Raw genomic sequence first — 57,671 nt, forward strand, 5'->3', positions numbered from 1 at the left:
GCTCCCAAAGCTGACCTGGTCAGCTTCACATGTCTCTTCAGGAATGTTTTGATGGTGGTGAAATCCTCTTCTTCCAGGATATCTATATCTACCAATTCCGGATTGATTTCCGTGATATACTCTTTAAGTATGTAGGCTATACCACCACTCATTCCGGCAGCAAAGTTTCTTCCTATCTCTCCTAAATTAACAACGAGTCCACCGGTCATATATTCACATCCGTGATCGCCGATTCCTTCTACTACAGCCTGTACCCCGGAATTTCTTACACAGAATCGCTCGCCTCCTTTACCGTTGATGTATGCTTCACCGGAAGTGGCACCATAAAAGGCTACGTTGCCGATGATGATGTTCTCCTCGGGGACAAATTTGGCGTTCCTGCTAGGATAAATGACAAGTTTACCGCCTGAAAGACCTTTCCCGAAATAATCATTGGCCTCTCCTTCAAGTTCGAAGTTTACTCCTTTGGTAAGGAATCCTCCGAAAGTCTGTCCAGCGGAGCCGGTAAATTTGAAATTAATCGTGTCCTCCGGCAATCCCGGGCTGCCGTATATTTTCGATATCTCATTGGAGAGCATCGCACCTACAGATCTGTCCGTATTCTTGATCTGGAAGCTTCCTGATGATGACATAGCTTGCTCAAGTGAGGGATGAGCTGCTTTGATCAACTGACGATCCAAAACTCTCTTCAGCTCAAAATCCTGATCGATTTGCTTATGGATACCTACATGATCCGGAACTTCTACTTTGTGGAAAATAGGACTCAAATCCACTTTGTCCCACTTCCAATGGTTGAGGTGACCCGTGGACTGAAGCACATTGCTCTGCCCTACCATTTCATCCACCGTGCGGAATCCTAGGGATGCCATGATCTCTCTCAGGTCTTTCACAAGGAATTGGAAGTAGTTGACTACATGGTCAGGATCACCTGTAAATAGTTTTCTCAAATCCGGATGTTGGGTGGCGATACCTACCGGACATGTATTTAGATGGCATTTTCTCATCATAATACACCCTTCCACTACCAATGCAGCTGTGGAGATTCCCCATTCTTCCGCTCCCAAAAGAGTGGCAATGGCAAGATCTCGACCTGTTCTAAGCTGACCATCTGTTTGAAGAACCACTCGGCTACGCAGGTTGTTTTTCACCAAGGTCTGGTGGGCCTCAGAAAGGCCAAGTTCCCAAGGTAAGCCTGCATGACGGATAGAACTCAGTGGAGATGCTCCGGTTCCACCATCAGCTCCGGAGATCAGGATTACGTCAGCCATGGCTTTTGCCACGCCAGCCGCCACTGTTCCCACTCCCGCTTGAGATACAAGCTTAACGTTGATTCTTGCTTTTCTGTTGGCATTTTTCAGATCAAAGATCAGCTGGGCCAGATCCTCGATTGAATAAATGTCATGGTGTGGAGGTGGAGATATCAGTCCGACCCCTGGTGTGGAATGGCGTACTCTACCGATCCAGTCATCCACTTTATGTCCTGGAAGCTGCCCACCTTCACCAGGCTTGGCTCCCTGTGCCATTTTTATCTGAAGTTCGGCGGCATTTGCCAGGTAATTACTGGTAACTCCAAAACGTCCGGAGGCTACCTGTTTGATCGCCGAACGCTCCCAGTCACCATTTTCTTTTTTGGCAAACCGGATCTCGTCTTCTCCTCCTTCTCCTGAATTGCTCTTGGCTCCGATTCTGTTCATGGCTATCGCCAAAGTAGAATGGGCTTCGTGAGAAATAGACCCGAAAGACATGGCTCCGGTAGCAAATCTCCGCATAATAGAAGAAGCAGGTTCTACCTCATCTATAGGCACGGAGATACGTTTTTTGAACTCAAACAATCCTCTCAATGTCAAGGCGTCCTTACTTTGCTCATTGATTTTGGATGCAAATTTCTTGTACAACCCGTAATCATTCAGTCTTGTGGATTTCTGAAGTAGGTGGATTGATTCAGGGTTGAACAGGTGCTTTTCACCTCTCCGCTTCCACTGATACACGCCGCCTTGTTCCAGCACAGGTAATTCCGTCTGGTAAGCCGCACGGTGACGGATCAAAACTTCCTCTGCCAGCTCATCGAAGGATATACCACTAATTCGGGATATCGTGCCTTTGAAACATCTATCGATCACTTCCGGCCCAAGTCCAATGGCTTCGAATATCTGCGCACTTTGGTAAGACTGCAGCGTACTGATTCCCATTTTGGATAGAACTTTCAGTAGCCCTTTGCCTATTGCTTCCTGATAGTTTGAAAACAGCTTCTTTTGGCTTTTGACAGCTGAGAGTTCTCCCTTCTCATACATTGACAAAAGAGATTCCAATGCCATGTATGGATTTATCGCTGAAGCACCATAGCCTATGGCTGTGGCAAAATGATGTGTTTCGCGGATATCTCCAGACTCAAGTACCAAGCCGGCACTGGTTCTTATTTTCTTTTTGACCAGGTGATGGTGTACGGCGCCTATCGCCAGCAGAGATGGGATAGGGGCATATTCCTCAGTGCTGTTGCGATCGGACAGTATAATTATATTTTTGCCTTGTCCGATAGCTTTTTCCGCTTCCTCACACAGCTTATCCAGTGCTTCCAACAGTCTGCCGGGCTTGTGATCTGCAAGGAAAAGGCTTCGGAGGGTGGCACATCTGTAGCCCTGCCCTTCCATGTTTTTAATCTTTTCCAGGTCTTCATTCAGCAGCACAGGCTGCGAAATGTGGATCTGGCGGGTATGCTTGGGACTTTCTTCCAGAATATTTTGCCCCACGCCTAAGCGGGTGAACAGTGACATCACCAACCGTTCGCGGATTGGGTCAATAGGAGGATTACTAACTTGGGCGAACAACTGCTTGAAGTAATTGGAGATATGCTGGCTTTCTTTGGAAAGGACGGCCAGAGGGGTATCCGCTCCCATGGATCCGATTGCCTCGTATGCAGTATCACCCATTGGGCTTAATACCACTTTGAGTTCCTCGGAGGTATAGCCAAATATTGTTTGCTGCTTTTTAATATTCTCGGTAGAGTAGGGATTGCTCAGCACTTTTGGCTCATCCTCCAGACGGAGTTTGATCCGCTGATCAGCTACCCACTGTTCGTAAGGCTGTTTTCTGCAGATTTCACCTTTTACCTCCTCGTCGAATACAACTCTTCCTTTTTCCAAATCTGCCCATATCATCCTGCCTGGGCTGATTCTGCCTTTCTCGGTGATGGTAGCTTCGCGGATAGGCAGTGCCCCTGCCTCAGAGGAAAGAATAAGCCGGTTGTCCTTAGTGATAAAGTATCTCAATGGGCGAAGGCCGTTCCTATCCAATGTGGCTCCTACAGATTTGCCATCAGTAAACAGCAAAGCTGCCGGGCCGTCCCAAGGCTCTACCAAGGATGCATGGAATTTGTAGAATGATTTTCTATCCCTATCCATCACCTCATTGTCCTGCCAGGCCTCAGGAACCAGCATCATCATCGCATGCGGAAGTGATCTTCCGCTCAATGTCAACAGCTCTACCATTGCATCAAGATTCGCTGAATCTGATTTTTGCTTATCTGTGATCGGCATTAATCGGGAAAGTTCCTCATCTGTGAAATACTTGGACTTCATGAGGTTTTCCTTGGATTTCATCTTGTTGAGATTTCCCTTTATGGTGTTGATTTCGCCATTGTGGGACAAGAACCTGAAAGGCTGTGCCAGTCTCCAGTTTGGAAACGTATTGGTAGAGAATCGCGAGTGTACTATCGCAAAAGCAGATCCTATCCTCGGGTTCTGTAGGTCTTTATAAAAGGCCAGAACCTGATCAGTCCGCAGCTGTCCCTTATAAATAAGTGTCTGACTACTCAAACTCGCGAAGTAAAAGGACTGGTTCACTCCCGGGATCTTTGAATTGATCTCCGAGGTAGAATAGTTTCTCAGTACATATAGCTTCCGCTCCAGTTCAATTCCCGTCAGTCCTTTTTTATGTCTTACAAATAGCTGCTCAATATTGGGCATCACCTCTAGGGCCCCAGAGCCGGGCACGGTTTCATCCACCGGCACAGACCTATAGCCTATCAGTTCAAAATCCAGTTCTTCAATCAGTTGATTGAGAAGTTCTTTGGACTTGTGAAAGAGCTGCTTGTTTTTTGGGAAAAAGGTCATACCCACACCATAAGACCCTGCTTCTGGCAAATTGACCTCAGTACGCGCAGTAATATCCTTTAGAAACTGGTGGGGTACCTGTATTAATATACCCGCACCATCACCTGTTTTAGGATCAGATCCACGACCGCCACGGTGCTCCATATTGCTAAGCATATATAAGGCATCGCTAATCGTCTCATGTGAGGGTTCAGCGCTCAAATCGACAACCGCACCTATACCGCAGGAGTCATGCTCAAACTCCGATCGATACAAACCTTCTTGCATTTTTATAGAATTTATTAGGTTCAAAATTTCCAAAAATTACAGAAAAAAATTGTCCTATTAAAATTACGGCAATAAAACGGCCACTTTAGTGCCTTATTTTTTATGGATTTTCACTTTTTTGATTTTTTGATAATTGACTTTTGTGTATGAAAAATTAAATAAGCAAATAAAAAATATAGTACTATTAGAAGAAATAGGGTGCTTTTTGATTCAATTCGGGGAAAAAAAATGCAGAAAATGGAGATTTAAGTTTAAGGATAATTTTTTTGAAAAAAATAAAATTATTTCTTGGAAATTTTGACAGTTGCTGGACTGAATGGTTCTCTGGGACTTTATGATGAAAATTATATTTCGGGAAATCTAAATTTTAAAGAATATTATAAGGGTCTGTTTTTCAGTCAGTATGGGGACCGATGCTGTCCTTGTCCCCAGAGAGAATATGAACTTTCACTTTTTTGATTTTACGGGCATCTACCGCCAAAATTGTAAATTCAAAATCTTCAAATTTGATTTTAGAGCCGTTTTTCGGCAATTTGGAATTGAGTTCCAACAGCAATCCTCCCAGAGATTCGCTCTCTCCCTTGACATCCTCAAATAGCTGGGAGTCCAGATCCAGTTTTTTACAGAAGTCATTCAATGAGACCTTGCCCTCAAAAATAAAAGTGGAAGGATCCAGCTCCTGGAAGAAAATGTCGTCGTGATCATCAAACTCATCATTGATTTCTCCTATGATCTCCTCTATTAGATCCTCTAAAGTGACCAGACCGGATGTGCCTCCGTATTCATCCACCACGATGGCCATATGGACGCGTTTTAACTGAAAATCCTTCAAGAGGGTATCTACTTTTTTATTTTCAGGGACAAAGAAGCTTTTTCTGATGAGTTCATTCCATTTGAAATCCTCATCTCGTTCAATATACGGAAGCAGGTCTTTGATGTAAAGAATTCCCTGTATCTTGTCTATGGTCTCTTCGTACACGGGTATCCGGGAATAGCCGCTTTTGTTGATTTTGTCCATGAGTTCATGAAAATCCATGTCAATATCCACTGCCGTGATGTCCATTCGACTCTGCATCACTTGTTTTACTGTAAGTGTCCCGAAGTTTACTATCCCTCGCAGAATCTCCCGCTCTTCATTGGGAGCATCTTCCGTAGTCAATTCCAGAGCTTGGTTCAACTCATTTACGGAAATCGAATATCCCTTCTTTTCTATCCGCTTCTCTAAAACATTGCTAAAAGCCATCAAAAACATAGAGAACGGTCTCAGTATAGTGGAAAAAAAACTGATGCTGGGAGCCATGATCAGACTGAACTGTACTTTGGCTTTGTTGGCATAGACTTTTGGGACAATCTCGCCGAAAAACACAATGGCAAAAGTCACGCCTATTGTCTGCACCAGAATAATGATGATTCCCGTGGCGTTTTTTCCAAAAATGGACCAGGCCACAAAGGTTGTAAGCGTGACAATCCCTATATTGATCAGATTGTTGAGGATCAGGATGGTGGAAAGCAGGTTTTTTGGAGCTTCTACAAGACTGATTACTTTTTTGCCTCTTGGAGTATTCTCTTCTTCGATATTTCCCAGATCTTCATTGGTAAGGGAAAAAAAAGCTACCTCTGAACCGGAAATCAGGGCAGAGCTGATTAAAAGCAATATAAAAAGCAACCCATTTATAATCAGATAACTTATCGAGGGAAAGTTAATCTGGGCGAGTAAATGGTAACTCGGATAGGGATCGTCCATGAATTAAACCGCAATGGTTACTGCAAAATTAAAACATTCCCCTGAAAATAGCTTCCAAGGGAATAGATTATTAAAATGGCAAATCATCATCTTCTGTATCTGATACCATTTCCTGGGTCTTTGGTGCGGAAGTAGGCGCGGCCGAGGCAGGTTTTTGCTGAGTGGATTGCTGTGGGGAATTCTGCCCTCCCGCACCATCAGGTCTGCTTCCCAGCATGGTGAAGCTTAGAACCCTGATCTTGGTCCGGTAGCGGTTTTGACCTTGCTCGTCCTGCCAGCTATCGGTTTTAATTTTTCCTTCCACATAGATCTGGCTGCCTTTCTTGAGGTATTGCTCGGCTATTTTAGCCTGCGCTCCCCACATCTCCAGATCATGCCATTCTGTCTGTTCTACGCGTTCACCGTTTCTGTTTTTATAAGCTTCGGTAGTGGCAAGCCTAAGGTTTGCTACCGTATTGTCACCTTCCAGATACTTTACTTCCGGGTCTGCTCCCAGATTGCCTACTAGAATTACTTTATTTACTCCTGCCATAATTAATTTAAGTTAAAGGTGTAAAAGTCTCACAACTTGAAGTTACTCAAATCCCCTGATCGTTCAAAAAGTTCACGATTAACTTTGGCTTGGCCAGATATTCAATTCTTTCTTCTTCAACCAGCAAAAAGCCTTGGTTTTGACACCAGTTTTCCAGTTTTTCCAAATTCTCCTCTGCGATTTCCAGTTCTGAGAATACGGCATTTAATCGCTGATGTGACAAAATATGTTTGTATTTTTTAGGAAATAATTTGGCTTCCTTCTCCGTTTTCAAAGGGATGTCCATTGGCAAAGATTGTGTTTCCTGGCTGGACTCCACTTGGGGGAAGTCGTGGAGGCCTTCCCAGATATCACCTGAAGTCCGTTTTTTCCACACCCAGCTACTTCCACACTTAATCACATAATAGTGGAAATGCCGCTCTTTGATTTTCACTTTATTGATTTTCACCGGCAAATCCGACACCATATTATATAGGTGTGCAAAACAGGAGCCCTTCAATGGACAAGTGGGGCAGCCCGGGTTTTTGGGAGTACATTGGCGGGCACCAAAGTCCATCATGGCCTGATTGAATTCTCCAGGCTCTTCCTGCGGGATGATCTGGTTGGCCAGGAATTCAAATTCTTTTTTTGCCTTTGAACTGGCGATGTCTGTCTCTATACCGAAGTACCGGGCCAAAACCCGGAACACATTGCCATCCACTACGGCTTTTACCTCCCCATAAGCAAAACTAGCGATAGCAGAGGCGGTATAGCTGCCTACCCCTTTTAGCTTGATAAGGCCGTCGTAGGTAGTCGGGAACTCCCCTCCCATTTCAAACCAGATGCTTTTGGCACAGGCATGGAGATTTCTGGCCCGGCTATAATATCCCAGTCCCTGCCATAGCCGGAGCACTTCTTCTTCTGGGGCGAGGGCAAGATCCCTCACTGTGGGATAGGTTTCTATAAAAGCATAATAATAAGGTAGCCCCTGGGCAACCCGTGTCTGCTGAAGAATGATCTCAGAGAGCCAAATTTTGTATGGATCATTTGTGCCTCGCCATGGTAATTCCCTCGGATTATCTTTGTACCACGTTAGTATTTGATATGAAAAAGACTGATATTCAGTAGTTTTATAATTCATTGTCGCTTGTTAACCATTATACAAATCAAGCTAATTTTTACGAATTTGTTTTTTAATTGCAATGGTTCTCGTACATTTGCAGTCCCAAAAACACTTGGTTAATAGGTTGTTAAGCTTATTTCGTAATTTCTAAATTAATATTACAGTGACTAAAGCAGAAGTAATCGCTAAGATTTCGGACAAGACAGGTATCCAGAAGGATGATGTAACACAAGCCATTGAGGCGTTCTTCAAAGTGGTGAAGGATTCAATGTCCGAGGGAGACAATATCTACGTGAGAGGATTTGGTAGCTTCATCAATAAGAAGAGGGCTAAAAAAATCGCACGTAATATCTCCAAAAACACGGCTATTGTGATCGATGAACATTATATTCCGGCGTTCAAGCCGTCTAAAGTGTTTGTAGAAAAGATCAAAAACAGCAAGAAAATCAAGGAACTGGCTCCCCAGGACTAATCCTGGAGAGTTTTTGACATGAAAAGATCTCAGCTCATACTTATTGCAATAGGGATCATGGCAGTCGCAGGATTGTATGCCCTTCCGAGTGTGGTCGTGGATAATGACAGCAAGGCAGATTCAGTTTCTCAGGAAAATGAATCTTCTTCTACTTCATCCACAGATCCTGTAGCAATGCATGAGGCTGAGTTAAGTTCTGATGAAAGGCTACAGATAAATACGCTGAAGCTGCAGATTTCTGAAAATTCCTCTGGGGATGAGTTTAAATATTCCACAGAAGAAATAGCCGGGATCTATCAGAAACTTGGGAAGTACGATAGTGCAGGATATTATTTAAGTCTGGCAGCAGACCAGTTGGCAGACATAGGGTTAGCGGAAAAAGCCGGAAATGCATTTTACGAAGCGTTCAGCTTTGCCTTGGATCCTGAAAAAGTATCCTATACTGCCGAGCGGACCCGAAAGTATTTAAACAAGGTGTTGGAGAGCGATCCCACCCGTTTGGACTTGAAAACCAAGGTAGCGATGACTTATGTGTCCTCGTCCAACCCAATGCAGGGAATCACGATGCTAAGGGAAATCTTAGAGCAGGATCCGCAAAATGAAGACGGGTTGTTCAACATGGGCGTGCTATCCATGCAATCAGGTCAGTACAAAAGAGCAGTTGAGCGATTTGAAGAATTGGTCCAATATCACCCGGACAATCTTCAGGGTCAGTTCTATCTGGCAGTGAGCTATTTCGAGTCCAAACAAAAGAACAAAGCGAAAGCCCAGTTTGAGAAAGTAAAATCGATGACCGAGGATGAAATGATCCTAGGAAGTATCGAAAGCTATCTCGACAAGCTATAAATTATTTGTAACACTACTAAATCCAAAGACTATGCCTTGCGGAAAGAAAAGAAAAAGACATAAGATCGCTACGCACAAGCGTAAGAAGAGACTAAGAAAAAACAGACATAAGAAGAAGTAATACACTTCTTCTTATAGTCATTTGAGTACAACGTTCATTTACATATAAGACGAGATTTTGAGTACGGAATTGTTAATCGATTCTGCTCAAAACGGAAGTCGAATTGCCCTCCTTCAAGATAAGAGCCTGGTTGAGTTGCATTCCGAGGGAATGGACAACCAGTTCAAGGTTGGGGATATTTATCTCGGTACGGTCCGCAAAATCGTCAATGGGCTCAATGCAGCCTTCATTGACGTAGGTTATGAGAAAGACGCCTTTCTTCACTACCAGGATCTCGGGGCAAACTTCAACAGCCTGACGAAGTTCACCAAAATGGTGCGCAACAACAACTATGGCAATTACAATCTGAAGGGTTTTGAAAACGAACCTGAAATCGACAAGATCGGAAAAATCTCCGGCCCACTGTCCAAAAATCAACAGATTTTAGTTCAGGTCGTCAAAGAGCCCATCTCCACGAAGGGGCCGCGACTATCCTGTGAGCTCTCTCTGCCAGGTCGCTACCTGGTGTTGGTACCTTTTTCGGATTCGGTCAACGTCTCCAAGAAGATCCGCAGCAACGAGGAAAGAAAACGTCTCTTAAGACTCATCAATTCTATCAAGCCTGCCAATTTCGGGGTTATAATCCGTACAGTGGCCGAAGGTCAGTCAGTCAGTGACTTAGATAAGGACCTTCGTAATCTTCTCAATAGCTGGGAAGAAGGAATGGGGAAATTGATGAAAGCCAAGAGCCGAGACAAAATCATCGGAGAGATGAGTATGGCCTCCTCACTAGTGAGAGACTTACTCAACGAATCATTCGACGCAATCACCGTAGAAGAAGAATCTACTTACGATCAGATCAGATCCTACATCAGGAATATAGCTCCTGAAAAAGAAAAAATTGTCAAGCTTTACAACGGTAAAGCTAAACTATTTGAAAGTTTTGGAATAGAAAAGCAGATCAAAAGCCTGTTTGGACAGACGGTCAGCCTTCCGCAGGGAGGGTATGTGATCATAGAGCACACAGAAGCCCTGCACGTCATTGACGTGAACAGTGGCAATAAGTCCAATCAGGAAAGTGACCAGGAATCCACAGCACTAAAAACAAATCTGGTCGCCGCCAAAGAAATCGGCAGGCAGCTTCGCCTCCGGGACATGGGGGGTATCATCGTGGTCGATTTTATCGATATGAAGAAAGCCGACAACAAGAAGGCGATCTATGAGGCGATGAAGGATGAGCTGAGGTTTGACAGGTCAAAGCACACTGTTTTGCCGCTGAGCAAATTTGGGCTCATGCAGATCACTAGGCAGCGGGTAAGGCCTGAGGTCAATATAGTGACCAAAGAAACCTGTCCCGCATGTAATGGCACCGGCAAAATCCAGGCTTCTATCCTGATTGCCGACAAGTTGGAGAAGGACGTGGAGCATATTGCTACTATCCAGAACGTGAGCAAAATACAAATTGGGCTGCATCCCTATCTGCACGCATACTTCACTACAGGCATTATCAGCCGAAGGGTGAAGTGGTTTTTCAAGTATAACAAGTGGATAAAACTGATCAAAGATTCTTCCCTACCCGTGACGGAATACAGATTCTTAGATGAATCTGGAGAGGAAATCGAACTACAAGTAAAAAGCGAGACTGAATAGTCTCGCTTTTTTTATGGGATTTTTTAGCCACAAAGTCTGCGAAGAAAGCGCAAAGTGCACAGTTCTGACTCTTGGTTGAATTATTTGGCTCGGTTCAAGTCTTTCGACTTGAACCAAAATAATGCAGTCTCCGGACTGCTTTTTCATTCCAAATCCATTCGCTAATCCAGTAAGCAAAGACTTAACAGCTGACTATTTTTTTCATAAAGGTTCTTGAAATACCACTATTCTAATCTAATGAATTGATTTTAGAAAAATCAATCACCGCAAAGACAGTGACATCGTCTGTTGTTAGAGAATAAAGACTGAGTGCATAGCCCTTCGGTGTGTTGAACCCATACATCCCCAATTCCTCTCGGTTAAATTCTAGTTCTGCCTCCGGCTTCAACTTTTCATCAAAGACCAACAAACGATTTCTCTCTTGTTCCATATTTTCCTTTGTTGGCCCCTTCACTCTTACCCATCTCAGGATTTTTTCAGTCTGGGTATCAAAATCAAGCCCCATGTACTTACTGCTTTCATGATTTGGTTGGAAGACTGTATATTCTCCACTGGGAACAGTGGTTCCTTTTTTAAACACCAGTGATTCTGTCGTCCCTGCCCATTTCCAGGTTTGTTTTCTATTTTTCACTATGGCTATTGAATCTGATATTGCAAAACTAATCAGGTGTTCATCGTTTGCTGGAATATAGAGGTGGCTAAAAAGACCCAATTGGTCATCATCAGTATATTCTGTGATGATTCTAGGATATAAGAAATTGAAATGTGAAAAGTCTTAGATTCAGTATTGAAGATCATTCCCCAGTTATCATAGTCTTCAAACCCCGCTTGAAAAACAAAAGGAAAATCTACAAATAAGAGCTTATTTCCTGATCTTCGGATCCTGTTAAACCCCGCCATCGAATAGTTAGCATATTTTCTGGCCTCACTTATTTCGGGGAAATCCCATCTATTAAGTACTTTTCCATCAAAATCACATTCAATCAATTCCTTTTGCTGAGAGAGGAAATAGATAGTTTCCTCATCTATATAATTCCCTGTCACGAAAGAACCAATTCCATCAGGGACCTCTTTATCATATCGCTGTTTTTTCAATAGTTTTCCATCTGGGAAAGTGTACACAAGTAGCTGATGATTTATAAAAGTAGCCAGTATCTGTCCTGAATCGGTTTCATAATAAGTGAAATGATCTTTCAAATTCTTGGTTAACGTATCTTTTTCCAAATGCAAAGTATCCACTATCAAATCCTTCAAATCGAGGACAGGTACTTCCTTTTGAGAATTAGGTGAACAAGAAATTCCAAGAAAACTCAGGGCCAAAGAACTCAATAGTGTAAGCTTTCTCATAAATAGAAAAGTTAGAATGTCTTGAAATTTAAACAATTCGTGGCAAACGAAAACTTACCGCTTAATAAATTCAAACAGATCCCATTGATCTATATTGATCAATTCCGCATTATTATCGACAAATCCATATTTCAATAATAACTTTTCTACCCGCAAGGTATGCGCTCCTTCTTCCAGATGTGAAATATCTATGCCTGCCTGATAAATTTTTTGCTTAGTCACACTGATTCTATGTTTTGACCAAGAAGCTATTGGTATCGGTTGGTCGTCAATGAAGACCCGATGAAGATCAGCAGTCTCATGAAGAGGTACCCAATCCAAAGAATCCAACGCTACTCGAAAATCAGAATTGAGTTGCTCAATAATTTTTTCATCTCCCTCGTATCTTGCTATTCCCAACCTCAGATAATCATCTTCCAGTTCTTCTGTAGCTATAAAAGACCTTGGAAACCTGCTTTTTCCATCATGCTCAGCCTCGAAATGAAGATGTTTTGCTGGCCATTCTCTTTCCTTCTCTGCTATAGGTCTGTCATTTCTAAACATGGAAAAATCCTGTGTATCCGAAATAATAAGGGGGACAGCGAATATAAAAATCAGAATAGCATATACCACCGCTGTCCATTTTCCTAAATTACTTTGATAGATTGCTGAGATAGAACTTAGCATGCTTTGCGAATACCACACCTTGAACCTGGTTTTTTTCTTACTCAGCAGTAGGAGTGAAAAAATGATAAGGCTTAACATGAAAATCAGATAGGCAATGAAAAAGTTAAGGTTAAACCAAACATAAAATCCAATCAATAGCCCTAGATAAACGGTAAAGGTGAGAAATACCAAAACCAAGGAAACTGGATAGGCAAAGGTAGTGCTACAGGTCTTTTCCAGCTTCAATACCATATCAGCGGGCTTTTGATAATTATAGTCTTGTGCCAGCTTGAATAAGTTTTTATTTATTACTCCTTTGGGGTATGCATAACTAAGTCCGAGAAGTCCAGCCCATACAAATCGTAGACACAAATGGACCACAAAGAAAATTTTGAACACAGAAACAATGGTCGTGAGATAAAACAATATCATCAGACTGGGAAGATATTCAACCCCTATTTCTTGGATCAAATAAACAGAAAACTCATAGATCTTTGCCGGGAAGACAAACAAAAAAGCTAGCGTAATTCCGGAGATGATAACTTCCGGCTCCCAACTATTCCGCTGGAGATTTTCAAGCCAGGTGAGTTCTTCCTGTTTGCGTTTGTAATCTGTTTCTTTTTTCATTACCTAAAAATTACACTGGATTTTCCAATAATCTAAATTACTGATCCAACCAGGATTTAAAATCCGATACTTTCTCCCGGCTTATCAAAATATCCTGATCTGGACAATTCTTTAATTTCACTTTGAGCCGGCTGTTTGAATAAGCAAAAATCCCGTCGATGGATTTCATGCTGCACAGGAATTTTCTATTGATCCGGAAAAAATCCGCGGGATTTACCTGAGCTTCTGTCTGTTCTAATGTATGATCGATCACATATTTTTTGCCCTCATATGTCTGTAAAAATGTCACTCTTTCTTCGCTATAAAAAAAAGAAATCTGATCGACTGGTACACTCTGGATCTTGTCTCCAAACTTCACTAAAAACCTGGATTTGTAGGAAGGGTTATTGTGAGAAAGCAGACTTTTTAGAACATCTATTTCCAGCAACGAAGGAATCCGGTTGGCTTTATACTTATCCACAGCTCTAGCCAAATCCTTTGGGTCAATTGGCTTCAATAAATAATCAATTGCATTTACCTGAAAGGCTTTTATGGCATATTGATCAAAGGCCGTAGTGAAAATAACCGGTGTGGATAAATGTACTTTCTCAAAAATCTCAAAGCTTATTCCATCGGCCAATAGAATATCGCAAAATATTAGATCTGGATGTGAATTAGTTGAAAGCCACTGAACAGATTTAGTGATGGAATCCAGATTTCCGAAAATTTGGGCAGCAGGATAATGAAGCTTGATTAGCTTTATAAGTAAGTTGGCGGCAGGTTTTTCATCTTCGATTATTAAAATTCTCATGTGGATAACTCTAAGATTGGAAGTTTGACCAAAAATTCATCCTCCGTTTGGATGACATCTATTTCTCGGTCAGAAAGCAGTTGATATCTCATTTTTATATTTTGTAAACCTACACCTGTTGAGGGCTCATTTTGACTTGATCTTGGCTGAAAAGTATTACTGATCCATAGATCATCCTTCTTTTTGAAAATGTGGATAAATAGAGGTTTCTCTTCACTTATAATATTGTGTTTTATGGCGTTTTCCAAGAGCAATTGAAGTGATAAGGGAGGGATCATACCAGTTTTCACTTTGATGTCAACTGAAAACTGGAGGCTTTCCTCAAATCTGATTTTTTGAAGTTCTAGGTAGTTGGTGGCAAAATCAACTTCTCTTTCCAGTTCAATTACTTCTTCTTTTTGGGCTTCTAGAACGTACCGATAAATGCGGGAAAGCTTTTGGATAAATTCGGCGGATTTATCAGCATCTTCATAAACCAGATTTGAAAGGAGATTCAGGGAATTAAATAGAAAATGTGGGTTGAGTTGATCCTTGAGGGATTGGTATTGGCTTGCCAATTTTTCGTTGCGTAATATCTCTGCCTCCAGTGCGGATTTTCTCCATTCCCCTAACCATGACCAAGTAGTGAAAATCGCCATAAAGATCAGTGCCACCGTCATGGGCATTTTGGTATATACAGCAATATTCTTCCATGGAATATTGTCTGCTGTGAACTGGCCGTCGATCCAAGCATATAAGAATATCACTAAAAATGAAGCTACAAACGCATATGCCATATACAAGCTCACCGTAAGCAACAAGCGCTGAAAAGGCCGATCAACCCAAGAGATTCGCTGGTCTATGAGATCTTCCACCCGGCTACCTCCATAACTCAAGACCATAGAAATGAAAAATGAAAATAAGTACTCTGGAAATAGGTCGTTTAATCCCTCTATACTCAAAAAGCAGGAAGGGCAGAAAAAAATCATTAGGATGGTCGCAATTACAAAATTGATCAACAAAAAACTAGGCAATCTATACCATATTGCCTTTTTGGATTTATTGTTGTTCTTCTTTGGGTTTAATGCCATGGACGGAAATTACTCAAAAAAGAATTCCATTCTCCTACGCTAGTGAAGAATAGAATTCTTGAACTGACGGTATATTAATGACATTCTGCGGCGACTTCTTCAGCCTGCGACTTTCCCCATGTAGGGAGAATGTAGTCTTCAGTAGTTTTTGCCTCTTCTTTTTTGAAAAGATCGAGACCCATTCTGGCCATTCCACAGGCTTTTTCCGATCCGGAGCCGAAGAATTTGGCCATTCCCAATTCCATTTGAGCCATCAATGTGACAGCGCGGGGATTTTCGCGATCCTGATTGATTGCTTTTCCGAAAAGCTGCATGGCCTTTGGGCTGAGTTCCTGGCCACGGGAAGCAGGATCTACACTGAGTTTTCCCATAATGGCGAATCCATGAAGGGCAGTGATTTCTGAATTATCAGGTTTCAGTTGATTTGCTTTGTTGATAAGCTCCATGGCTTGGTCAAAGTACTGATCCTTATCCACGTCAAACCTAAATGCGGACATTATCTGATTGTATGCGGCGTAGTACAGAGGAAGCCATTCATCACTTTTGGCATCCGAAATACGTAGAAAACCATTGGTTACCTCTTTAGATGATTCTAAATCCGGGATTGAATTCATTGCTTTAATTTGCTTTTGCATGGCGGCTTCATAAGCTGGATCATTTGCAGAGGCAATGGTGATCCACATAAAAATCGCTGCGAGAGTAAGGATAGATTTTTTCATGATCATAGATTTTAAAGGTTGTTTAGATTGTTTGCCGTTTTGTCTTTTGATAAAGTGAGAAAGATTCCTAAAAAGAGAAATCGTGGAGCTACCTGTCCTTGCGTGGTGGATTCATAAGTTCCTTGGGAATTGGCCTCCGGGCTGTAGGTATATCCGAATACATTATCTCTCCCTAGTACGTTAGTACACGCCAGATGAATGATGAGATTAGGTTTTGGTAAATAGCTCCAGGATAAGCTTAGATTCTGAAAGCTTTTGGTTTTTGAATTCATCTCTGAATCATCCTTGTTAGGATTGGTGTAGGTATAGCCATCGTTATAGGCCATCGAAAATCCCAGTTGGGATTTAAGTGGAGCGATGAATCGTTTGATTACCACGCTCATATTGTGTTTGGGAGCGAATGCTGGCTGGACTTGGGTTTCGTATTGGTTAAATCTTCTCTTACTGTCCACAAAGCTGTAAGTGACCCAGTAGTCAGTGTCTTTAAAACTTTTGCGATCCCGAAAGAATAAGTCAAAACCTCTGGCATAGCCCGAGCCATTATTGGTGAGCACTTCCGGGCTTTCTCCTGTTCCTTTAAATGTTATAAGATTATCATAGGATTTATAAAATGACTCTGCACGGCATGTAAAGCCTTCCTTTGAAAGTAAGTAATTCAAAATCAGATGCTTGGATTCCGAATTTTGCAGTTCCGTGTTTAATACCCGGTAATTTTCCAGGGGTAACTGATGGAACCTTCCTGCCGCCAGGGAGAGCTGTCCATTATCGCCTACTTGTCGGGCGAAAGAAATCCGGGGATCAAGCCAGCTTTCACCAGAAAGAGGGCTGGTACCTGCTCTTAAGCCTGTCCTGAGCACCAGGTTTTTATTGAAATAGTAATCCCATTCTGTGAAAAGGTAAGTTTCATGATCTTCGAAAGCTCTTCTTAATTCTTGTTTGATCAATTTCTCCGAGAAGGGATGGATAAAATGTTCCAGGCCAAATTTGGCTGAAAGCCGGTCTGAAAAGTCCTTGATAGCAGAGGCTTTCAGATGGGTAAGTTCATTGGTTCGTTCCAAGGTTAAGCTGTCATGAGAGATATTATCCAGGTTTTTAGAATATGATATGCCCGCGAAGACCATCCAATCATTTTTTAGGGAAGTTTTCCAGTTGGCCTGGATGTACGAATAGTTGTTTTTCAGATCTATCAGAATTTTATTTTCTGAGCCTGGAAGAGGTTGTCTCAGTACCATACCTCCGGATTCTGTTCTTGCCATTACTTTCAGCAATCCGTTTTTGCCGGTTTTCTTTTGCGCAGCCATCTCCACATCCCATCCTTTGGGGGCTTTCACAAAATCTATGTCCTGTTTGATCAAATCCTGATAGGGACCTAGGTTGAAATAGTTGACGCTGCCGGTGATGCTTTGCTCTTCATTTGCCAAGGTGTGAGAATAGCCTCCCCCGACAGACATCAGGCTCAGATCTCCTTGGCTACGGATAGAAAGATCCTTTGTGTTCAGAGCCAATGCGGAGGAAAGCGCCTGACCATATTCTGCGGAATATCCTCCGGTACTAAAAAAGGTACCCTTAAATAAGTTTGGATTGAAACGTGTGCGGGTGGGTACATTGCCTACTGTGGTGCCATAGGCATTTCCCACCTTCATCCCATCTATATAGATACCAACTTCACTGGCATCACCACCCCGAACAAATAACCGTCCGTCGTTCCCTACCGTGCTGGTACCGGGAAGGGTCTGGAACGCGCCCATAATATCTCCCATGGCACTTGGTGTAGTGACGATGTCGAGGGGTTTAAGGATTACGGATTTGCTTTGGTCAGAGGCTTGCATGGCTCCTGCTGAAATCGTCACGGAGTTCATTTCGGTGATCATTTCGATCAATAGAACATCGGGAACTCTAACACTGTCCTGGTCACAGTTGATTTCTATTTCCTGTGTTTTGTAGCCAAGAAACTGAAACACCAGGATTTGATTCCCTTGCAAGGTAGACTGAAACCCATAATCCCCATTCCTTCCACTACTGCTTCCCTCAAAGCTCCCTTTAAAAAAAATATTTACACCGGGAAGGGGCTTTCCTTTTCCCTCTAGTACGCTTCCTTGGATGGAAACTTGGGCGACGGAATGCACTTGCAAAAATGTAACTGCAATAAAAATTAGTAGCCGTGGATTCATTTCGATTCTGATCTGATCCAAAGATGGCTGCTTGGGAGCCCTCAAAAAATTTAAGTTGACTGAGATGAAGAAATCCCTGACTGAAGTGTACTAGGCCGTTTCTGGAGCTCCTCGCCCATCTCTTTAACTTAATGTAAGCCCGAAAATATGTCTCTGTATATGATCGTAATCATTATGGTTGTGACAATAGGGAGAAAATGTCGTCAGCCAGTTTTATTGAGTTTAAAGAAATGAAGAACAGTCTTTATTCAAGGTTAATCAACTTTTATTATCCTCATTAAAGATGTGACATATGTAGATCCCTTACAGAGTTAAGTAAGTGTTTTTAGAAATGCCTGATGCTCTTTAGATGATTGCAAAAGAGTGATTTAAATCAGTTTTTATTAAGATTCTCCTCATTGCCATCCCTTACCATAACTGCCTACTTTTGACCCAGTGACAACAAACCAACTAACAACATCAGAATGAACATGCGTTTTATTACAGCTCAGGTAATGCTGACACTGCTCATCCTGTCGAGTTTTCCCTGCTTTGCGCAGCAATCCTACACGATATCCAGTGACCAGCAGTTCACTGTAGCGGGAACCTCCACCATACATGACTGGGAGATGGTAGCCAAAGAGGGCACCACAGGCTCAGCTGGGCTGATTTTGGAAAATGGCAAACTTTCCAAAATCACTTCTCTCAAAGTGGAAATCCCCACGAAAAGCCTAAAAAGCGGCAAAGGGGCTATGGATAAAAATGCCTATGAGGCGCTAAATGCTGCAAAATATCCATCCATTGCATTTGAAATGACTGAATTCCTGGGGATTACAGGGACTAAAATCAGAGCCAACGGCAAATTGACAATTGCGGGTAAATCACAAATTATTCCACTTGAGGTGTCGTATTCAATATCCGGAAATACAGTCAAATTCAAGGGGACTCATGCTATTTTATTCAGTGACTTTAAAATTGATGCCCCTACAGCAGTACTCGGGACAATTAAGACAGGGGATGAACTGAGGCTATCTTTTGAAGCCGGTTTTTCACCAAAAAATTAATTTAAACTAAGCCATTATGAAATTATCTAGTTTCACTTTCAGAGGATTTATTCTTTCCGGGGCGATGCTGACATGCAGTATTGCTCTTGCGCAAGAAAAAACGGAACTTCAATATTTCCGCCAAAATAGTAAGGAAGGATTGAATGTTTTTGAATCTCCTAAAGAGAAGGGAGGCGATTTTGATAAAGTCCGTGTGTTTGTGAGTGGTGATTTTGCTTTACAATTTCAAGCAATCGATCATTCCAATTCATTGAATAATCTAGTGCAACTGGGTTCAAACTTCAACTTGCCTACCGCAAACCTAAATATCAATACGCAACTGGCAGATGGGTTGAGATTACACCTAAGAACTTATCTGTCATCCAAGCATCATAATGAATCATGGGTAAAGGGTGGCTATCTTCAAATAGATCGGCTGGGATTTATAAGAGAGGGGTTTCTGGATGGAATCATGGATTATACCACAGTTACCTTTGGTTTGGATGAGTTCAATTATGGTGATGCACATTTTCGCCGATCGGATAATGCACGGGTAATCTTTAACCCCTTTATAGGAAACTATATCATGGATTCTTTTTCAACGGAAGCTTTTGGGGAAGTGACTGTGCAGAAAGACGGATTGATCGCTGTGCTTGGTCTCAGTAATGGTAAGCTTAACCAAAATGTAATTGTGAATGACAATACAGACAACAAAGTGTCATTTTATGGGAAATTGGGTGTGGATAAGCAGCTTGATGAGGATTTCAGATTCAGACTTACAGGATCATGGTATATGAATAAAGGCACCACGACCGGGACTTGGTTATATGGCGGAGACAGAGCGGGAGGACGATATTATGGCGTTTTACAGCCTTTAGAAGGAACGGCCAATGATTTTGAAGGAAGGTTTAATCCTCGCTTCAGGCAAATGACCGCATTCCAAATCAATCCATTTCTTAAATACAAAGGATTGGAGTTTTTCGGGATTGTGGAATCTGTAGGCAATTCTGAGGGGCAGGGTAACGGTAATTTCACCCAACTTTCCGGCGAGCTTCTATACCGTTTTGGAGGCACAGAGCAATTTTACCTTGGAGGGAGGTACAATACCGTGAAAGGCAAAAACAACGATTCTGATACTTCCGAGATTGAAATTAGCCGATTGAATGTGGGTGGAGGATGGTTTATGACAAAGAATGTGATTGTCAAACTGGAGTATATGAACCAAGAATATAAAAGCGGATTTGGTGCGACCTCCATTTATAATGAAGCAAAATTCAATGGGATCAATCTAGAAGCAGCTATCAGCTTTTAAGCACTATCACTGCCTAGTTGGATTAAGTTAAAAATCTGACTGCGCTTTTTCATCTAAAATCATGCAGGTTTTACTTCTACTTATCATTACCTATTGGTCTTACATGAACACCACACCTGAAGTCTTCGAGGTAAAAACCTGGAAAATAGATTCAGATAGTGTCGTGGAAATTGCGGGGAGTACTAACATATCGAGTTTCCGATGTGAATCGAAGCAATATCAGGGAGGTGATATGCTCACAGAAACTTATTTTCCGGCTCTTGATAAGTCTGAATGGAGCGGTGAGATCACGCTAGAGACGGTGAACTTTGATTGCTTCAATGCATTGATGACCAAAGATTTTAGAGAGACACTTCAGATGGATCAGCATCCTACTATTGGAGTACGCTTTCTGAAGATGATCAGGGAATCAGAAAACATAAATCAAGAAAACCTTAGGGGAGAAGTTGAAATCACACTGGCCGGAGTTTCTAAAATCTATCCGATTTCCTGCGTTTTCCTCGCTAAAAATGGAAGAAAGGCATTGCTGACCGGAGAACGGAAGTTGACGTTTACAGATTTCGAAATTGATCCACCTGTGAAGCTATTGGGCACGATTAAAGTAAGGGATTCCATAGAAGTCAACTTTGGATTGGTACTGGAAGCACTAATGTGAGGAATTGTTGTTTCAACTTCAGTTTATACTGTCTAGTAAGGATTAAATGAAACCTTTGGTCAAAGTCTGATCTGTTAAATCGTGATTTCTATCCAATTGCCTTCCAGGTCTTCAATCACACTTTCGAAATATCCATCGCCGGTAGTCCGCGGCTCACCGATGATTTTAATTCCTTCTTCACGGAATTCTTCAGTTTTCATCAAGACCTTCTCTTTGGATCCTACAGAAATAGCAAAATGAGCCAATCCCGAAACCATCCCACGGGGCTGGGGAGATTCCTGTACATCACTTCTTTTCATGAGTTCGATCCTACTTCCTGAAGCAAAACTTAAGAAATAGGAGCTAAATCCCTTTGCATGGTTTTGATATTTTTCGCCTGAAGTCATGGAGAAGGAATGGCAATACCAGTTCTTCATTTCCTCCAGGTCATTGACCCACATGGCAAGGTGTTCTATTTTCATGTGATTATAATTTGTTTTTAAGGTCCACACGGAATCTCGCATGGCTTATAATCATCCCGGTGTGGGACGTTCTCGACATGCTCGATTTCATATTTTTATTTATGTATATCCGCTATTCTGCCAGTAAAGAGACTAAAGCATTATAGGACTTGGTCAACACTAGCGTCAAGGCCACTTCGGGCTTCGGTCATTGGTCTTCCAACTCCATAAACAAAGAAAATAGGGCTACTGGCAGTATTACATATAACCATATTTATTTTTTACCACTCCCTACCAATAGGAATTACTTTCCAGTTTTGGTCGAAATAGGGTGTTTGCTTGTAAAACCAGCGATAGATTTCCCGCGGGGATTTATCAAAATCAGGGTTTAAAGTTTTCTCCTCTTCAAACCGCTTTTTCAAATCTGCATCTTCAGCTAGCATTTTAGCTATCAAAGGCTCCATGATATACGTTTCCATGTATTCGGTTTGTGAAAGAATAGAATGAAAATATCCCCATTGGAAAAAACTGTCCACCGATTCCGGCTCCATGAGAATCACGATCAATTCTCCCAATGGCTGATCCGTTTTCACACGCACCGAGCCAGGATTAAGCATTACTTTTCTTCTTTCCTTTTCAAGTTCAAATGATTGAAATCTGAATTTACCTTCAAAAGGTTGATTGCTGAGTTTATATTCGGTGACCTTGGATAATTCCATGGTTACCTCTTTAGCTTCAGTCAAGGGTTCCATTTCAATCCCATGAATCCTCAACTTCGAAATGATCTCTGCCCATTCTACCGGAACCCAATAAGCTTTGGGTACAGGAACTGAAGCTGCAGGTTTGTCCATCAAGATATTCGGGATACGCTGTGTGATGGCCTTGCCTTCCCAAGCTACATATTCCTTACCGGTGATTTCAGAGGTGATTTTTTTGGAGGCGATACCAAGAAATTCCATAGAATCAGCAGGTGTATCGTGGAACTGATATTTCACGATCACGGATTCCTTTTTCTGATTCTTGTCTAATTCTACGGCTTCTTGAAGCTCAGAGTAGTGTGCCCCTATAGTTTTGATTACTTGCTCTAGAAACACATATGTCCCCAAAACTCGCTGTTCAAACGGTTTTAAAGAATGGTTTTCTACTAAAATGGACGGCAAATGGCGAATATCCCCGTAGGTATGGGAAAATCGTGGGCTGAACGAAAATGCAATATTGCCCTCCGTAAAGTCTGTGTTGTTTGCCGCAAAAAGCAAAGGGCCGGGAATATGACCTTCATCTTTCAATGCCTGATCTACTTCCGGTTGGAAATAGCCGGATAGCCACTTGGAGATCTCTGGAGAATACCCTCCCGTGGCTACGAATCCATACGTGATGTCATACTGGTAATCCGCTCCGTCTGTTACGTGAATATCTATATATAGATCTGGGTCATAACTGTTGATAACTTTTGCAATCGCAACGATTCCTGTAGTCTCTAATTTGGTGTAATCCCGGTTAAGATTAAGATTTAAAGCATTTGTTCTCCAGCCCATTTCTTTCGGCCCGCGCTGGTTTACCCGGGCGTATTCACTTCTTCTCTCGTGTCCGTCTGTATTTAGAATAGGTATAAAAAGTAGGCTTACTTCATCCAGAAGTGATGTTTTGCTCCCATGGGCAATATCCCTGAGCAACATCATTCCCGCATCTTTACCATCAATTTCACCTGCATGGATTCCCGCTTGGATTAAAATCAGGGGTTTTTGGGATGTGGATAACTTTTCAGCAGAAAATTCCTTTTCCGCAGTAGCAATAACCATTTGGATAGGCCTTCCCTGCTCGCTATGGCCAATGGTACTAATTTGGAGTAAATCGGAACTGTTGACTAATTTCTCTATCCAAGCCATAGTTTCCACATAAGTGGGAGATTCAAGTCCATCTGAAAGTTCGAATGGAGTTACCCATTTATCGAACTTATCTACAAGTAATTCTTTGCTTTGCCCATTCCAAGGAAGTAGAGGAGGCATGATGTCCTGGGCTATTGACACAGAGGTGAATCCCAGTAAAAATATAGCAAGGGGGAGTAAAAGGATTGATTTCATTAGGAAGGATTGTTTATATAAATATCGGAAGTACTTTGATAGTGGGGTACATTTTTGGGTTAAACTGCTAAAACGTCATTTGAATGCAAAAAAGCCCAGTTTGATGGCAAATCTGGGCTTTGGATAAACTTTAAAATGTGATTTTAAGCCTTATACATGATTTCATAATATTCTCTTGCCATGCGATTGCTTTCGAAATTCGCCACCACATCTTTCATCCCTTGCTGAATGATAGTTCTCCAGGCATTTTTGTCTTCGTAGAAAGTTGGGATAATTTCATTTTCGAGTACCTGATAGAGGTTTTTTAGATCAAATGCATCTTGATCAGATATGCTTATGTTGTGATAATCAGCGACGGGGACAATAAAACTGTTTTTTCCATGCTCGGAAAATTCACAGATCCATCCATCAAAGGTGCTGAAATTGATGGCGCCATTCATCGCTGCGGTCATGCCTGAGGTGCCGCTGGCTTCTCGGGGCACTCGGGGGCTGTTTAACCAGACGTCAGCTGCTTGTTTTAGTTGCCGACTCAATGTCAGTTCATACCCCATGCACACTGCTATATTCGGATACTTTTTACTTAGATGGACTAGCTGGTTGAAAATAGAGATAGGGCCATAATCGGATGGATAAGGTTTTCCTGCCCAGATTATCTGGACGGGATGTTCAGAGTTATTGATGAGTTTTTCAAATCGCTGGATATCCCTAGTAATTAAATCCGCTCTTTTATAGCCGGCAAAGCGTCTGGCCCATACAATCGTCAATACATTTGGATCAAGCAACTGCCCCGTCTGATCAGCAACGATCTCAAACGCCTGCTTTTTTAGAAATTTTTTTCGTTCATCAAATTTTTTCGCATCACTTTCATCCATGTAGTTGTAAAGCAGCTTATCTGCCCAGTAGTTATAGTTTTGGGAATTTGTGATAGATGTAATTTCAGGAATTTCCGGATACTTGCCCCACATTTCACTACTCACTTCCCCGTGTAATTTGCTCACACCATTTGCTTTGCGGGCAAATCTAAACGCTGCCAAACTGTGATTGAAAAGGTCTCCTTCCATGCCTGTCAGTTCGAGGACTTCCTCAATACTATATCCATTGAAATAGCCCATTTGCTCGCAGAGATAGATGTCGTGCTTCTCGTTTCCGGCTTCTTCAGGAGTGTGCGTGGTGAAAACCAAGCGTTTTTTCACTTCTTCTTTTGAACCGAATTTCCGCATAAGGTGAAAAACCGAGCTTACGCCATGCGCTTCATTGAGGTGATAAACTTCGGGGTTGAAATTTAATTCATCCAGCAACTTTGCTCCACCTATTCCCAGCAGTATAAATTGGGCAATTTTTGCCGCAGTATCCGAATCATATAACCGATGGGTGATCGTTTGACTTAGGTAATCGTTCTCAGGCAAATCCGTGCTTAACAAAAATAAGGGAGCGCTTTCAAATGTCTCTGGAGCTAAATAGAAGGCCTTTACCCAAATAGGGTGGCTGTGGATTGTGATTTGATATTTGATTCCGGTGTCATGGAGAAAATTATAGGTTTTCTCATACCACTCTGCTTTCATGGTCTGATCCTGGTTCCTGCCCTGATCGTAGTATCCATATTTCCAGAGAATACCTATTCCGATCAGGTTTTGCTTGAGTTCGTAGGCGCTGCGCAGATGTGATCCAGACAAAAATCCCAGCCCGCCACTATAGATTTTGAGTGGCTGGTGCACAGCAAATTCCATGGAAAAATAGGCCGTCTTTTTGGAGAACTCAGGAGAGATCTCATAGGGAACATTGTAATTTCTGAAATCAGTCATTGTGTGTGGTTAATTTTTCAATTTAGTTGAAATCAAAAGACTGGCCACAAAATCAGGATGGTGAATTGTCAAAAAATTATAGGTGTATCCTCTTAACTGCATTTGTGTACTTTGAATTAATTCTAAAAGTAATTTCCTCCGACGCAGCGGTGGGTTAGGGGCATCTTTTTCAGGCCAGAACCACACATAATCCTAGTGCGTGCATTTAGGCGGATATACATAAAAGATTGAGGTGATTGTCTCAAAAAATCAGGTGCATCAATACAAAAACCCAAAGATCCAGATAGGCAAGCTTTGTCCGGCGGGGTATTCTATATCATCTTTGACGATCCAAGTGCTATTTGCTGTGGCTTGCTTTGTTGATTTTCCTTTTCCTCCAATCTCAAAGTTAAATTGATCCTCAACTAGAAAATCTACGGTTTTGGAGTAATTGACTTTATGGTCTACTTTAATAATGCTATTGAAGAAAGTTTCTCTTACTGTACCGATTTCAGGTTTGACTTCACTCAGGGCATAGAGATAATTGGTGTTGTTCAAGAATACTTTTTCAGGTTTTTGTAGCGTAGCTACACTGATCCCTGCTGGATACTGCAGATCGATGAGTCTTGCCTCAGCCAGATATAGCATGTAGCTGCCCATAGAGTTACGATGGATTTGCGTTTTCTCACTCAAGGCCGAAATATTGGGTTTGAAAGGAACCTGCTGAGCTATGATGTAGAGAAGTTGAAGTATTTTTTTTCCATTTCTGATATCAAAACCACGGATCTCGGCCATGTCATATTCTACTATCGTGCGGATGAGTTGTCGCAGTTTTTTGAAATACATCTCTTCATTTGCCCCGGAGAAAGGATAGTAACCTGTTTTGAGATAGTCAGGAAAATATTGGAGCGGTTTAAATTCTTTAGGGAGCAGTGTCCTGATATTTAAGGCAGGATCAAGGATTTGGTCTAGAGTGATTGCAGGCAAATCTTGATCGTGGTATAACTTTAGAAATTCGCGATAAGATAAACCGTGCAGTTCATACATCACGGCTCTTCTGCTTAAATCTCCCTCTTCTTTGCTTATATCAACAATCGATGACCCTGTAAAAACGATCTGGAGGTCGGGATACCTGTCGTAGAGATTTTTGATTTCTCTAGACCATGTGGGGTATTTGTGGACTTCATCCAATGCAACGATTTTCCCTCCGGATTGATAAAATCTCTTGACCGTATCCAGCAGGCTGTTGGAGAGGAAAAATAGCTCGTCCAAGGAGAAATAGGAAACTTGAACCCCTTCCCGTTCTTTTTCTTTAAGGTATTGAAATACTAAGGTTGTCTTTCCTGTTCCTCTAGCACCTTTAATGCCTATGAGTCTTTCACCCCAATCTATTTTTTCATACAGGTACCGCTTGAAATCAAATTTCGTATTGTCAATTAGTAAATTTGAAATATCCAGTAACTCTTCCATTGCACAAGTATTTGTGCAAATATATCAAATAACGCATAAATGAATATGCATTATTGATATTTTTTGCACATTTAAATGTGCAAAAATGATGAGGCAGAGCTCGATATAGTTCTGCCCCTTTGGATTAAGTAAAAGAGAATTACGCCGGCAAGGCTGCCAGCCCATTCGCATCCGGTTTGTTTTTCACAACTGCCGTATCATTTAAAATCATCGTCTCTCCGTTTTCGGGAGAATATACAGGCCACTTTGGAAGAACTCCAGCGTTCGGATCCCCAGTTTTCATAAAGGCAAGGAGAGAAGCAGACATCTTCTCCGAAAGTTTTCTAGGTCGGTCTCCGCCACCGGTATGCGTGTACATGCGATCGGTATTGTCAAACCAAAAACAAATATCTATGCAGTGGAATGCTTTCATTCTCCCAGAATACAACGCAGGCTCCCAGCCAAACCAAGCTAAAAAAACGGGGGCTTTTTGCTTTGACTTCGCATTGGCAGTGTTGATTGCTCCTTTTCGGTTGGATAAGATCATCGCCCAAAGATCAGCCGGAGAAGCCTCAGGGAAATCTTTGCGATAGGCTGTTATGATTTTTTCCGTGGCTTCACCAAAGTTAGGCTTCAATTTCTCCGTTACTCCTGCCCAATCAATTTTTTCCAATTCCGGGGAAGTCCGTGTAGGATTCCACTCGTGGAATGTAGTGCATATCATCAATGGAACATCGGAAGCCAATCCGCTTTCTTCGGAAAAAAACTCACCCTTCGGAATATTTACCCCGTCGGCAGTCGGACTAAAGCCGCCTCTGAAACCCGGTAGCGGATGATCCTTTCGCATTTTTGCCAAAGCCGTATTAGCTACATCCAGATATTCACGCCAAGTCAGCTCTTGCAATTTGTCCACTGCATCGGGAGTCAAGCCCGCTTCCCTCATCACATATTCCCCTAAAGTCTGTGAATATTCCTGCTCGGAAGCCTGAAGCATAGACCCGCTTAGTGCCACACCCTTGTGTACCAACCCTTTTGCCGCAGGCATGGCCATAGTTGTGGTTACCTTGGCCCCGCCGCCTGATTGTCCCATAATGGTTACGTTTCCCGGATCACCGCCGAAGTTCGCGATATTATCCCGAACCCATTCCAGTGAAGCTATAATATCCAACTGGCTTACATTTCCGGAATGGGCATACTTTGATCCTCCTATACCGGATAGATCCGTGAAGCCGATTGGCCCTAGCCTATGGTTGATGGAGACAAAAACTATATCTCCGTTCTTGCTGATGTTTTCCCCGTGGTAACCATCTTGTTCTATGCCGTTTCCATTGGTAAATCCACCCCCATGTAGCCAAACCAATACCGGTCTCTTTTTGCTGTCCAGGGCGGGAGTCCATACATTCAGTTTCAGGCAATCCTCACTTACATCGTCATAGTTCCAATGATCCGCAAAAGAGTAATCCTGGCTTGCATAGCGATTGTCCATGATCTGAGGAGCTGTGTTTCCCCACCAGATGGTGGGCTTGATTCCTTCCCATTTTTCAGGTTTTTGCGGAGGCATAAATCTGTTTTTGCCGGAAGTATCGGCTCCATAGGGAACCCCGAGAAAAGTAAAAACATCATTGAGAATATAACCTCGGATTTTTCCTGAATCAGTATTGGCTATGGCAATATCATCTCCAATTTGCAAGAATTGGCCATTGTTGGCTTTACGGGTAGTAGGATTAGCCTGAGAAGCAAAAGGCAATGCAGTGGCAAGGCCTAGTCCGGCCGTTCCTACACCGACTTTTTTAAAGAATCCACGTCTATTTGTTTTCATGATTTTGGGTTATTGGTAAAGGTTTGACATCAAGTAAGATAAGGTAGAATACAGCCTACTTTAAAATCTAAATTTCACAAAAGATAAGTTATTGTTTCAAAATGAAAAAATAAATATGGATTTCCTCATAGCCTTAATTCTCAAATAGTTTTTCAATACTAGGCAAGGAAGGATTTCTGACTTTGAGGTCAACTATGTCGAAGATGCTATATCTTATGGCAAAGGAACTTATATGCTTTTTATGGGTTACAGGAGGTAAATCTGCTTTCTCGATTCCCTTGTTTAAATAAATGGATAAATAAAGGGTTTTTCTTTTTTAAGTTTTAGGGTAGAAGGTTTGGCTAGATTTGTTGCTTTGTAGCTGATAATGATCAGTTGTACAGCATGAAAGAGCATAAGGGGAATTAAGATAATCCCTGCACCTCCGGTTCCATGGAAAATCAGATTAAAAAACACTGTTCCATGCACCAAAGACTTTTTAGTACCACAAAATTGAGCGGTAATCTTATCCTCTCTTTGAAAATTCAGCCAATTAGAGGCTACTCCAATCAAATAATAGACGAGAGAAAAGAGGAGAATTACTCCTACCGCTATTGTCCCCAGATCTTTCCACACCATTCCTGAGAATAAATTGCTGGCAAATGAGTGGGAAAAGGAACTGTAGATAATCAACAGAATTATACTTTTATCGAAGTTAGAAAGGAGTGCTGAATAGCGCTGAGCATATTTTCCAAGCCATTTTTGAAGGGACATACCCAAAATCACGGGTATGATTATTTCCAAGATCAACTGTAAGTATAAGTCTGAAAAATCAAATCCTCCGATCTCATTCTTCAGAAGAGGCCCAAGCCATAAAGGTGTCAGGAATATGCCGATCAGCCCGGAGATACTGGCATTGAATATAGCTGATGGGATGTTCCCTTTTGCCAGTGAGACCATGACGACGGATGAGGAAACCGTGGAGGGTAAAACTGAAAGAAAAAACAAGCCCATCCAGATCAATTGTTGTTGTTCATTGGTGACCAGTGGCAAAAATGCCAGAACTAACAGTGGGAATAACAAGAAGGTACTTAGTTGAATCACTACATGGAGTTTCCAGTTTTTCAGTCCTGCTTTTAATTTTTCGGGACTGAGTTTCACACCGTAAAAGAAGAAAATCAGCGAAATCCCAATCGAAGAAATCAAGTCGATTGGGATATTGTTTAAACGGCTGTTCTCTAATTGAAAAAAATAGGCCAGTACAATCATGCTTATCATCCCCATGAGAAAGGGGTCGACTTTGAGCTTTATTTTTTGAGGACTCATTTTGTGGAGCGGGTTTCTTTATAGGTGTTCCTATATGCATGAAAAACAATTTGTGGAAGTACAGTAAGCGATAAAATCATGCAAACTAACAATCCTCCTACAATCATAATGGCCAAAGGCTTCTGGATTTCAGATCCCATTCCTGAGGATAGTGCTGCTGGCAACAACCCCATCGAGCCCATCAGTGCAATCATTAAAATCGGTCTGATACGGTTGTAAACCCCGTTTGATATGGCTTTCTGAAGAGGTATTCTGGCCGCCATATTTTGTTTGATATTTCCGATTAGTACGATGCCGTCGATAGTGGCCACACCAAATAGAATGATAAAACCTATTCCGGCCGAAATACCGAATGTGGTGCCGGTGATCCATAAGGAGAAAAACCCTCCAATAAATGCAAATGGTATGACAATGAGGGAGATCAAGGTGTCTTTGAGATTGCCCTCGAAATTCATCCAAAGTAGAAAGGCGATGAGAAGTAATGAAATGGGAATGATGTACATCAATTGCTTCGTAGCCCGCTCCTTGCTTTCAAATTCCCCAGCCCATGTCACTTTAGTAGAAGAGGGTAAATTCACCTGTTCAGCTACCCTGGATTTGGCTTCCGCTATGGTGCTTCCCAGATCCCTACCTTCAATGCTAAATCCCACGGCAATGTATCTGCTGCTTCCTTCTCTATAGATGAAGGTCGGGCTGGTATGGAAGTCTATAGTTGCGATCTCACGAAGGGGCACCCTTTTTCCATCTTTAGTCGGGATGAGTATCTCAGCAATTTTTTCATCATCATCCCGGTATTCTTTCATGAATCTGATCCGAACATCAAACATCCGCTCGTTTTCGAAGAAAGTAGTGGCAGCCCTTCCCCCAATCGCCATTTCTATCACTGCCTGCGCCTCACTCATTTCTACTGCATAGCGAGCCATCTTATGGTCATGAAGCTGGATCCGAAGTTCAGGAAGTCCAATATTTCTATAGACGTTGAGATCTTCGATACCTTCTACATCCTTGATGCTGGCAGCCACTTGATCTGCGTATTCTTCAAGTTCGAAGAGATCCTCACCGAAGATTTTTATCACAAGGGAGCTTTTCACCCCAGCAACATATTCCTCCACATTATCCTGAATGGGCTGGCTAAAGCCAAAGACGATACCAGGGTAGGTTTGGAGGGATGTCCGCATCTGGTCTATCAGTTCTTCTTTGCTGATATCCCGAGTCCATTCCTCTTCAGGATGCAGTTCTATGTGAAACTCTATGTTGAAAAACCCTGTGGGATCTGTCCCATCATTAGGCCTCCCTACCTGGGCCAGAACAAACTTTACTTCTTCAAATTCCCGAATGGAAGACTTCATTTCCTTGCTAAGGCGGTTTGACTCCTCCAGATTTACACTGTTGGGAAGTGTAGCTCTTACGTAAACAGCCCCTTCATTTAATTTGGGGAGGAATTCTGTCCCAATGTTCATAAATCCGGCAATACTGATCAGAAGAAGTGCTCCAAACGTGGCTAGGGTTGCTTTGCGGTATTTAGTGCTCCATAGGTACAAATTGAAAAGGCCATCCCTGAATGAGCGAGTAATGAAATTGTCCTTTTCCTGGATGTTTTTCGTCAGCAATACTTTGCACATCGCCGGCACATAGGTTAAACTTAAAATCAAAGATCCTAACAGGGCAAAGCCGAGTGTATATGCCAATGGGCTGAACATTTTTTCCTCCACTTTCTGAAAGGAGAAAATAGGAAGTAATGCTACAATCAGGATCAATAACGCAAACATGATGTAAGAGGCTACACTTCCAGCGCTTCTTTTGATGATTCCTGACTTTGATATTTTATTGAACCGCTCAAATCCCAGTTCGTGGGCACGCTTTTCTAAGCCTACAAAAGTACGCTCAGCGATCACCAGAGCTCCTTCCAGAAGCAAACCAAAATCCAGTGAGCCCATGGAGATCAAATTTGCCGGCATGTCCATCATCTTCAGTGCGGTGATGGCAAAAAGAAAGGAAAGGGGAATGACTGAGGCAACGATTAGGGTTAGGCGCCAGTTGTATAGGAAAACAAATACAATGACCGATACCAAGATAATACCCTCGATTAGGTTTTTGGTAACGGTATTCACGGTAATGTCCACCAACTTAGTCCGATCGATAAAGGGCTCAATTTTTACATCGGCCGGTAAGATCCTGGTGTTCAGTTCATCTATTTTCTCTTTTAACCTGCCGATCACCTCACTTGGATTTTCACCTCGGAGCATCACTACAATACCTTCTACCAGATCATCTTCATTTTGAAGACTGGCTATACCCAATCTTGGTTTTGCGGAAATACTGACTTCTGCTACATGCTTGACCAAAATTGCATTGGTACCTTTTACCTCAATGAGGATATTCTCAATGTCTTCTATACTCTCTAGAAGCCCTACGCCACGCACTACATAGGCCTGGCTGCCACTTTCTATGATATCCCCACCCACATTAATGTTGCTTTTTGCCACAGCTTCAAAAACTTCCAAAGGGGATAGGTCATAATTCGCCAGTTCTGTTGGGTTGATTTTGATTTCATAGGTTTTTTCCTCACCGCCGAAACTCACCACATCAGCTACTCCTGGAACCGCTACCAGCTCACGTTCTATCACCCAATCATGGATGGCGGACAATTCGCCTATCGGCTTTTTACTTTTTAGGACATATCGGAAAATTTCGCCTGTGGCACCGTAGGGTGGTTCGATCTCCGCATCAGCGCCTTCCGGCAGCTCTGCACTTTGAAGGCGGTTGGCGGTGTATTGTTGTGCATAGAAATCATCAATCTCATCATCAAATATGACTGTGACCACAGACAGACCAAAAAGGGAAATGGAGCGCACATCACTCTTTTTTGGAATGGTGTTCATTTCTTTCATCAAGGGGAGGGTGATGAATTTTTCTACTTCTTCTGCACTTCTACCTGGCCATTGGGTGATGATCCTTGCCCGCGTGTTGGTGACATCCGGAAAAGCCTCTATTGGAGTATTGAGGTAGCTGATTACTCCTGCTACCAGCAATAGTCCTGTAAGGAAAAATACAACGGTGGAATTTCTGAGGGCAAATCCTACGATTCCCTGTACTAATTTTTGCATGTTTTTAGTCTTGGAAATTTTTCAGCTGCTCATAGACCAGCAGGTTGTTTGTGGAAAGAATTTGTTCTCCTTCATTTAGCCCTTCTTTGATGTAAGCGATTCCTTCGTTTTTGCTCATGATATCTATTGCTCTCACTTCTATACTACAGTCGTTTCTATAGACCAAAGCGAAATATCGATTGGAATCAAAAATCAGATTATCCATGGGCACAGCCAGTGCAGAGCCTGAGGCTCCTTTGCTTAAATAGACGTCTACCAGCATTCCAGGCTTGAGTTTGAGGTCTGTATTCTTTAACACTATTCTGGCTTTTAATACTTTAGATTCTGTGTCCAACACCTGGGAAATGACAGATACTTCTCCCTGTAGTGTCAGATCCTTGTAAGAAAGAGTTCTTACCTCTGCCGGCATTCCTTTCTCGATATGACTGATATTGGATGCATAGATATTTGCCATGATCCAGATCTCCTCCAAATTAGAGATGGTAAAAAGTGGATCACCCTCTGAGGAAATCTGTGTGCCCCCTGAGATATATTTGTCCGTGATGATGCCTGATACCGGGGATTTTATCTGGAAAACGCCTCTCTCTTCACTTGGGCTGAAAAGGTTGAGGTTGTTTGTGACACGTTCCAATTCAGTATTTAACACATCCAGCTCACTTTCAGCCTCCAAGAGATCCTTTTCAGAGGATATTCCACTTTCATACATGGACTTGGCGGATTCCAAACGTTTAGTTGTCACTTTCAACTGTGAATTGAGTGACTTCTGTTCGGACTGCATGGATATCAATTCCGTACTTTTTAGCTCGGCCAGAACCTGACCCTTCTTGACTTCATCCCCTATAGAAAAATACGTGTTGGTAATGATCCCGCTTACTAAAGGGATAAAACTGAGGACATGATCTGGATTGGTTTCCACGGATCCTGTGAGATGTAGCTTTTCCACTATCGGCTCTAGCGATACTTCATAGAAGCCAACTTTACTTTTGAAGGTGTCATTCAGACAGAAATTGGTTGGTTTTTCTTTAGTTTGCTCGGGGACTTTGCTACAGCTGAAAGTACCTAGACTGGCAGCTAAAGCGACGGCGATAAATTTATTGGACAATTGCTGCATTTTTTTAGTTGAATAGATCCGTGCCAAGAGTGAATTTCAATTCCTCGGCTTTCTTTTGGATTTCCAGTTTGTTTTCAAGAATGATCGTTTTGTTTTCTAAGTAGGCCTCAAAAAAATCCAGAAAGGCTAACATTCCGAGGTCTCGGTTTTTGAAATTGCTGATATAGTTTTCCAGTAGATTATCCAGAGTCTGCTCGTATTCCGGGTCAATTTCCCGATATAGCGCTATGCTGTTTTGCAGATTTTGCCAGGAAAGAATCAATTCATTTCCTATTTCCTGAGCTTTATAGGATCTTAACAATTCAGCTTGCTTGATCGTAAATTCGGCATGTCTGATATTTCCCTGGTTTCGGTTGAAAGCCGGGAGATCCATGGTAAGACCAAATCCGAAGAAATTATAGAGGAAGTTCCCGCCCCGGTCATAGCCTGCTTTCAAAGCGAGATCTGGAACTCTTTGGGCTTTTTCGTAACGATAATTTTTCTGCGCATATTCCTCGTTAAGCAATTCGATTTTGTAATCTGGCCGGGACTCCATCGCAAGGGAAGAAAGCTCACCTAGATTTAGCTTTTCCAGCTGCTCAATGTCCGGCTCATAACCCACTTCTGATATTATCAGATAGGTAGAGGGCGAGAGATTCAGGAGCAACTTGAGATCCTTCTGCTCCTTATGGAGTTCATCATCCAGATCATTGATCTTCTTGGCTATTTCCAGTTCTGCGGCTTTCAGACGGATGTATTCTCCTTTAGCTACATTGCCTAGTTGCACCTGATTCTTATATGCGCTGGATAATAGCCGGATTGATTCTAGCTGAGTTTGATAGAGTTTTTTAGAGAATTGCAGGTATTGAAGGTCACTCAGACTATTTCGGAATTCCAACTTTAACCCGCGAAGCAGATCCTGAAAATACTGCTCTGCCATGGCCTCATTGACTTCCTCCAAAGCGACCAGTTTTTTTCGTTTGCCGGCGGTCTGTACCAATTGTTCTATGGAAACAGATATTTGTTGATTTCTGCCAAAATTGCCTGAAATGGGAGGCAGTCCCTCTCCAAAGTAGCCAGTTCCGTTTAATCCATTGACTGTAGTCCCAATATTGATTTCATCGAGTTCAAGGGTGGGATTTGGCCACAGTTTAGCTTGTAAAGTCAGTGCTTCTGCCTGTGGGATGTTCAGCTTCTCGGCCAAAAGCAAAAGATTCTCTTCTAAAAATTTTATCTCACTCTGCTGCCTGCTGATTCTTAAGGTGTCTTGGGCGGGAGAGGTGGTGAAAGAGAAAATACTAAGTAATAAGATGCCTGATAGGCATTTTTTTATGTCCATATCGTATTCGATTGATGGACAAAAGTGGGCTGGATAGCCTTAAAAAAACCTTAAGATGGATAAAATTTACCTTAAGGGGATCCTGACGATGAAGGTGTTTTCCAGGGTAGAATGGTTGAGGTATCGGATGGTACCCCCTGTGAGTTTGATGATTTTTTTGGTCAGCACCAAGCCTAATCCAAAGCCAACTTTTCCTTGACTATTCTTCCCTCTGAAGAAATGGTCGAATAACAGCTCCTGTTCCTGAGAGGATAAGCTCTCACCAGGGTTGGAAAATGAAATAGATAGCTCCTTATGACTGTTACAGCTTATCTGTATTGAAGCGGTTTCATTATTACTGTAAGCCAGACAGTTTGATAATAGGTTTTGAAATGCCTGCTTGAGTATTACCGGATTCGCCATCACCTTAAGTCGATCTTCATTAAGTTCTTCCCCTGAAAAATCCAACTGAAAATCAAAGGTGAATTCTGGGGCGATTATTCGAAAATCCTCCACGAGCTCAAATAATAACTCATCTATGCGTACTTCACTCACATCCAGCTCCTGGCCTGCTTCGACCTTGGAAATCTGGAGCAGGCTATGAATGATCTCCCCGAGAAATTTTGCTTTGTTGGTCAACTGGGTGAGATGATCTGCCAGCATATGATCATTCACATCCCCCTTCAAACGCTCTAGTTCTGATACCAAAATGGAGATTGGGGTTTTTAGTTCGTGTGAAATGTGCTGCACTGCATGTTTCTGGAAAGCCATGGACTCATTTGTCCTTTTCAGCAGGATGTTAAAACTCTGGTATAATTGGTCTATTTCGACTAAGCCGGAGGCAGGAAGCTTGAGCAATTGGTTTTGACTTGCGTTGAATTTAAAATGCTTAATGTCCTCGGAAAGCTGAGTAATTGGTCTGGCTAGTTTCTGGGCGAGAAAGTAAGACAGCATAACCACGGTGACCAAAATACCCAAGAAGATTATTCCCAGTGTGTTTTTGAGAAATTCCAGTTTGCTTATACCATATTCATCATAAGCTTTGGAAATACCATAATAGCTTTTATCATCTTTTTCATAATAGGTGCCGATGACATCATACTCCCCTTCCTTGGTTTCTATCCAGCTCGTTTCTGGGGATAGGGTGTAGAGGATTGTTTCGGGATCATTGATCGAGAGATCATCTATACTGGAGAAAATCAGTGTTTTTTTTCCATCATAAATCAGTAGCTTCTCATCAAAAAAATCATTGATAGAGAGCTCATCCATAGCTTTGGATAAATTTTCACTCTGTTCTTTGTACTGTGAAATTAGATTGATAGTAAGAATAATTTTAGCCCTTTGCCTTTGCTGGAATTCCTCTTCCCTATATTCTGAGAAGAGTATAAAAACTGTGGTAAGTGATAGTGCGGCCAATATCGTCACAGCACTTACGAAATAGATCAGTATCCGCCTTCTTATTCTCATTGTGCGTCCAGATAGTAGCCATATCCCACTTTTGTTTTAATAGTCTGGGTACTGTAAGGCTTGTCAATTTTGTTGCGGAGAAAATTGATATAGACCTCGATTGTATTGGTGTTAGCTTCCATATTGGTACCCCAGATTGCCTGTATGAGTTCCTTTTTCAGCACAATTTCACCTGGATTCTGGGCTAGTCTTTTCAGGATCTGATATTCTCTTGGAGTAAGATTTATTTCAGTTCCCTGTTTAGTCACCTGGCTTTTATCCAAATCAATAGAAAGGTCACCGACAATTACCTTTTGATTATTCAATGTCTTGGAACCGGCTCTTTTCAGTAATGAATTCACACGCAAGATGAGCTCACGCATAAAGAATGGTTTGCTCAGGTAATCATCTGCTCCGGCTTCATATCCTTTTATTTTGTCTTCTAACTCGGAAAAGGCAGTCAGGATGATGACTGGTGTAGAGGCATTGAAAGTTCTGAATTCTCTACATACATCAAATCCACTTTTGCCGGGTAAGCTTATATCCAGAATGATACAGTCATAAACCCGTTGACGTAGGCTTTTTTCTGCCAATAATCCGTCATAAAACTGATAGCTTTGAAATCCTTCGGCCTTGAGAACTTCTGAAATATTTGAGTTTAATATGGGATCGTCCTCTACAATTAAAATGTCCATAAGTAATTTGAGTGATATCAGCTGTTAGCCTTTTCAGATAAGTTGCTATGCTCCTTTACTCAACAGATTTTTTATAAGGGGTTCCTGGCTCTCGTCTTCGAGCATAATCATTAAATTATCACCTTCCATCAATTCCGTGTGACCGTTTGGAGTGATAAATTTTTTGTCCCGCTTTATCACGACTACGAGTGAACTCGCCGGAAAACCTATTTCAAGTATTTTCTTTCCTATGGAAGAACTGCCTTCTTCAAGGCGAATTTCCATTACCGCATTTTTGAAATCGTCGGAGAGTTCTAAGTCTAGCAGCGTTTTTCTTTTCAGTTCTGCCGGAAGAGCTAAACCCAAAAGTTTTGCGGCAAGGGGAAGAGTAGGTGCCTGTATGGCTACCGAAGTCAATACAATAAAGAACACAATGTGGAATAGCGTCCATGACATTTCTATCCCCGCTATCATAGGCAGAGTGGCAAACACAATCGGTACAGCGCCGCGTAAGCCTACCCATGAGATAAAAGTTTTTTCTTTGAGACTGAATTTGAAAAAGGAAAGTGCCATAAAAACACCTATGGGTCTGGCTATAAATATCAGGAACATGGCAGCGGTCAAGGCTATGCCCGCCACGGGAAATAGCTGCTTAGGAAATACCAAAAGACCCAATGAAATGAACATTACCACCTGCATCAGCCAGGCCACTCCATCGAAAAATTTCATCAAGCTTTTCTTATGCGCCATGTTGGAATTGCCCACTGTAATCGCAGCAATATATACCGCCAAAAAACCATTGCCTTTGCATAGATCCACAACAGTGTAAGTGATCAAAACCAAAGCGAGCAACATGACAGGATAAAGTCCTTCAAAATCAAGTTTGACTTTATTGGTAAGTAGTACTATCGCACGTCCAAATAGCCAACCAAGCAAGCCGCCTACGATCATCTGGATAACAAAGAGCGGTATGATCTCCCAAATGGAGTTGTTTTCCAGGGTAATAAAACCCAGGATGGAAATGGTCAGGAAATAGGCCATGGGATCATTGCTTCCACTTTCCAGTTCCAGAAGAGGGCGTAGATTTCCTTTCAATCCCAGACTTTTAGCCCTTAAAACAGAGAATACAGCGGCAGCATCTGTAGAGGAGACTATTGCTCCCAGAAGTAGACTTTCTAACACAGATAAGTCAGTGATCCAATAAACAAACGCACCCAAAGAGGCACTTGTAAGCAGCACACCAATGGTAGATAAGGAAACTCCAGCCCAAAGTACCGGCTTAATACTTGGCCATTTGGTATCCATACCGCCTGAAAACAAAATGTATGTCAACGCAATAATTCCAAGAAGCTGGGTAATTGCGGGATTTTCGAACTTGATTCCCCCAAGTCCGTCTGATCCTGCCAGCATACCCACACCTAAGAAGATCAATAGTAGGGGAATCCCTGTTTTGCCCGAGGTACGGCTTGCCAAAACTCCGGCTAGGAGTAAAACGGAGCTTATTAAAAGAATATTCTGAGCAGTAAAAACCATTAAAATTTAAGGGATTGATCTGTAAAACTAGCCAAGTTTTGCCATTCCTAAAAGTTAGGCCAATTCTATGAAAAAAGGCAAAGATTTCTCAATTCAGCAAAGTGTGTTTTACAAAAAAAACCGACTGCTTTTCAGCAACCGGTTTTGAAACTTATTTCAAATTACTCTAATTTCTTTTCTTGGTTCTTGAATCTAATCTCTGGGTTCTAACTTATTGTCCCACCAAAAAAACAGCATTGCTTAAAACAAGCTTGCCCGACTCCCAGAATCCCCTGAAAACAGGATCATCCACAAAATAGATGATGGATCCACTACCTGAATTTTCTACACCAATCGCCATAGATTCTCCCATAGTAGATTTGATTTTGTAACCTATATATCCTGTTCGATGTGCGTTATTTGATGAAATCACTCCTGCATTGATACCATTATTCAAGTATGCATATCGATTGGAGTTGTTTTTTAGAGTATAGTATTTTCCACCGGTTCCATAGCCCAGTGGATGTGTCTTATCCATAGTCACTTCATAGATAGCCCCAGCAGCACCACCTGAAATTGCCAAGCGCTCACTTTCTTGATAAGGAGCTAGACGTTCTGCTTTTGCCAAGGAATCTGCAACCTCTTTTGCGGCCTTCTTCTCATCATCCGAGCCGAAAGTTTTCAGCCCATAGCCTTCCTTGTCGGCAAACAAACTTAACGCCTGGTCGATGGCGATCAGCTTTCCCCCTGCACCTACCCATTCCATTAGGGATTTTTGAGCAGCTTCGGTTAAAGCACTGCCCCAGAGAGATGGAAGTATAATTACATCATATTTCCTCAGGTCGTAGCGGGACATTCTGGACGTTTCCAGATTAGTAAGAGGATAGTTAAGATCTTGCTCAAAGTAATGCCAAATCGCACCATAATTTAAAGAACTCGTGCCTTCTCCGCCGATAAGAGCCACCTTTGGAGCTTTGATCATACGGATATTCGGAGAGCCGAAGTCTTTGCCTTTGTCCATATACCCACTCATGGTAGTTGCCAGAGTTACTTCATGCTTGTTGGCTATGTCCACTACTTTGGCGTCAAAGTTTGGAACATACTCATTCCCGCCCTTGGTGATCAAAAGAGACCCTGCTGGGAAGCTCTTTCCTTCTACTTCGAAATCAAACTCATTGAATTTTACCCGGATCCCTTCTTGTAGCAACGCCGATAAGAAAGCAGCATCGCGTGTACCTTGCCATGCAGCAAGGTAAGCAACCGGGGTTTTTCCCACTTGGTTTGCCGCAAATGGCTTCTTCTCATAGGCAGAGGAGGCATCAAGTCTTGTTTCTACTGCAAAAGCCTTTAATCCATAGGCATATGGCATAGCCCAGCTCGTGATGTCATAAGTAATACTGTCATGCAGGGCAGGGTTTGGTTCAAAAAGCACTTGAGCCAACACAGACTTCGGTTGGAAAGCACTGATGATAATGTCCTGCTCTGAAGTGGAGAATGACTCGTTTTTGCCAGTGCCATAAGAAAAGCCTTTCAATCCTGATTTTGAACCTGCTTTGCCATAGCGGATACCGTTTTTGTCCAGCAATTCAAGCAATTTGGCTATTTGGGTCGGGTTACTTTCCCCTTTGATGACAAAGGCTTTATATTTCCCTTTTGGATTGGTTGAGTTGTCTTTGTAAAACTTTTCGAACTCTGAAATCAGTTTCTCCGCATTCTGGCTGGTCACTTCAGCTGCCGACATGGCTGCAGTATAATGGCCTTCAATTCTGGAGCTTAGTGTCACGGTGTCACCCACGGCATTATATCCCCCCAGTCCTGCCAGACCACTTCCTCCTTGTTCTATAGTCATACCTATAGCTCCATTGAACATAGGATAGGAATCCCCATAGGAAGGATACAACAGATCAAAACGCTCTTTTGTGAAGTAAAAGCGCCCTGCTTCATCGAAGTATTTTGCAGTATTTCTACCAAAGATGTCCTGGAATTCATGTTGCCACTGAGTGAGTTGCTCGTGTAGAGGCTCAGCGGCAGGAGCCATATAGAAAGGGTTGTTGATTCCTTGCTCATGGAAGTCAAGGTGCAATTGGGGCAACCATTCATTATATAGTTTCATTCTGGCCTGTGATTCCACCTGTACCTGCCATGCCCAATCTCTGTTCAGATCAAACAAATAGTGATTTGCACGTCCGCCGGGCCAAGGTTCGCTGTGCTCTACAGATTGCAAGTCCGGCTGCAAGATGGTGTTCATTTTCTGATTGTACCACATCGAATAGCGGTCACGACCATCTGGATTGATGCATGGATCTATGATGATCACCTGATTTTTCAGCCAATCTTGAGATTCCGCATTAGTAGGGTCTGCTAAGGTGTGAAAGGAGGAAATGGCAGCTTCCATACCTACAGACTCATTTCCATGCACATTGAAAGACATCCAGTTGATTGGGACGGAAGTGGAAGGGGCACCATCCAAAATTCCGGCTCTTTTCAGATTGTCCTCACGGATTTGCTCCAGATCAGCCATGTTTTGAGCACTGGATAGAATTGCGACTATCAGTGGTCGTTTCTCGTTGGTTTCTCCGTATTGTATGAGCTTTACATTCGGATTATTCGCGGCGATATGCTCAAAGTAATCCACCATGCGATGATGTGGAGTGAACCTGTCACCGGGTTTGTATCCTAAAAACTGCTCAGGGGTTTGTATTTGGGACCAAGAGCTCAAGCTGGTCGAAATAGCTAAAATTGTTAGAAGTATAAGTTTTTTCATAAAGTTGGGTAGAATATGAAGCCATGAATTTAAGAGGAATTGTCTTTTGAATTGATACCGGTGAAAAAAGCTTGTTTGTGTGGATGATCTCAATATCGGGGCCATTGAAGGTATAGAATCCTGTCCAACTTAGTTTTTGTCCTAGGCTTCGGTAGATTAGGGTTGACTGTACTTTGAAGATAGGTATAGGATGTATTAACATGTATTACCATGAAAATCGTAAATCATACTTTCGATTTTCATGGTAAAAGATCGATTAATTCTCCCATTGCTTCAGGAATACCTGTCAATTTCCCTTGCCGTAGGCCTTCTTGGCCCAAGGCAGGTGGGGAAGACCACTCTTGTAAAAAACCTGAATCTCGGCAAGGAGAGTGTTTATATTGATCTGGAATAGCAATAGCTAAGATTGCCGTTTGATTATGCTATTGCTGAGCTTGATAACTCCGCCTATATACTTCTACCCCCACTCTATCGATATGCTCCAACAACGCAGCTTCTTTGATGGAATGGTAGTTTAGCACGTCAAATTTGTAAGGCATATTGGTCTCTTCATTCAAGAAATAACTAATCTTACTTATTGTGTCAAAATCTAAGTTTTCCCCTTTAAGAGCAATATCCACATCACTGCCATTTCTGAAGTTCCCCTTGGCACGACTCCCGAAAATATAAGCACTTTGTACCCCAGCATGATCTCTCAACAGACTAAGAATTGCGTCCAAATCCGTATCCAAAAGACCAAATTTATTCTTCATCTAGCTTTTGTTTGAAAGTGTCTAGCAAAGCTTTTAGTAGTGGAAAGTACTTATTACTGATCAGTTGCTCCATATCACTTGCTTTTTGCTCGTCGTAGGTATGTTCAGTTAAGTTTCTATCCTGCAACAAATCCATCCAGTCATGCCCATTTTCCAACGTCCCCATTTCGAATGCCTTCTTTAAAGCACTTCTTGGTGATTTGATATCCACAAAGCCCTGATCTTCCAAATAATCCTTCACCATATTCCACGCTAATTCAAAACTCATCTCAAAAAACTGGATAATCCCTGCTTTCTGGACGATATCCGGTTTTTCAATTTGTAATGCATTTTCCAGATGATTCATTGCTTTATTGAAATTAGAGAAGCGTTGTTTCCAGCGTATATCATCTTTAGACATATTGTCGTGGGTTTTTCTGAGGGTTATGCTAAAATAAGGCTTTATTTTAGATCTGTAGGAATCTTGGGAAAACAGCTAGTCCAAATAAAAAGATTTGGTCATAAAGACATGCAGCCTTCAAAATCTCGTTATTGTGAATTGCAAACCTAATTCCATATGGAAAGAGAATCAGAGAAATGTTTTAAGAAATTCAGGGCACATATTGAAAAACATGTCAAAATAGATGAGTCTGAGATGGAGAGAATTAGCGTCTATTTTGCCATTAAAAGAATGAGAAGAAAAACTGTTCTTCTTGAACCTGGAAATATTTGCCACTTCGAAAGCTTTGTGGTTTCCGGTCTATTTCAAAGTTCGGTACTAGACGAAACAGGAAAAGTACATACGCTGAATTTTCCTCATGAAGACTGGTGGGCGGGCGATTTCAAAAGTTTTAGTACTGGATCACCCTCAATTATGCGAATCGAAGCTCTTGAGGATTCGGTTTTGCTTGAAATATCAAAGAAATCTCTAGATGAATTATTGGTGAAGTCTCTTCCCTTCGCAAAATACTTTAGGATACTCAGCGAGAATGCAAGTATGGCTGCCAACGATCGTATTATCAATCAAATGTCCCAATCAGCGGAGCAGCGTTATGAAATGTTTTGTGGGAAATATGCTGCGGTCAAAGATCGCTTATCCCAGAAGAGAATTGCTTCCTTTCTGGGGATTTCTCCGGAATATTTCAATCAGATGGATAAGAGAAAGAAATCTGAATCATTATGATTACCCGAAATGATGCCAGTAGCCATATTTTCTTTGTTTTACTGGCTGGAAGACCGAAGACGGATGACCGAAGTGGCTTCAGCGCTAAAGTTTTCCTAATCCTATGATGCCTTTATTGCTTTACTGACAGAAAAACGGATATATATAAAAATCTTAATGTAGTTAAAGTTTTTCAGGATTCTGCCGCTGTAGTTTTACTTAACTAAACTGAGAAAAAATGAGCGGAAAGCACCTAAACATTCAATTAATCGAAAGCTTTTTCAAAGCTTATTCAACTGCTGATTTTGAAGGAATGAAGCAGGTAATGTCTGAAGATATCAAGTGGCACATTCCAGGCAAGCACCCATTTAGCGGAACGAAAAATGGGATTGCCGAACTTATGGATTATTTGGAAAAGCTCAATCAATTTGGATTCAAGGCCGAGCAGATTGTAATGGGCGTAAATGACAGTTATGTAATCGATTGTCACAGAAACTGGAGTACTGCGCCCGGCAGGCCTGTCTTGAATGCCATGTCCTGTTTGCTATGGAAAATTGAGGACGGTAAGATTGTGGAGGTTTTCAATTTCCCACAGGATCAGCATATGGTTGATGCTTTTTTCAACAAGGTTGCTTAGCCAATCGAAATATGGAAGAAGGGAAAAATTGTGGAACCTAGGGGATTCGAACCCATGACCTCTGCTCTGTCAAAGCAGCGCTCTAAACCAACTGAGCTAAGGTTCCAGATAGTGTTGCGAAGATATTAGAAATAACGAAAACTTTCCATTCACTTCACTTTTTCTGATCGCAGACTTTCTAAAATAGAAGAATTAGTGAGATGAAATTTCTCAAAGTCAACTGTGGGTGCAGCGCTGGTTATTTTGAAAGTCTGGTCGAGCTTTTGGTACATATAGAAAATGCCTGTTTTGTCTCCTTGGGCTCCATACTGAAACTTTACCCATCTAGCCGGGGAATCATCGATCACTGTACGCCCTTGCTCAAGTGCCTTTAAGTTCAGGTGCTCATCTGCCAGCACATAGCGAAGTTCAAAATCAAAATCCTCATCAAAAGACGGTTTTTTACCAAGGGATTCTAAATAGTCGGATCCTTTGGCATTCTCCAAGTAAGTGATGGAAATACTGGCACCTTTTATATCAGTAGATTGAATAATGTAATCATACCCATCATCTTTTACTTGCCATCGATCTGGCAACAGGTAGCTGAACTTGATTTCAGGGTCTTTGACCTCTACACGTTTTTGGGCAGAGGAGATTTGGGGCAAAATTGCTAAGGCGAAGAAAACCAGTAATCGATGGATCATAGTGATTTTGAATTAATAGGGGGAATGCCCATTCCATTAGTTATCAATGAAATATATCCAACTCATAGCCTTTTGCAAAATAAAGCTAACTGCTTTAAGGATAATTAAGATTTTAGAGATAAGGAGTAGGGATAGTCTTGAAGTACTACGAGCTTGCTAGTGTGATAAGTTGGGCTTTGGATGAGGGGAACAATAAATGGTGAAGTGGAGCTTGAGTATTCGATTTTTTAAAGTGAGGCTATCAAATGATCGGTAGATAAGTAGGGAAACGTGTTTAATCTTGAAGGCTTTGTCCCGCAGATAAGCGGTGATTTGAATCGCAGATGTTCGCAGATTAAAACCGAAACTGAGTTAAATTAAGCAGAGATGTAGACGAAATCAAGCTAGGTAATGGCAGCTCTATAAACAAAAGGCAAAAGACTTTCACTCCTACACAGCCCGCTTTAGTCTAAATTTCAACTGAAGATCACCGTAAATCAGCGTATTTATCTGCGAAAATCAGCGGGAGACTACTATAGCTACAGGATCAATTACACAAAACTCTCCCTCAAATACTTCGCCGTATAATTCTCTTCTTCCTTCATCATATCTTCAGGAGTTCCTTCAAACGTCAGGTAACCTCCTTTATTTCCTCCTTCCGGCCCCAGATCAATTACCCAGTCTGCGGATTTGATCACTTCGGTATTATGCTCGATAATAATGACCGAGTGGCCTTGATCGATCAGCGCATTGATGGAGTGGAGGAGTTTTTTGATATCATGGAAGTGAAGTCCGGTAGTAGGCTCATCGAAGATAAAGAGAATGCGATCCCCGGCTTTGGTACCGCCCTTGCCCAGAAAAGACGCCAGTTTTACTCGTTGAGCTTCTCCCCCTGAGAGGGTGTTGGAGCTTTGTCCCATCCCTATGTAGCCCAAACCTACTTCCTGAAGTGGCTGCAGTTTATTGATGATCTGGGTTTTTCCTTTGAAGAAGTCCAGTGCTTCGTCAATCGTCATGTCCAGCACATCTGAGATGTCTTTGTCTTTATATTTCACATCCAGTATCTCATTTTTGAACCGCTTGCCTTTGCAGGATTCGCAAGTCAGGTGTATATCCGCCATAAACTGCATCTCCACGGTGATTATGCCCTCTCCGGCACAGTTTTCACAACGACCGCCATCCACATTGAAGGAAAAAAACGCTGGTTTGTAGCCCCTCTGCTTAGAAATAGACTGCTCAGCAAATAAGGACCTGATCGCATCGTATGCTTTTACGTAAGTCACGGGATTGGAGCGGGAAGACTTGCCGATGGGATTTTGATCCACAAATTCCACTTGGGAAATGGACTTATAATCACCTTCGATTTTGTCGTATTTTCCGCTTTCGTCTATTACTGTTCCAAGTATTTTGCCAAGAGCCGGATAAAGCACTTTTTTGATCAAAGTGGATTTTCCGGAACCGGAAACACCTGTGACTACGGTCAGGGTATTCAGGGGGAATTTGGCAGTAATATTCTTCAGGTTGTTTTCTCTGGCACCTTTTACCGTTATGGAGTCTTTCCACTTTCGGTTCCTTTCTTTGTTGAAGACCTTCTCTTCTCCGCGTAGGTATTTTGCTGTATAGGTATTTGCCGCGGTTATCAGCTCCTCAATAGGGCCCTGGAAAAGCAATTCACCGCCATTTACACCTGCATCAGGGCCGATGTCGATGATTTGATCGGAGGCTTTCATCACTTTATCCTCATGCTCTACCACGATTACGGTATTACCCAGGTCCCGAAGCGATTTCAAAACGCCGATCAATCGATCAGTATCTCTGGGGTGTAAGCCTATACTTGGTTCATCGAGGATGTACATGGAGCCCACTAGTGCGGATCCCAGTGAAGTCGCCAGTTTGATACGCTGATATTCGCCTCCGGAAAGCGTAGAAGTCAGTCGATTCAGTGTCAGGTATCCAAGCCCAACCTCATCCATATAAGAAAGCCTGCTTTGGATTTCCTTTAGAAGGCGGTTGGCGATTTTAGCTTGATGTGGAGGTAGATTCAGTTCGTTGAAAAATGCCAATGCTTCATCTATCGGCATCAACACCAAATCCGTGATGGATCTTCCTTCTATTTTTACATAAGAAGCGTCCTTTCGCAAGCGGGTTCCTTTACAGTCCGGACAAGTGGTGCGGCCCCGAAAGCGGGAAAGCATCACCCGGTACTGTATTTTGTGAGTTTTGGTTTCCAGATCTTCGAAAAAAGCATCGAGGCCTTTAAAGTACTTGTTCCCGGTCCAAAGCAAGGCTTTTTCCTTTTCATTGAGATCTTCATAGGCTCTGTGGATAGGAAAGTCAAACTCTATCCCCTTTTTCAAAAGTGGTTCTACCCAAGTCCTGGAAGATTCCCCCCGCCAAGGAGCTATCGCTCCTTCGTATATGGAGAGGCTTTTGTCCGGAATCACCAGATCAGGGTCTATGCCAAGGACGTTTCCGAAACCTTCGCAAGTTCTACACGCTCCGAATGGATTGTTGAAAGAGAAAAAGTTGACCGAAGGAATCTCGAATTGCATTCCATCAAGTTCGAAGCGATCTGAAAAACTCTTGGTTTCAATCCCCGGGATGGTGATTTTACAGTCTCCGTGGCCCTCGAAAAGTGCCGTCTGTACAGAATCAGCGATCCTAAACTGATTGTCCTCATCTTCCTTTTGCACAGCTATCCGGTCTACCAGAATCTCATAGTTGCCTTTTGGGATCTTTTTCTCCTGAAGCAGATCCTCTACAAAATAGGCCTCATCATCTATCAGAATTCTCGTATATCCCTTTTGCAACAGCAATTCCAGCTCTTGGTTGATCTTTCTTCCGCGCCCCACTTGTAGGGGACAGGAGATCATGACTTTCGATCTTTCTTCGAAAGACTGAATAAAATCCACAATATCCGTGACGGTGTGGTGCTTTACTTCCTTGCCGGAAACAGGAGAGATGGTTTTACCGATTCTGGAGAAAAGTAGCTTAAGGTAATCGTAAATCTCTGTGGTGGTACCGACTGTAGATCGGGGATTTTTCGTATTGACTTTTTGCTGGATAGCGATGGCGGGAGCCACTCCTCTGATGTACTCCACATCAGGTTTTTCCATCCTGCCCAGAAATTGGCGGGCGTAGGAACTGAGGCTTTCCACATACATTCTTTGGCCTTCGGCAAAAAGTGTATCGAACGCCAGGGATGATTTTCCTGAACCTGAAAGCCCCGTGACCACGACAAATTTATTTCTGGGAATCGCCACGCTCAGGCTTTTCAGGTTATTTACCCGGGCGTTTTTGATGATGATGTATTCTCTGGGATCGAGGGAGTCGATGTCTGTTTTAGCGGATAAAGTGCTCAAAGTCATAGCTTGCAAAGTTACGAAAGGAACAGAGGAAGTCCTTGGAAAGTTTTGCACTTGTTACAAATTCCAAATAAGGAATGGCAAAACCTCATCAATGATTTTTTTGGATGTCATATTATAAGGGGAACAAAAAGTTGGTTTTCGATGAATTTTGTGCCAAATATGGACCGTCGTGTAGCATTTATCTAATGCTTATCGTCAGGTAAGTGTATGAAAATGTTGAGCTTGAAATTTTGATTTGGGGGATTTCTTGCATAATTAATATCATGGTGAATCTTTGGTTAAAAATTTAAACTATGAGAATCTTCTATAGGGGATTTTGGCTGGTAATCTTGTTAGCTTTCGTCTTGGGTGCATGTCAGGAAAAAGAGGAGCCCTGTAAATGTACTAATATCGATACCTCATTTAACTTCAGTATAGTCAATGATGCCAATATGGACTTACTGAACCCTAGTAATCCTGAGCATATTGACATCAGAGATGTGGCAGTTTCTTTTTTGTTGGACGGAGAGAGGGTAGATGTGTATGATTCAAGAATTAACCATCTGAGAAGTTTCCCCAAGATCATTGAGCCTGAATCCCTGGCAGATGCAGATAGCTACGTTCTCAATGTAATCTTGAACTCCTCTGAGGAAGAAGCCTTGCCTACTACTTATTTGGAGTGGAACAACGGAAGTGTGGACACATTGGAGGCTGAATTTAGTTTTAGCTCCAATTCTTCTATAGTAAATAGACTTTGGCTGAATGGTGATCTTATCTGGGATATGCAAAGGGATGGGGCAAGGCCTATTTATTCTCTCATCAAGACTAACGGGGAATAGCGATTAGTAACGTTTTCTTACATTTATCGATTCCTTTCGTGTTTGGGAGGCTTTTTAATTTATGCTATATGCCAGGCTCGTATTGAGGAATTTTTCTAAGATGTCATAAAAAAGCCCACTGTTCTAAGTCGTTTTCTCAGCTGAGATAGAATTTTTCCGCTTTACCTCTTTGCCACCTTCCAACTTTTATCCCTTTCTTCGCACCATGGATTTCCAGTTTTTAATCGATGGTTTTGCAGAGGGTATTAGTCAGATGACATGGCTGGAGGCTTTTGCCGTATTTCTTGGCATAGCTTCGGTTTTTTATTCCATGAGAGTGAATATCCTTGTCTATCCTACCGGGATTATTTCCACGCTTATCTATGTGTGGATTTGCTTTCAATATAAATTGTATGCGGATATGGGTATCAATGCCTATTATTTTGCCATGTCAGTTTATGGCTGGTATGTATGGACTCACCCCAAGAAAGGAGCGGCGGAGGTGCCGGTTACATGGATGAAGGCAAAAGGCTGGCTTATAGCATCAGTGATTTTAGTGTTTTCTTATCTTTTCCTTTCCTACGTGCTGGTTAATTTCACAGATAGCGATGTGCCGTATTGGGACTCCTTTACTACAGCATCTGCTTTTGTAGGTATGTGGCTGATGGCTAAGAAAAAGGTGGAAAACTGGATTTTTTGGATTATTACAGATTTTGTAGCGATTCCTCTTTACTTCTATAAAGGATTGATCTTGACATCCTTCCAATATCTTTTTTTTACGGTTTTGGCTATAATGGGATTAATTGCCTGGATCAAATCTGCGAGAAAGCATGCCTTACCCTAAGCGAATATTGATTTTGGGGCCAGAGTCCACTGGTAAAAGCACACTGGCTTCAGATCTTGCCAATCATTTCGGAGAGCCTTGGGTTCCTGAATTTGCCCGGGAATACTTGGAGAAACTGGACAGAGAATACCGCTATGAGGATATGGCCAAAATCGGTAAGGGTCAAATGGAGCTTGAAGACAAGCTGGCAAAAAAAGCGAACCGTTATCTATTTTGTGATACAGACTTGAGAGTTATCCACATTTGGTCTGAGCATAGATTTGGAAAAACAGATCCCTGGGTTATGGAGCAAATGAGGCTTAGAAGCTATGATTTGATCTTGCTGACCGATACAGATTTGCCTTGGGAGCCTGATCCTTTGCGTGAATATCCCGATCTGGAGATGAGGGATTACTTCCTTGGCCTATATAAAAAGTTGGCTGAAGAGAGTGGTTTTCCACATTATTTGATTTCCGGGAATCGGGACAAAAGACTGGAGGAGTCAAAATATATAGTCAGTCAACTATGAAGAGGATGTACTATTAGGGTCTGAAAACTTACTTTTTCCCGAAAGAGAGATTTGCGGATTCCACTACCTTCATCATATCCGGATGGGCATTGTTATTCAGCACAATCACTGTTTTGTTTTCTTCTATGTATCGTACTATGATCGTTTTATATCCCGGATTGTCCCCTGTGTGCATCACTACCTTGCCAAATGGACTCTTCATTTTGATCTCCCAGCCGAAACCATAATAACTCAAGACGCCATTATTTAGCTTAAATGGGGTGAAGGCTTCTGAGAGGGTTTCATTGGAAACCAATTGCTCTGTGTAAAGAGCCTGATCCCATTTCAAAAGATCTTCCGCACTACTGCTTACCCTGCCAGGACCTTTGCGGTTGCCCAGCCAAACGGTATAATCTGCAGCATGAAAAGTATTTGCATTGACGTATTGTCCCTGATCATTTTTCAAATGCCCTGCGGCAAAATTGGGGACTTTAACTTTTTCGGATAGCGATCGAATGGCTGTGTTTTCCATACCCAACGGTTTGAAGATCCACTCTTCAGACAGTTTTACAAAATCTTTTCCGGTAGCTTTTTCCACAATACTGGCCAGAATCACATAGCCCGTGTTGCTGTATTCGTATTTTTCTCCAGGTTCAAAAGATTTCGGAGGAACGTATTTTCTCAGGTACTCAAGAATTTCCGTATTGCCTGCCACTTGGTTTTTGTCCCAGTGCTCATCCATGACTGCCTGATAATCGGGAAGACCGCTGGTGTGGGTAAGCAAGTGACGGATGCTGATTCCGGGATAAGGCGTTTCCACATATTCCGAAGCTAAATCGTCAAAATCCAACAGACCTTTTTCCTTGCAGATCATGACCATCATAGCGGTGAACTGCTTGGATAAGGAAGCCAACTCGAAAATATCTGTTGATTGAAGTGGGACACCTTGTTCGTAACTTCTCATCCCCATCGCCTCCTCGAACTCGATTTTGCCTTGGTTGGCTACCAATACGACCCCGGAAAAACCCTTTCCTTCCGCTTTTATCATCGCTTTTTTCAGAATTCTCTGCTGCGCAAAAATCGTTGGGGAGGCAATAAACAGATAGAACAAAAGCAGTGTAAAATAACTTTTCATGGCAACTCAGGATAAGCTAGAAATTTACAAAAGGTTTTTGGCTTCCGCTAATGACAATATCTTACAGTATGCAATAGAATATGTGAAAGGAACTCACCATTCGCAAAAATCAGTCAGGGATGAAGCATAATATGCTCTTTGGTTTTGAGCCTTCCTGCTCCGTGAAATTAAGCAATTGATTTTCTTCGCTTTCTCAGAATTGGATTATGTGGGTTGTCCAGCCTCCTGTGTGCGGAAGGCTTGATGATGAATATAAAAAATGCCACGATTTGAGTGGCATTTTTTATTAATAAAGTCTGTGTTGCTTAATCCACCCCGCCTTTCCTAGTAGGTGATCTCATGGCTGGCCATTCGGTAGGTTCACCGTTTCTCCCAGTAGGGATCCTCACTTCCCTAGATACTTGCTCATCTTCTTCACTGGCCAAATAAACCATGATAGCAGCCATGATCACGTTGTTTTGAACATCGTCAAAAACAATTTTATCATACGTATCCAGATTGGTATGCCAGGTATAATTGAAATAGGACCAGTTGAGCGAGCCGAGGGAAAATGCAGGTACCCCGGCCGCCACAAAGGAAGCGTAGTCAGAGCCACCACCGCCTGGATTTCCAGGGAAAGTGGTTTGTATATCTTTGGTTATTTCCCGAGGTACCTTATTCATCCACCTGCCTAGGTATTCGTAGCTGTGTATAAATCCCTGACCGGATATATTGACTATGCGTCCTGTTCCATTGTCCTGGTTGAATAATGCCTGGATTTTTGGCATCATTTCAGGATGGTCTTCTACAAAAGCTCTTGAGCCATTCAATCCCTGTTCTTCAGAGCCCCAGTGACCAACCAAGATTGTTCTTTTGGGGTTAGGATATACCTTTTTCAACACACGCATCACTTCCATCATCATAATGGTGCCTGTACCATTATCTGTCGCACCTGTACCGCCATCCCAGGAATCAAAGTGGGCAGATAGCATCACATACTCGTCTGGTTTTTCTGTTCCTTTGATTTCAGCAATAGTATTGAAAGTTGGTACCATCCCGTTTTCCTTGGATTGGGCATTTAGGTTAATCTCTGGCTTGCTGCCATTTTCAGCCAATCTGAAAAGCAATCCATAGTCTTCCAGAGAAAGATCCACAGTAGGCACTTTTTTGGTGAATGCCGAGAAAATTTTATTTGCTCCGAATCCCTGAGACCAGTAGGATGTAATGATGCCTAAAGCACCCGCTTCTTCCAGTGCAACAGGCAATTCTCTACGCCCTTTTCCTGTTTTCTGTAATCTTTCATTCCATGCATTGGTGGATGCTGTTCGTTCTTCTTTCATTTTTTCGAAAGATTCCTCGGTAGCAAACTCTTCCCAGTTATAGTCCGGACGACCAGACACCTGAGGAGCAGAAATCATCACATATTTGCCTTTTACAGAGGACAGCCAAGCCGTAAATGCCGCTTCATCTGCCAAATCTGGTAAAATAACTACTTCACCCTGGGTTCCACCTGCAGGAGAAGCTGGACTCCAGGCAAGTTGCTGACCTGTCAGAGATTTAGTCCAAGGAGCCACCATGTCAATATGGGTGATGCCTCTTTCCCATCCTCTCCACTCGCCCCACTGCTCGTTGCGGGCTTCTATACCCCAACCTTTGTATTTTTCTACAGCCCAATCATGCGCCTGCTGCATTTGAGGTGATCCGACCAATCTTGGCCCAATTCCGTCCATCAGTTCATGACCGATCTGCTTCAGTTGGGAATTTTCAGTTTCTTCTTGGATGATTTTGTCGATGATTTCATCCTGTGCCTGTGCCTGAGCTCCTAGAAATAGTGCCAAGCCAACACCTAGTAGGTATCTCTTATTCATATTTGGTTTATTTTTCCTTTAAAATTATTGTTTAGGCCTTTATATTCCTCGCCGTTTATGGATTTGTAAGTCTTGTGTTAGATAACACATTCTCCTGAGCCAATATTCTTTTCTTTTTATTTAAGGAAGTAGGTTTGCCAAGTTTTTTTGGAAAAACCCAGCACTTTCCTTTACACTCTGCATTGGGTTAAGAGTGAAATTTCCCCCTTGTTCGATATAGTAATATTCCATACCGGCAAATTCGGCATCTGGAAGAATTTGGGAATAATCAATTGATCCATTACCCAACTCAGTATAGTCCCTGCTTATTTTATCCATGTCTTTGATATGCCACATCACAAAGCGTCCGGGAGCTTTCTGAAAAAGTTCATGTACTGTGCCTGGGTAAGTATGAGCTGCCCAATAAAGGTCTATCTGCAATTTTACATATTCAGAATCAGTATTCTCTAGTATAATGTCATATCCGGTTTCACCATTATGATCAATAAATTCAAAATCATGATTGTGATAAGCAAGCCCTAGTCCTGCCTTTTGTACCCGTTCACCTATCAGGTTCAATTTGTCCGTGAGGATCTTGAATTTTTCAATGGAACGGTTTTCAGGGTCTAACCATGGCCAGGTAATGTATTTTTGCCCTAGTTTATGCGCTCCCTCTATACTCTGATCTGTATAGCGCAGAAGTTCTTCCGTAGAGCTGTTGAAGAACTTGATAAAATCGTAATGTCCACTGGTACTAAGCAGGGAATTGTCTTCTAGCAATTTTTGAAAGTCCGCAGCTGGCATACCATAAAACTGCTGCGAGGCGCCATCATAACCATAGGTTTCAGTATCCTGAAAGCCATAGCCCGCAATGGTTTGCAAAGTTTTTTTTGGATCCTCAGCCATAGGGGCCCTAATAGTGAAAAGTTGTAGCCCCATTTTGTATTTTGGTGCTTTTCGTGGTGTGAAACCCGATAATCCTAATCCAGTAGCAGTGAGGGTCAACCCCGTCTGCCTAATAAAATCCCTACGATTTAGCATATACACAATTGATAACAGTGATAAAATCCCGGCAATTTTTTAGTGGGATTTAGAATCTACTAAAGATACAAATGAAACCGTGCCTACTGACAGATATGTGTATCCAATAAACTTAATTATTCACAATTATTTAAACTGAGCTAAGACCTATTAATGCTCTGCATTTGGAGAGGATTGATTCCTTGGGAAAAAATCATGGAAAAACAGCAACTGGTACTTTACGGCATCTTCCCAATAATCCCAGGTGTGGCCCCCTGGCCCGGTGATGAAGGTATGAGGGATGTTGTTGTAAGCAAGTTGCTCATGCAACTTTAAATTCACCTGATAGAAAAAATCTGAAGTGCCGCAGCTTATGATAAGTTTTAATCTGTTTGGAATCAGCTGATTGCTTTGATAGAGTACAGAGTATTCTTCCCAGCGATCAGGATGCTCAGCTTTGGTCCCCAAGTATTTTTTCATTTCCCAATTTTCTGGGAATGGGCCGATATCCACACCACCACTTAAGCTTCCTGCAGCTCCAAAGGTACCTTGATGACGAAATGCCAGGTAGAGCGCACCGTGCCCTCCCATACTCAATCCCGTGATCGCTCTACCTTCCCGATCCTGTACCGTGCTGTATTCTTTGTCGATAAATTCTACCAATTCTTTTGCCACATAGGTCTCATACTTGGATTCGGATACTTCCGGGCTATCCCAATACCAGCTTCCATAATTTCCATCAGGATTAACTATGATCATATCGTATAGATCTGAATAGAAGGACAGTTGCGGAACTTTAGTGATCCAATCGGTATAGTTGCCCGAGTAGCCATGTAGTAAATAGACCACCGGGTATTTTTTGGTTTGGTTATAGTTCTGAGGCGTGATTACTACAGCTTTGATCTCCTTTTGCATGGCAGAACTATAAGTGGCTACAGTGTCCACACTAGCCAGTGTAGAAAAGGAGAACAGAAAAGAAATTAAAATAAATACAAAAGAAAATCTGGAGTACATGCTGAATGGGGATATTAGGTTATGTGCGTAAAAATGGCTAGGATTAAGTAAAAATCCGGAGAAAAGTTAAAAAAAGCCATATAGGAAAGCTCAAAAAAAATGCGTTTTTTACTTAAAACCTCTACTTATGACAAGCACAAGCCATCATGATGAGCGTATAGCAAAAATGACTTTTGCCTCAGTTTACCCTCATTATGTAACAAAAATAGAGAAGAAAGGCCGTACCAAAGAAGAACTATATCAGGTGATAGAATGGCTCACAGGTTTTTATGAAGACCGTGTCCAAAAGCTGATTGAGGAGAAGGTTACATTTGAAGAGTTTTTTGAAAGAGCAAAGCTTAATTCTAAAGCCAACCTGATAACCGGTGTCATCTGTGGCTATCGCGTAGAAGAAATAGAAAATAAATTGACCCAACAGGTAAGGTATCTGGATAAGCTGGTAGATGAGCTGGCAAAAGGCAGAAAAATGGAAAAGATTTTACGGAGTCAATGAAATGGGATGCTACCCTAGGAGAATGTCCAAGTCGTGTCCTGGAACTCGTAGCATTCCTTGGTTTTTTTACTTATCTCAAAAGTTCAGCTGTGCCTGTAGCCTTAGCAAACTTCCTGCTTGGTGGTTTTCTTGCAGCTGGAAATCTTCATAACGGCGATTCGAAAAAGTGTACATAGCTACCAGTTCAAAAGCTTTCACCGGTTGCCATTCCAATCCTAATTCCAGCTCCTTTACCGTGTAGCTTCTGGCATCCAGTTCATGCTTTTTTCCCCCGTCGTAGTATTGAAGCCTGGTAAATGGAATAAGATCTCCGGTGATGTATGAAAAAGTCACATAACCACCCTGTAAATTCTGGGTTTCTGTTTTTTGGGTTTCTTTGCTGAATTCTGGGCCTTTCCCGACCACATATTCTGCCTGGATTCCGAGTGGTTTTGGATATAGCACAAAAGAAACTGCTGCCCGCTCATCCAGGTATTCTTTGGTCTCATAAGACTTGATTCCAGGACTCGTTTCCAGCAGAACATATGTCCCTCGATACGCTTGAATCCCGGGCTCAATCACCTGATTTCCTATTTGTATCGGTAAAGAAAACCGGGAGACAACATGGAATTTACCATTTCTGTCTGTATGATTTGCGGTTTGCCTGTTGTAAATCCCCAAAGCAAAAACCCCAAAATCCCCGGAGTGCTTCATCCCGTTCTTTTTCAGTTCATTCATCAAATTCCGTTGTTGCTTGTTGGCCCAGTAGAAGAATATCCCCACATCCCGCTCGTCTTTTAGTCCACTGTTTAGCGCATCATCTCTGTCCAGTGGCAGGCGTTGACTACTGGATTGCATGTTTTCATAGCCAAAAGGCACCTTACTTTGCCCTATCCTAAGTCGGAATTCATTGTTAATATCCAATCCAAGGTCAAAATAAGCATCTTTCAACCTTCCTACATGAATGGATTCTCCCACGGACTTTGAAAAGTCAGGTTGGAAATAAAAGAATACGCGAGGATGGATCTGTCCATACAGTTTGAACCTAAGTCTTCGAAGGGACAGAGAGTTTTGCTCACCACCCCAAGCCTCATCACATTGCTCACATTCCAGCTCCGGATTGGTCTGAAAAAGTCCGTTATACCGAATCTGCATATAGCCTCCCAGGTGGATTTTATCAAACCACCCACGAGCGGATTTTTCTTTGTTTTTATCCTGTACTTGTGCCTGCGCTAAAGAAAACGTAAGAAGTAGGAATGTGGCAAAAGTGAGTTTCTTAAACATTGGGTTGTCTATTGAAGAAAGGTCTAACCTGTTTTGTAAATGAGAAAAGATGTAATAGACTGCGGATTAGTCTTCGATTTTATGGAGTACTTCACCTGTCGAGGAGAAAATGACTTTCCACTCTTCTATCAAATTCTCAAGCTCTACTTGGTAAGTGACTTCCGTGCCTTGAGTGATTTTCTTTGACCCATCGATTCTTAGATCCTTGAAATCTGAGTTGATTTTGAAAATCACTTCATTTGGAAGATTGCTCTTGGGGATTTCCT

At 42.1% G+C, this 57,671-nt stretch carries 47 protein-coding genes and 1 tRNA gene (2 of these 48 cut by a window edge); 13 read left to right on the plus strand and 35 right to left on the minus strand.

All coding sequences use genetic code 11. The features are described 5' to 3' along the window. The 4 genes from gltB to mutY all read right to left on the minus strand — a co-directional run. Positions 1-4,376, minus strand: partial view of a glutamate synthase large subunit gene (gene gltB, locus LZF95_RS12125; RefSeq protein ID WP_233755264.1) — the 5' portion only. It extends 115 nt beyond the left edge of the window; the window shows 4,376 of its 4,491 coding nt (coding positions 1-4,376); its start codon is at positions 4,374-4,376; its stop codon lies off the left edge, out of view. 394 nt (positions 4,377-4,770) lie between these two features. After that, positions 4,771-6,120 carry a gliding motility-associated protein GldE gene (gene gldE, locus LZF95_RS12130; RefSeq protein WP_233755265.1) on the minus strand — a complete coding sequence of 450 codons (1,350 nt, stop codon included), beginning with the start codon at positions 6,118-6,120 and terminating at the stop codon, positions 4,771-4,773. A 70-nt stretch (positions 6,121-6,190) separates the two neighbouring features. Next, on the minus strand, positions 6,191-6,652 hold the full coding sequence (locus tag LZF95_RS12135; protein ID WP_233755266.1) for a single-stranded DNA-binding protein: 462 nt from the start codon (positions 6,650-6,652) through the stop codon (positions 6,191-6,193). A gap of 46 nt (positions 6,653-6,698) precedes the next feature. Next, complete coding sequence (mutY, locus tag LZF95_RS12140; protein WP_233755267.1) at positions 6,699-7,772, minus strand: A/G-specific adenine glycosylase; 1,074 nt, start codon at positions 7,770-7,772, stop codon at positions 6,699-6,701. Positions 7,773-7,917: 145 nt separating this feature from the next. On the opposite strand from mutY, the gene LZF95_RS12145 reads away from it, so the two are divergent. The 3 genes from LZF95_RS12145 (at position 7,918) to LZF95_RS12155 (ending at position 10,822) form a co-directional block, all read left to right on the plus strand. Continuing rightward, the gene (locus tag LZF95_RS12145; RefSeq protein ID WP_233755268.1) at positions 7,918-8,226 is read left to right on the plus strand and encodes an HU family DNA-binding protein; all 309 of its coding nucleotides are present in this window, start codon (positions 7,918-7,920) and stop codon (positions 8,224-8,226) included. An 18-nt stretch (positions 8,227-8,244) separates the two neighbouring features. Continuing rightward, positions 8,245-9,072, plus strand: coding sequence for a tetratricopeptide repeat protein (locus tag LZF95_RS12150; RefSeq protein ID WP_233755269.1), 828 nt, complete (start codon positions 8,245-8,247; stop codon positions 9,070-9,072). 178 nt (positions 9,073-9,250) lie between these two features. Further along, positions 9,251-10,822, plus strand: coding sequence for an Rne/Rng family ribonuclease (locus LZF95_RS12155; protein ID WP_233755270.1), 1,572 nt, complete (start codon positions 9,251-9,253; stop codon positions 10,820-10,822). Positions 10,823-11,051: 229 nt separating this feature from the next. Here the strand turns inward: LZF95_RS12155 and LZF95_RS12160 are convergent, their stop codons facing one another. The 7 genes from LZF95_RS12160 to LZF95_RS12190 all read right to left on the minus strand — a co-directional run bounded on the left by LZF95_RS12160 (position 11,052) and on the right by LZF95_RS12190 (position 18,212). Continuing rightward, on the minus strand, positions 11,052-11,453 hold the full coding sequence (locus LZF95_RS12160; RefSeq protein WP_233755271.1) for a hypothetical protein: 402 nt from the start codon (positions 11,451-11,453) through the stop codon (positions 11,052-11,054). Positions 11,454-11,485: 32 nt separating this feature from the next. After that, positions 11,486-12,169, minus strand: a complete 684-nt coding sequence (locus LZF95_RS12165) for a DUF4221 family protein (protein WP_233755272.1) — start codon at positions 12,167-12,169, stop codon at positions 11,486-11,488. A gap of 54 nt (positions 12,170-12,223) precedes the next feature. After that, complete coding sequence (locus LZF95_RS12170; protein WP_233755273.1) at positions 12,224-13,441, minus strand: hypothetical protein; 1,218 nt, start codon at positions 13,439-13,441, stop codon at positions 12,224-12,226. A 37-nt stretch (positions 13,442-13,478) separates the two neighbouring features. Continuing rightward, positions 13,479-14,231 carry a LytTR family DNA-binding domain-containing protein gene (locus tag LZF95_RS12175; protein ID WP_233755274.1) on the minus strand — a complete coding sequence of 251 codons (753 nt, stop codon included), beginning with the start codon at positions 14,229-14,231 and terminating at the stop codon, positions 13,479-13,481. Beyond that, the gene (locus tag LZF95_RS12180; RefSeq protein ID WP_233755275.1) at positions 14,228-15,301 is read right to left on the minus strand and encodes a sensor histidine kinase; all 1,074 of its coding nucleotides are present in this window, start codon (positions 15,299-15,301) and stop codon (positions 14,228-14,230) included. Before LZF95_RS12180 ends, LZF95_RS12175 begins: the two co-directional genes overlap by 4 nt. A 74-nt stretch (positions 15,302-15,375) precedes the next feature. After that, the gene (locus LZF95_RS12185) at positions 15,376-16,020 is read right to left on the minus strand and encodes a hypothetical protein (protein ID WP_233755276.1); all 645 of its coding nucleotides are present in this window, start codon (positions 16,018-16,020) and stop codon (positions 15,376-15,378) included. An 11-nt stretch (positions 16,021-16,031) separates the two neighbouring features. Next, complete coding sequence (locus LZF95_RS12190) at positions 16,032-18,212, minus strand: carboxypeptidase-like regulatory domain-containing protein (protein ID WP_233755277.1); 2,181 nt, start codon at positions 18,210-18,212, stop codon at positions 16,032-16,034. A gap of 449 nt (positions 18,213-18,661) precedes the next feature. Here LZF95_RS12190 and LZF95_RS12195 point away from each other — a divergent pair, with 449 nt between their 5' ends. The 3 genes from LZF95_RS12195 (at position 18,662) to LZF95_RS12205 (ending at position 21,180) form a co-directional block, all read left to right on the plus strand. Continuing rightward, the gene (locus LZF95_RS12195; RefSeq protein WP_233755278.1) at positions 18,662-19,234 is read left to right on the plus strand and encodes a YceI family protein; all 573 of its coding nucleotides are present in this window, start codon (positions 18,662-18,664) and stop codon (positions 19,232-19,234) included. Between the two features lie 16 nt (positions 19,235-19,250). Continuing rightward, positions 19,251-20,525, plus strand: a complete 1,275-nt coding sequence (locus tag LZF95_RS12200; protein ID WP_233755279.1) for a hypothetical protein — start codon at positions 19,251-19,253, stop codon at positions 20,523-20,525. Between the two features lie 61 nt (positions 20,526-20,586). Continuing rightward, positions 20,587-21,180 carry a hypothetical protein gene (locus LZF95_RS12205; protein WP_233755280.1) on the plus strand — a complete coding sequence of 198 codons (594 nt, stop codon included), beginning with the start codon at positions 20,587-20,589 and terminating at the stop codon, positions 21,178-21,180. 74 nt (positions 21,181-21,254) lie between these two features. Here the strand turns inward: LZF95_RS12205 and LZF95_RS12210 are convergent, their stop codons facing one another. From LZF95_RS12210 to LZF95_RS12270, 13 genes are all read right to left on the minus strand, one after another. Continuing rightward, positions 21,255-21,641: a VOC family protein gene (locus tag LZF95_RS12210; RefSeq protein WP_233755281.1), complete on the minus strand. Its 387-nt coding sequence runs from the start codon at positions 21,639-21,641 to the stop codon at positions 21,255-21,257. 260 nt (positions 21,642-21,901) lie between these two features. Further along, a complete protein-coding gene (locus LZF95_RS12215; RefSeq protein WP_233755282.1) occupies positions 21,902-23,701 on the minus strand; it encodes a M14 family metallopeptidase in 1,800 nt (599 codons plus the stop codon). A 143-nt stretch (positions 23,702-23,844) separates the two neighbouring features. Then, positions 23,845-25,503: an alpha-glucan family phosphorylase gene (gene glgP, locus LZF95_RS12220; protein WP_233755283.1), complete on the minus strand. Its 1,659-nt coding sequence runs from the start codon at positions 25,501-25,503 to the stop codon at positions 23,845-23,847. A 258-nt stretch (positions 25,504-25,761) separates the two neighbouring features. Then, positions 25,762-26,952 carry an ATP-binding protein gene (locus tag LZF95_RS12225; protein ID WP_233755284.1) on the minus strand — a complete coding sequence of 397 codons (1,191 nt, stop codon included), beginning with the start codon at positions 26,950-26,952 and terminating at the stop codon, positions 25,762-25,764. 139 nt (positions 26,953-27,091) lie between these two features. Continuing rightward, positions 27,092-28,750 carry a carboxylesterase/lipase family protein gene (locus tag LZF95_RS12230; RefSeq protein WP_233755285.1) on the minus strand — a complete coding sequence of 553 codons (1,659 nt, stop codon included), beginning with the start codon at positions 28,748-28,750 and terminating at the stop codon, positions 27,092-27,094. A gap of 282 nt (positions 28,751-29,032) precedes the next feature. Next, positions 29,033-30,055, minus strand: a complete 1,023-nt coding sequence (locus LZF95_RS12235; RefSeq protein WP_233755286.1) for a bile acid:sodium symporter family protein — start codon at positions 30,053-30,055, stop codon at positions 29,033-29,035. Further along, complete coding sequence (locus LZF95_RS12240; RefSeq protein ID WP_233755287.1) at positions 30,052-33,162, minus strand: efflux RND transporter permease subunit; 3,111 nt, start codon at positions 33,160-33,162, stop codon at positions 30,052-30,054. Before LZF95_RS12240 ends, LZF95_RS12235 begins: the two co-directional genes overlap by 4 nt. Positions 33,163-33,166: 4 nt before the next feature. Beyond that, the gene (locus LZF95_RS12245) at positions 33,167-34,273 is read right to left on the minus strand and encodes an efflux RND transporter periplasmic adaptor subunit (protein WP_233755288.1); all 1,107 of its coding nucleotides are present in this window, start codon (positions 34,271-34,273) and stop codon (positions 33,167-33,169) included. A gap of 4 nt (positions 34,274-34,277) precedes the next feature. Further along, entirely contained in the window at positions 34,278-35,591 is a 1,314-nt protein-coding gene (locus LZF95_RS12250) for a TolC family protein (RefSeq protein WP_233755289.1), read from the minus strand. Positions 35,592-35,657: 66 nt separating this feature from the next. Then, on the minus strand, positions 35,658-37,037 hold the full coding sequence (locus tag LZF95_RS12255) for a HAMP domain-containing sensor histidine kinase (protein ID WP_233755290.1): 1,380 nt from the start codon (positions 37,035-37,037) through the stop codon (positions 35,658-35,660). After that, entirely contained in the window at positions 37,034-37,711 is a 678-nt protein-coding gene (locus LZF95_RS12260; RefSeq protein ID WP_233755291.1) for a response regulator transcription factor, read from the minus strand. The genes LZF95_RS12255 and LZF95_RS12260 overlap by 4 nt, the downstream gene beginning before the upstream one ends. 45 nt (positions 37,712-37,756) lie before the next feature. Beyond that, on the minus strand, positions 37,757-39,223 hold the full coding sequence (locus LZF95_RS12265; protein WP_233755292.1) for a potassium/proton antiporter: 1,467 nt from the start codon (positions 39,221-39,223) through the stop codon (positions 37,757-37,759). 211 nt (positions 39,224-39,434) lie between these two features. Continuing rightward, a complete protein-coding gene (locus LZF95_RS12270; RefSeq protein ID WP_233755293.1) occupies positions 39,435-41,966 on the minus strand; it encodes a M14 family metallopeptidase in 2,532 nt (843 codons plus the stop codon). A 241-nt stretch (positions 41,967-42,207) separates the two neighbouring features. Between LZF95_RS12270 and LZF95_RS12275 the strand changes: the two genes are divergently transcribed. Next, entirely contained in the window at positions 42,208-42,360 is a 153-nt protein-coding gene (locus LZF95_RS12275; protein ID WP_233755294.1) for a hypothetical protein, read from the plus strand. Positions 42,361-42,388: 28 nt separating this feature from the next. Here LZF95_RS12275 and LZF95_RS12280 read toward each other — a convergent pair whose 3' ends face one another. Continuing rightward, positions 42,389-42,718, minus strand: coding sequence for a nucleotidyltransferase family protein (locus tag LZF95_RS12280; RefSeq protein WP_233755295.1), 330 nt, complete (start codon positions 42,716-42,718; stop codon positions 42,389-42,391). Continuing rightward, entirely contained in the window at positions 42,708-43,118 is a 411-nt protein-coding gene (locus LZF95_RS12285; RefSeq protein WP_233755296.1) for a nucleotidyltransferase substrate binding protein, read from the minus strand. The genes LZF95_RS12280 and LZF95_RS12285 overlap by 11 nt, the downstream gene beginning before the upstream one ends. A 156-nt stretch (positions 43,119-43,274) precedes the next feature. Between LZF95_RS12285 and LZF95_RS12290 the strand changes: the two genes are divergently transcribed. After that, positions 43,275-43,880, plus strand: coding sequence for a Crp/Fnr family transcriptional regulator (locus LZF95_RS12290; protein ID WP_233755297.1), 606 nt, complete (start codon positions 43,275-43,277; stop codon positions 43,878-43,880). A 217-nt stretch (positions 43,881-44,097) separates the two neighbouring features. Beyond that, positions 44,098-44,496, plus strand: coding sequence for a nuclear transport factor 2 family protein (locus tag LZF95_RS12295; RefSeq protein WP_233755298.1), 399 nt, complete (start codon positions 44,098-44,100; stop codon positions 44,494-44,496). Positions 44,497-44,527: 31 nt separating this feature from the next. Here LZF95_RS12295 and LZF95_RS12300 read toward each other — a convergent pair. From LZF95_RS12300 to uvrA, 3 genes are all read right to left on the minus strand, one after another. Continuing rightward, positions 44,528-44,602: transfer RNA gene (locus tag LZF95_RS12300), tRNA-Val, on the minus strand. Between the two features lie 43 nt (positions 44,603-44,645). Continuing rightward, a complete protein-coding gene (locus tag LZF95_RS12305; protein ID WP_233755299.1) occupies positions 44,646-45,179 on the minus strand; it encodes a hypothetical protein in 534 nt (177 codons plus the stop codon). 530 nt (positions 45,180-45,709) lie between these two features. Then, positions 45,710-48,526, minus strand: a complete 2,817-nt coding sequence (gene uvrA, locus LZF95_RS12310) for an excinuclease ABC subunit UvrA (protein WP_233755300.1) — start codon at positions 48,524-48,526, stop codon at positions 45,710-45,712. Between the two features lie 293 nt (positions 48,527-48,819). Here uvrA and LZF95_RS12315 point away from each other — a divergent pair, with 293 nt between their 5' ends. The 3 genes from LZF95_RS12315 to LZF95_RS12325 all read left to right on the plus strand — a co-directional run bounded on the left by LZF95_RS12315 (position 48,820) and on the right by LZF95_RS12325 (position 50,675). Continuing rightward, complete coding sequence (locus tag LZF95_RS12315) at positions 48,820-49,344, plus strand: hypothetical protein (RefSeq protein ID WP_233755301.1); 525 nt, start codon at positions 48,820-48,822, stop codon at positions 49,342-49,344. 205 nt (positions 49,345-49,549) lie between these two features. After that, positions 49,550-50,167: a nicotinamide riboside transporter PnuC gene (gene pnuC / locus LZF95_RS12320; RefSeq protein ID WP_233755302.1), complete on the plus strand. Its 618-nt coding sequence runs from the start codon at positions 49,550-49,552 to the stop codon at positions 50,165-50,167. Next, on the plus strand, positions 50,154-50,675 hold the full coding sequence (locus LZF95_RS12325) for an AAA family ATPase (protein WP_233755303.1): 522 nt from the start codon (positions 50,154-50,156) through the stop codon (positions 50,673-50,675). The genes pnuC and LZF95_RS12325 overlap by 14 nt, the downstream gene beginning before the upstream one ends. Positions 50,676-50,703: 28 nt before the next feature. On the opposite strand, the gene LZF95_RS12330 is transcribed toward LZF95_RS12325, so the two are convergent. The 4 genes from LZF95_RS12330 to LZF95_RS12345 form a co-directional block, all read right to left on the minus strand. Further along, entirely contained in the window at positions 50,704-51,789 is a 1,086-nt protein-coding gene (locus LZF95_RS12330; RefSeq protein ID WP_233755304.1) for a serine hydrolase, read from the minus strand. Between the two features lie 305 nt (positions 51,790-52,094). Further along, on the minus strand, positions 52,095-53,636 hold the full coding sequence (locus tag LZF95_RS12335; RefSeq protein ID WP_233755305.1) for a M20/M25/M40 family metallo-hydrolase: 1,542 nt from the start codon (positions 53,634-53,636) through the stop codon (positions 52,095-52,097). Positions 53,637-53,756: 120 nt separating this feature from the next. Then, entirely contained in the window at positions 53,757-54,497 is a 741-nt protein-coding gene (locus LZF95_RS12340; RefSeq protein ID WP_233755306.1) for a sugar phosphate isomerase/epimerase, read from the minus strand. 309 nt (positions 54,498-54,806) lie between these two features. Further along, entirely contained in the window at positions 54,807-55,649 is an 843-nt protein-coding gene (locus LZF95_RS12345; RefSeq protein WP_233755307.1) for an alpha/beta hydrolase family protein, read from the minus strand. Between the two features lie 127 nt (positions 55,650-55,776). Here LZF95_RS12345 and LZF95_RS12350 point away from each other — a divergent pair, with 127 nt between their 5' ends. Then, entirely contained in the window at positions 55,777-56,142 is a 366-nt protein-coding gene (locus tag LZF95_RS12350; RefSeq protein WP_233755308.1) for a DUF2200 domain-containing protein, read from the plus strand. Between the two features lie 75 nt (positions 56,143-56,217). Here the strand turns inward: LZF95_RS12350 and LZF95_RS12355 are convergent, their stop codons facing one another. Beyond that, entirely contained in the window at positions 56,218-57,405 is a 1,188-nt protein-coding gene (locus LZF95_RS12355) for a porin (protein ID WP_233755309.1), read from the minus strand. Between the two features lie 66 nt (positions 57,406-57,471). Beyond that, positions 57,472-57,671: the 3' portion of a PepSY-like domain-containing protein gene (locus LZF95_RS12360; protein WP_233755310.1), read on the minus strand. It continues 247 nt past the right edge of the window; 200 of the gene's 447 nt are visible here — the last part of the coding sequence; the start codon falls outside the window, past its right edge; its stop codon occupies positions 57,472-57,474.

It is taken from the genome of Algoriphagus sp. AGSA1 (assembly GCF_021390545.1).
In the GTDB taxonomy this organism is placed as follows: domain Bacteria; phylum Bacteroidota; class Bacteroidia; order Cytophagales; family Cyclobacteriaceae; genus Algoriphagus.

What these genes read in the sequence shown, in the direction of transcription:
- glgP (WP_233755283.1), bottom strand. Translation starts at nt 25,503, where the DNA reads ATGACTGATTTCAGAAATTACAATGTTCCCTATGAGATCTCTCCTGAG.
- LZF95_RS12305 (WP_233755299.1), bottom strand. Translation starts at nt 45,179, where the DNA reads ATGATCCATCGATTACTGGTTTTCTTCGCCTTAGCAATTTTGCCCCAA.
- LZF95_RS12225 (WP_233755284.1), bottom strand. Translation starts at nt 26,952, where the DNA reads ATGGAAGAGTTACTGGATATTTCAAATTTACTAATTGACAATACGAAA.
- LZF95_RS12290 (WP_233755297.1), top strand. Translation starts at nt 43,275, where the DNA reads ATGGAAAGAGAATCAGAGAAATGTTTTAAGAAATTCAGGGCACATATT.
- LZF95_RS12355 (WP_233755309.1), bottom strand. Translation starts at nt 57,405, where the DNA reads ATGTTTAAGAAACTCACTTTTGCCACATTCCTACTTCTTACGTTTTCT.
- LZF95_RS12235 (WP_233755286.1), bottom strand. Translation starts at nt 30,055, where the DNA reads ATGAGTCCTCAAAAAATAAAGCTCAAAGTCGACCCCTTTCTCATGGGG.
- LZF95_RS12200 (WP_233755279.1), top strand. Translation starts at nt 19,251, where the DNA reads ATGAAATTATCTAGTTTCACTTTCAGAGGATTTATTCTTTCCGGGGCG.
- LZF95_RS12335 (WP_233755305.1), bottom strand. Translation starts at nt 53,636, where the DNA reads ATGAATAAGAGATACCTACTAGGTGTTGGCTTGGCACTATTTCTAGGA.
- LZF95_RS12175 (WP_233755274.1), bottom strand. Translation starts at nt 14,231, where the DNA reads ATGAGAATTTTAATAATCGAAGATGAAAAACCTGCCGCCAACTTACTT.
- LZF95_RS12185 (WP_233755276.1), bottom strand. Translation starts at nt 16,020, where the DNA reads ATGAAAAAATCTATCCTTACTCTCGCAGCGATTTTTATGTGGATCACC.
- LZF95_RS12150 (WP_233755269.1), top strand. Translation starts at nt 8,245, where the DNA reads ATGAAAAGATCTCAGCTCATACTTATTGCAATAGGGATCATGGCAGTC.
- LZF95_RS12250 (WP_233755289.1), bottom strand. Translation starts at nt 35,591, where the DNA reads ATGGACATAAAAAAATGCCTATCAGGCATCTTATTACTTAGTATTTTC.
- LZF95_RS12265 (WP_233755292.1), bottom strand. Translation starts at nt 39,223, where the DNA reads ATGGTTTTTACTGCTCAGAATATTCTTTTAATAAGCTCCGTTTTACTC.
- LZF95_RS12165 (WP_233755272.1), bottom strand. Translation starts at nt 12,169, where the DNA reads ATGAGAAAGCTTACACTATTGAGTTCTTTGGCCCTGAGTTTTCTTGGA.
- LZF95_RS12205 (WP_233755280.1), top strand. Translation starts at nt 20,587, where the DNA reads ATGCAGGTTTTACTTCTACTTATCATTACCTATTGGTCTTACATGAAC.
- LZF95_RS12245 (WP_233755288.1), bottom strand. Translation starts at nt 34,273, where the DNA reads ATGCAGCAATTGTCCAATAAATTTATCGCCGTCGCTTTAGCTGCCAGT.
- LZF95_RS12180 (WP_233755275.1), bottom strand. Translation starts at nt 15,301, where the DNA reads ATGGCATTAAACCCAAAGAAGAACAACAATAAATCCAAAAAGGCAATA.
- LZF95_RS12260 (WP_233755291.1), bottom strand. Translation starts at nt 37,711, where the DNA reads ATGGACATTTTAATTGTAGAGGACGATCCCATATTAAACTCAAATATT.
- LZF95_RS12255 (WP_233755290.1), bottom strand. Translation starts at nt 37,037, where the DNA reads ATGAGAATAAGAAGGCGGATACTGATCTATTTCGTAAGTGCTGTGACG.
- LZF95_RS12285 (WP_233755296.1), bottom strand. Translation starts at nt 43,118, where the DNA reads ATGTCTAAAGATGATATACGCTGGAAACAACGCTTCTCTAATTTCAAT.
- LZF95_RS12330 (WP_233755304.1), bottom strand. Translation starts at nt 51,789, where the DNA reads ATGAAAAGTTATTTTACACTGCTTTTGTTCTATCTGTTTATTGCCTCC.
- LZF95_RS12275 (WP_233755294.1), top strand. Translation starts at nt 42,208, where the DNA reads ATGGTAAAAGATCGATTAATTCTCCCATTGCTTCAGGAATACCTGTCA.
- LZF95_RS12240 (WP_233755287.1), bottom strand. Translation starts at nt 33,162, where the DNA reads ATGCAAAAATTAGTACAGGGAATCGTAGGATTTGCCCTCAGAAATTCC.
- LZF95_RS12210 (WP_233755281.1), bottom strand. Translation starts at nt 21,641, where the DNA reads ATGAAAATAGAACACCTTGCCATGTGGGTCAATGACCTGGAGGAAATG.
- LZF95_RS12135 (WP_233755266.1), bottom strand. Translation starts at nt 6,652, where the DNA reads ATGGCAGGAGTAAATAAAGTAATTCTAGTAGGCAATCTGGGAGCAGAC.
- uvrA (WP_233755300.1), bottom strand. Translation starts at nt 48,526, where the DNA reads ATGACTTTGAGCACTTTATCCGCTAAAACAGACATCGACTCCCTCGAT.
- LZF95_RS12280 (WP_233755295.1), bottom strand. Translation starts at nt 42,718, where the DNA reads ATGAAGAATAAATTTGGTCTTTTGGATACGGATTTGGACGCAATTCTT.
- LZF95_RS12295 (WP_233755298.1), top strand. Translation starts at nt 44,098, where the DNA reads ATGAGCGGAAAGCACCTAAACATTCAATTAATCGAAAGCTTTTTCAAA.
- LZF95_RS12230 (WP_233755285.1), bottom strand. Translation starts at nt 28,750, where the DNA reads ATGAAAACAAATAGACGTGGATTCTTTAAAAAAGTCGGTGTAGGAACG.
- gldE (WP_233755265.1), bottom strand. Translation starts at nt 6,120, where the DNA reads ATGGACGATCCCTATCCGAGTTACCATTTACTCGCCCAGATTAACTTT.
- mutY (WP_233755267.1), bottom strand. Translation starts at nt 7,772, where the DNA reads ATGAATTATAAAACTACTGAATATCAGTCTTTTTCATATCAAATACTA.
- LZF95_RS12195 (WP_233755278.1), top strand. Translation starts at nt 18,662, where the DNA reads ATGCGTTTTATTACAGCTCAGGTAATGCTGACACTGCTCATCCTGTCG.
- pnuC (WP_233755302.1), top strand. Translation starts at nt 49,550, where the DNA reads ATGGATTTCCAGTTTTTAATCGATGGTTTTGCAGAGGGTATTAGTCAG.
- LZF95_RS12170 (WP_233755273.1), bottom strand. Translation starts at nt 13,441, where the DNA reads ATGAAAAAAGAAACAGATTACAAACGCAAACAGGAAGAACTCACCTGG.
- LZF95_RS12345 (WP_233755307.1), bottom strand. Translation starts at nt 55,649, where the DNA reads ATGTACTCCAGATTTTCTTTTGTATTTATTTTAATTTCTTTTCTGTTC.
- LZF95_RS12350 (WP_233755308.1), top strand. Translation starts at nt 55,777, where the DNA reads ATGACAAGCACAAGCCATCATGATGAGCGTATAGCAAAAATGACTTTT.
- LZF95_RS12270 (WP_233755293.1), bottom strand. Translation starts at nt 41,966, where the DNA reads ATGAAAAAACTTATACTTCTAACAATTTTAGCTATTTCGACCAGCTTG.
- LZF95_RS12315 (WP_233755301.1), top strand. Translation starts at nt 48,820, where the DNA reads ATGAGAATCTTCTATAGGGGATTTTGGCTGGTAATCTTGTTAGCTTTC.
- LZF95_RS12215 (WP_233755282.1), bottom strand. Translation starts at nt 23,701, where the DNA reads ATGAAATCAATCCTTTTACTCCCCCTTGCTATATTTTTACTGGGATTC.
- LZF95_RS12325 (WP_233755303.1), top strand. Translation starts at nt 50,154, where the DNA reads ATGCCTTACCCTAAGCGAATATTGATTTTGGGGCCAGAGTCCACTGGT.